50 protein-coding genes (1 of these 50 running past the window's edge) are annotated in these 55,658 nt (G+C 72.6%); 17 read left to right on the forward strand and 33 right to left on the reverse strand.

Features of this window, described 5'->3' with window-relative positions; genetic code table 11:
• Window positions 1–72 precede the first annotated feature (72 nt).
• The 3 genes from ACFWJO_RS32000 to ACFWJO_RS32010 all read left to right on the forward strand — a co-directional run bounded on the left by ACFWJO_RS32000 (window position 73) and on the right by ACFWJO_RS32010 (window position 6,143).
• Window positions 73–4,419 (forward strand): amino acid adenylation domain-containing protein, encoded by a 4,347-nt coding sequence (locus tag ACFWJO_RS32000; RefSeq protein ID WP_386870832.1) that lies wholly within the window; start codon window positions 73–75, stop codon window positions 4,417–4,419.
• Window positions 4,420–4,611: 192 nt separating this feature from the next.
• Complete coding sequence (locus tag ACFWJO_RS32005) at window positions 4,612–5,691, forward strand: flavin-containing monooxygenase (RefSeq protein ID WP_386870834.1); 1,080 nt, start codon at window positions 4,612–4,614, stop codon at window positions 5,689–5,691.
• Window positions 5,688–6,143, forward strand: coding sequence for a hypothetical protein (locus ACFWJO_RS32010; RefSeq protein WP_386870836.1), 456 nt, complete (start codon window positions 5,688–5,690; stop codon window positions 6,141–6,143). The genes ACFWJO_RS32005 and ACFWJO_RS32010 overlap by 4 nt, the downstream gene beginning before the upstream one ends.
• A 386-nt stretch (window positions 6,144–6,529) precedes the next feature.
• Here ACFWJO_RS32010 and ACFWJO_RS32015 read toward each other — a convergent pair whose 3' ends face one another.
• The 10 genes from ACFWJO_RS32015 to ACFWJO_RS32060 all read right to left on the reverse strand — a co-directional run bounded on the left by ACFWJO_RS32015 (window position 6,530) and on the right by ACFWJO_RS32060 (window position 17,382).
• Complete coding sequence (locus tag ACFWJO_RS32015) at window positions 6,530–8,236, reverse strand: long-chain fatty acid--CoA ligase (RefSeq protein ID WP_386870838.1); 1,707 nt, start codon at window positions 8,234–8,236, stop codon at window positions 6,530–6,532.
• Between the two features lie 130 nt (window positions 8,237–8,366).
• Window positions 8,367–8,927, reverse strand: coding sequence for a hypothetical protein (locus ACFWJO_RS32020; protein WP_386870840.1), 561 nt, complete (start codon window positions 8,925–8,927; stop codon window positions 8,367–8,369).
• 149 nt (window positions 8,928–9,076) lie between these two features.
• The gene (locus tag ACFWJO_RS32025; RefSeq protein ID WP_386870913.1) at window positions 9,077–9,790 is read right to left on the reverse strand and encodes a pyridoxamine 5'-phosphate oxidase family protein; all 714 of its coding nucleotides are present in this window, start codon (window positions 9,788–9,790) and stop codon (window positions 9,077–9,079) included.
• A gap of 92 nt (window positions 9,791–9,882) precedes the next feature.
• Window positions 9,883–11,100 carry a globin domain-containing protein gene (locus tag ACFWJO_RS32030; protein WP_386870842.1) on the reverse strand — a complete coding sequence of 406 codons (1,218 nt, stop codon included), beginning with the start codon at window positions 11,098–11,100 and terminating at the stop codon, window positions 9,883–9,885.
• 231 nt (window positions 11,101–11,331) lie between these two features.
• On the reverse strand, window positions 11,332–12,606 hold the full coding sequence (locus ACFWJO_RS32035; protein ID WP_386870844.1) for an MFS transporter: 1,275 nt from the start codon (window positions 12,604–12,606) through the stop codon (window positions 11,332–11,334).
• A 93-nt stretch (window positions 12,607–12,699) separates the two neighbouring features.
• Window positions 12,700–13,299, reverse strand: coding sequence for a hypothetical protein (locus tag ACFWJO_RS32040; protein WP_386870846.1), 600 nt, complete (start codon window positions 13,297–13,299; stop codon window positions 12,700–12,702).
• Window positions 13,296–14,471, reverse strand: a complete 1,176-nt coding sequence (locus ACFWJO_RS32045) for an ROK family glucokinase (protein WP_384422400.1) — start codon at window positions 14,469–14,471, stop codon at window positions 13,296–13,298. The genes ACFWJO_RS32040 and ACFWJO_RS32045 overlap by 4 nt, the downstream gene beginning before the upstream one ends.
• 36 nt (window positions 14,472–14,507) lie before the next feature.
• Complete coding sequence (locus ACFWJO_RS32050) at window positions 14,508–15,299, reverse strand: ATP-binding cassette domain-containing protein (protein ID WP_386870914.1); 792 nt, start codon at window positions 15,297–15,299, stop codon at window positions 14,508–14,510.
• An 11-nt stretch (window positions 15,300–15,310) separates the two neighbouring features.
• Complete coding sequence (locus tag ACFWJO_RS32055; RefSeq protein WP_384422396.1) at window positions 15,311–16,366, reverse strand: ABC transporter permease; 1,056 nt, start codon at window positions 16,364–16,366, stop codon at window positions 15,311–15,313.
• Window positions 16,363–17,382: a sugar ABC transporter substrate-binding protein gene (locus tag ACFWJO_RS32060; RefSeq protein ID WP_386870848.1), complete on the reverse strand. Its 1,020-nt coding sequence runs from the start codon at window positions 17,380–17,382 to the stop codon at window positions 16,363–16,365. Before ACFWJO_RS32060 ends, ACFWJO_RS32055 begins: the two co-directional genes overlap by 4 nt.
• Before the next feature lie 173 nt (window positions 17,383–17,555).
• Between ACFWJO_RS32060 and ACFWJO_RS32065 the strand changes: the two genes are divergently transcribed.
• On the forward strand, window positions 17,556–18,563 hold the full coding sequence (locus ACFWJO_RS32065; RefSeq protein ID WP_386870849.1) for a Gfo/Idh/MocA family oxidoreductase: 1,008 nt from the start codon (window positions 17,556–17,558) through the stop codon (window positions 18,561–18,563).
• A gap of 62 nt (window positions 18,564–18,625) precedes the next feature.
• Here the strand turns inward: ACFWJO_RS32065 and ACFWJO_RS32070 are convergent, their stop codons facing one another.
• From ACFWJO_RS32070 to ACFWJO_RS32080, 3 genes are read right to left on the reverse strand one after another with little or no spacing between them, the layout of a single operon-like run.
• Window positions 18,626–19,804 (reverse strand): cytochrome P450, encoded by a 1,179-nt coding sequence (locus ACFWJO_RS32070; RefSeq protein ID WP_386870851.1) that lies wholly within the window; start codon window positions 19,802–19,804, stop codon window positions 18,626–18,628.
• A gap of 9 nt (window positions 19,805–19,813) precedes the next feature.
• The gene (locus ACFWJO_RS32075) at window positions 19,814–20,506 is read right to left on the reverse strand and encodes a response regulator (RefSeq protein WP_386870853.1); all 693 of its coding nucleotides are present in this window, start codon (window positions 20,504–20,506) and stop codon (window positions 19,814–19,816) included.
• Entirely contained in the window at window positions 20,503–21,717 is a 1,215-nt protein-coding gene (locus ACFWJO_RS32080; protein ID WP_386870855.1) for a sensor histidine kinase, read from the reverse strand. Before ACFWJO_RS32080 ends, ACFWJO_RS32075 begins: the two co-directional genes overlap by 4 nt.
• 157 nt (window positions 21,718–21,874) lie before the next feature.
• Between ACFWJO_RS32080 and ACFWJO_RS32085 the strand changes: the two genes are divergently transcribed.
• Window positions 21,875–22,093: a hypothetical protein gene (locus tag ACFWJO_RS32085; RefSeq protein ID WP_385694606.1), complete on the forward strand. Its 219-nt coding sequence runs from the start codon at window positions 21,875–21,877 to the stop codon at window positions 22,091–22,093.
• 7 nt (window positions 22,094–22,100) lie between these two features.
• On the opposite strand, the gene ACFWJO_RS32090 is transcribed toward ACFWJO_RS32085, so the two are convergent.
• Together ACFWJO_RS32090 and ACFWJO_RS32095 are read right to left on the reverse strand one after the other, a co-directional pair.
• Window positions 22,101–23,036 (reverse strand): DMT family transporter, encoded by a 936-nt coding sequence (locus ACFWJO_RS32090; protein WP_386870857.1) that lies wholly within the window; start codon window positions 23,034–23,036, stop codon window positions 22,101–22,103.
• 110 nt (window positions 23,037–23,146) lie between these two features.
• Complete coding sequence (locus tag ACFWJO_RS32095; protein WP_386870859.1) at window positions 23,147–23,761, reverse strand: dihydrofolate reductase family protein; 615 nt, start codon at window positions 23,759–23,761, stop codon at window positions 23,147–23,149.
• Between the two features lie 165 nt (window positions 23,762–23,926).
• Between ACFWJO_RS32095 and ACFWJO_RS32100 the strand changes: the two genes are divergently transcribed.
• A complete protein-coding gene (locus ACFWJO_RS32100; protein WP_386870861.1) occupies window positions 23,927–24,667 on the forward strand; it encodes an SDR family oxidoreductase in 741 nt (246 codons plus the stop codon).
• Window positions 24,668–24,760: 93 nt separating this feature from the next.
• Here the strand turns inward: ACFWJO_RS32100 and alc are convergent, their stop codons facing one another.
• Together alc and allB are read right to left on the reverse strand one after the other, a co-directional pair.
• On the reverse strand, window positions 24,761–25,897 hold the full coding sequence (gene alc, locus ACFWJO_RS32105; RefSeq protein ID WP_386870863.1) for an allantoicase: 1,137 nt from the start codon (window positions 25,895–25,897) through the stop codon (window positions 24,761–24,763).
• Between the two features lie 2 nt (window positions 25,898–25,899).
• Window positions 25,900–27,243, reverse strand: a complete 1,344-nt coding sequence (allB, locus tag ACFWJO_RS32110) for an allantoinase AllB (RefSeq protein ID WP_386870916.1) — start codon at window positions 27,241–27,243, stop codon at window positions 25,900–25,902.
• A 332-nt stretch (window positions 27,244–27,575) separates the two neighbouring features.
• Between allB and ACFWJO_RS32115 the strand changes: the two genes are divergently transcribed.
• Window positions 27,576–28,382, forward strand: a complete 807-nt coding sequence (locus ACFWJO_RS32115) for an IclR family transcriptional regulator (protein ID WP_384422376.1) — start codon at window positions 27,576–27,578, stop codon at window positions 28,380–28,382.
• 60 nt (window positions 28,383–28,442) lie between these two features.
• Here the strand turns inward: ACFWJO_RS32115 and ACFWJO_RS32120 are convergent, their stop codons facing one another.
• Together ACFWJO_RS32120 and ACFWJO_RS32125 are read right to left on the reverse strand one after the other, a co-directional pair.
• Window positions 28,443–29,126 (reverse strand): ABC transporter ATP-binding protein, encoded by a 684-nt coding sequence (locus tag ACFWJO_RS32120; RefSeq protein WP_386870865.1) that lies wholly within the window; start codon window positions 29,124–29,126, stop codon window positions 28,443–28,445.
• On the reverse strand, window positions 29,123–30,199 hold the full coding sequence (locus tag ACFWJO_RS32125; protein ID WP_386870867.1) for an ABC transporter permease: 1,077 nt from the start codon (window positions 30,197–30,199) through the stop codon (window positions 29,123–29,125). The genes ACFWJO_RS32120 and ACFWJO_RS32125 overlap by 4 nt, the downstream gene beginning before the upstream one ends.
• A 124-nt stretch (window positions 30,200–30,323) precedes the next feature.
• Here ACFWJO_RS32125 and ACFWJO_RS32130 point away from each other — a divergent pair, with 124 nt between their 5' ends.
• A complete protein-coding gene (locus ACFWJO_RS32130) occupies window positions 30,324–31,481 on the forward strand; it encodes a sensor histidine kinase (protein ID WP_386870869.1) in 1,158 nt (385 codons plus the stop codon).
• Between the two features lie 2 nt (window positions 31,482–31,483).
• Entirely contained in the window at window positions 31,484–32,110 is a 627-nt protein-coding gene (locus ACFWJO_RS32135; protein WP_386870871.1) for a response regulator, read from the forward strand.
• 21 nt (window positions 32,111–32,131) lie between these two features.
• Here the strand turns inward: ACFWJO_RS32135 and ACFWJO_RS32140 are convergent, their stop codons facing one another.
• Together ACFWJO_RS32140 and ACFWJO_RS32145 are read right to left on the reverse strand one after the other, a co-directional pair.
• The gene (locus ACFWJO_RS32140; protein WP_386870873.1) at window positions 32,132–32,455 is read right to left on the reverse strand and encodes a DUF5955 family protein; all 324 of its coding nucleotides are present in this window, start codon (window positions 32,453–32,455) and stop codon (window positions 32,132–32,134) included.
• 203 nt (window positions 32,456–32,658) lie between these two features.
• The gene (locus tag ACFWJO_RS32145; protein ID WP_386870875.1) at window positions 32,659–33,858 is read right to left on the reverse strand and encodes an RNA-guided endonuclease InsQ/TnpB family protein; all 1,200 of its coding nucleotides are present in this window, start codon (window positions 33,856–33,858) and stop codon (window positions 32,659–32,661) included.
• 151 nt (window positions 33,859–34,009) lie between these two features.
• Here ACFWJO_RS32145 and ACFWJO_RS32150 point away from each other — a divergent pair, with 151 nt between their 5' ends.
• The 3 genes from ACFWJO_RS32150 (at window position 34,010) to ACFWJO_RS32160 (ending at window position 37,887) form a co-directional block, all read left to right on the forward strand.
• Window positions 34,010–34,621 (forward strand): NTP transferase domain-containing protein, encoded by a 612-nt coding sequence (locus tag ACFWJO_RS32150; RefSeq protein WP_386870877.1) that lies wholly within the window; start codon window positions 34,010–34,012, stop codon window positions 34,619–34,621.
• 228 nt (window positions 34,622–34,849) lie between these two features.
• A complete protein-coding gene (gene aceB, locus ACFWJO_RS32155) occupies window positions 34,850–36,472 on the forward strand; it encodes a malate synthase A (protein ID WP_386870879.1) in 1,623 nt (540 codons plus the stop codon).
• Between the two features lie 263 nt (window positions 36,473–36,735).
• Window positions 36,736–37,887 (forward strand): GDSL-type esterase/lipase family protein, encoded by a 1,152-nt coding sequence (locus ACFWJO_RS32160; RefSeq protein ID WP_386870881.1) that lies wholly within the window; start codon window positions 36,736–36,738, stop codon window positions 37,885–37,887.
• Here the strand turns inward: ACFWJO_RS32160 and ACFWJO_RS32165 are convergent.
• Window positions 37,874–39,988 (reverse strand): hypothetical protein, encoded by a 2,115-nt coding sequence (locus ACFWJO_RS32165; RefSeq protein WP_386870883.1) that lies wholly within the window; start codon window positions 39,986–39,988, stop codon window positions 37,874–37,876. The two genes, ACFWJO_RS32160 and ACFWJO_RS32165, sit on opposite strands and share 14 nt — an antisense overlap.
• Before the next feature lie 51 nt (window positions 39,989–40,039).
• Window positions 40,040–41,005 (reverse strand): fibronectin type III domain-containing protein, encoded by a 966-nt coding sequence (locus ACFWJO_RS32170; RefSeq protein WP_386870885.1) that lies wholly within the window; start codon window positions 41,003–41,005, stop codon window positions 40,040–40,042.
• Between the two features lie 178 nt (window positions 41,006–41,183).
• On the opposite strand from ACFWJO_RS32170, the gene ACFWJO_RS32175 reads away from it, so the two are divergent.
• Window positions 41,184–41,747 (forward strand): hypothetical protein, encoded by a 564-nt coding sequence (locus tag ACFWJO_RS32175; protein WP_386870887.1) that lies wholly within the window; start codon window positions 41,184–41,186, stop codon window positions 41,745–41,747.
• 52 nt (window positions 41,748–41,799) lie between these two features.
• On the opposite strand, the gene ACFWJO_RS32180 is transcribed toward ACFWJO_RS32175, so the two are convergent.
• From ACFWJO_RS32180 to ACFWJO_RS32220, 9 genes are all read right to left on the reverse strand, one after another.
• Window positions 41,800–42,453: an aspartate/glutamate racemase family protein gene (locus ACFWJO_RS32180; RefSeq protein ID WP_386870889.1), complete on the reverse strand. Its 654-nt coding sequence runs from the start codon at window positions 42,451–42,453 to the stop codon at window positions 41,800–41,802.
• A gap of 83 nt (window positions 42,454–42,536) precedes the next feature.
• Entirely contained in the window at window positions 42,537–43,886 is a 1,350-nt protein-coding gene (locus tag ACFWJO_RS32185) for a nucleobase:cation symporter-2 family protein (RefSeq protein WP_386870891.1), read from the reverse strand.
• Between the two features lie 397 nt (window positions 43,887–44,283).
• On the reverse strand, window positions 44,284–45,675 hold the full coding sequence (locus ACFWJO_RS32190) for an 8-oxoguanine deaminase (protein ID WP_386870893.1): 1,392 nt from the start codon (window positions 45,673–45,675) through the stop codon (window positions 44,284–44,286).
• Between the two features lie 48 nt (window positions 45,676–45,723).
• Window positions 45,724–47,142, reverse strand: coding sequence for a nucleobase:cation symporter-2 family protein (locus ACFWJO_RS32195; protein ID WP_386870895.1), 1,419 nt, complete (start codon window positions 47,140–47,142; stop codon window positions 45,724–45,726).
• A 69-nt stretch (window positions 47,143–47,211) separates the two neighbouring features.
• Complete coding sequence (pucL, locus tag ACFWJO_RS32200; RefSeq protein WP_386870897.1) at window positions 47,212–48,135, reverse strand: factor-independent urate hydroxylase; 924 nt, start codon at window positions 48,133–48,135, stop codon at window positions 47,212–47,214.
• 5 nt (window positions 48,136–48,140) lie between these two features.
• Entirely contained in the window at window positions 48,141–48,548 is a 408-nt protein-coding gene (uraH, locus tag ACFWJO_RS32205; protein ID WP_384410729.1) for a hydroxyisourate hydrolase, read from the reverse strand.
• Window positions 48,545–49,066 carry a 2-oxo-4-hydroxy-4-carboxy-5-ureidoimidazoline decarboxylase gene (gene uraD / locus ACFWJO_RS32210; RefSeq protein ID WP_386870898.1) on the reverse strand — a complete coding sequence of 174 codons (522 nt, stop codon included), beginning with the start codon at window positions 49,064–49,066 and terminating at the stop codon, window positions 48,545–48,547. The genes uraH and uraD overlap by 4 nt, the downstream gene beginning before the upstream one ends.
• A gap of 155 nt (window positions 49,067–49,221) precedes the next feature.
• Window positions 49,222–49,608, reverse strand: coding sequence for a helix-turn-helix domain-containing protein (locus ACFWJO_RS32215; protein WP_386870899.1), 387 nt, complete (start codon window positions 49,606–49,608; stop codon window positions 49,222–49,224).
• Window positions 49,605–49,877 (reverse strand): hypothetical protein, encoded by a 273-nt coding sequence (locus ACFWJO_RS32220; RefSeq protein ID WP_384410801.1) that lies wholly within the window; start codon window positions 49,875–49,877, stop codon window positions 49,605–49,607. The genes ACFWJO_RS32215 and ACFWJO_RS32220 overlap by 4 nt, the downstream gene beginning before the upstream one ends.
• A gap of 140 nt (window positions 49,878–50,017) precedes the next feature.
• On the opposite strand from ACFWJO_RS32220, the gene ACFWJO_RS32225 reads away from it, so the two are divergent.
• From ACFWJO_RS32225 to ACFWJO_RS32235, 3 genes are all read left to right on the forward strand, one after another.
• Window positions 50,018–50,851, forward strand: coding sequence for a TIM barrel protein (locus ACFWJO_RS32225; protein ID WP_386870901.1), 834 nt, complete (start codon window positions 50,018–50,020; stop codon window positions 50,849–50,851).
• Between the two features lie 66 nt (window positions 50,852–50,917).
• Entirely contained in the window at window positions 50,918–51,832 is a 915-nt protein-coding gene (locus ACFWJO_RS32230; RefSeq protein WP_386870903.1) for a 2-hydroxy-3-oxopropionate reductase, read from the forward strand.
• 205 nt (window positions 51,833–52,037) lie between these two features.
• Window positions 52,038–53,495 carry a catalase gene (locus tag ACFWJO_RS32235; RefSeq protein WP_386870905.1) on the forward strand — a complete coding sequence of 486 codons (1,458 nt, stop codon included), beginning with the start codon at window positions 52,038–52,040 and terminating at the stop codon, window positions 53,493–53,495.
• A 353-nt stretch (window positions 53,496–53,848) separates the two neighbouring features.
• On the opposite strand, the gene ACFWJO_RS32240 is transcribed toward ACFWJO_RS32235, so the two are convergent.
• Window positions 53,849–55,057: an MFS transporter gene (locus ACFWJO_RS32240; protein ID WP_386870907.1), complete on the reverse strand. Its 1,209-nt coding sequence runs from the start codon at window positions 55,055–55,057 to the stop codon at window positions 53,849–53,851.
• 92 nt (window positions 55,058–55,149) lie between these two features.
• Here ACFWJO_RS32240 and ACFWJO_RS32245 point away from each other — a divergent pair, with 92 nt between their 5' ends.
• Window positions 55,150–55,658, forward strand: the start of a protein-coding gene (locus tag ACFWJO_RS32245) for an ArsR family transcriptional regulator (RefSeq protein ID WP_386870909.1). Its footprint extends 523 nt past the window's final position; the window shows 509 of its 1,032 coding nt (coding positions 1–509); it begins with the start codon at window positions 55,150–55,152; its stop codon lies beyond the right edge, outside the window.

Below are 55,658 nucleotides of genomic sequence, written 5' to 3' on the forward strand. Positions count from 1 at the left end.
TACCCCCCTCCCTTCTGAGTGCTCCGGCGACCACTCATATCTACGCTATGGATGTCGTCGGCAGCTTTAGATGTGTGTAAGAGACGGCCCGAGGCCGTGCGGGACCGGGTGGCCCGGACCGTCGCGCAGGCCCTCGGCACCCCGGTGGCCCGCTTCGACGCCCGGCAGTCGCTGCAGGCGCTCGGCCTGGACTCGCTGATCGCGATGAAGATCCGGACGACGCTGAACCGCGAGTTCGAGGTCCAGCTGCCGATGACGGCGTTCCTCAATGGCCGTTGCTCCGACGACATCGCCGAGGACATCCTCACGGCCCTCGGCGCCGGAGCCGAGGCCGAGGTGGAGGTGGAGACCGAGGCCGAGACCGACGCGGGGGCCGACGCCGACGCCGACGCCCGGGGCGAGGCCGGAGCGGCGGCGGTGGCTGCTGCGACCAGGACCGAAACCGGGACCCCGGCCGACGACGCCGACCGCTACGAGCCCTTCGGCCTGACCGACCTCCAGCAGGCCTACCTCGTGGGCCGCGGCGACGCCTTCGAACTCGGCAACACCTCCACGTACTTCCAGATCGAGATCGACGTGGAGAACGTGGACCTGGACCGGCTCGGCGCGTCCTTCCGGGCGATGATCGAGCGTCACGACCAGCTGCGGGCCGTCTTCACCGCCGAGGGCGAGCAGCGCGTGCTGCGCGAGGTCCCGGCCTACGTGATCCGCGAGACCGACGTCTCCGGCCTGGACGAGGCGGGGCGCGAGGCCGCGCTGACCGCCGTCCACGAGGAGATGCGCCACCAGGTCTTCGACACGGCACGCTGGCCGCTGTTCGACGTGCGCGTGACCCGGATCGACGACCGCGCGATCCGGCTGCACGCCGGCTTCGACGCCCTGATCATCGACGGTTTCAGCACGTCGATCCTGTTCAAGGAGTGGGCCGCGCACTACCGCGGCGAGACGCTGCCCGAACTGACGCTGCGCTACCGGGACTACGTGCGGCAGGCCCGCGCGCTGGAGACCGGACCCGAGTACGACCGGGCGCTCGCCTACTGGCGTGACCGCTTCGACACCCTGCCGGGCGCGCCCCAGCTGCCGCTGGCCGTGAGCCCGTCGAGCCTGGAGCGGCCGGTGTTCACCCACCGCGGCGCGACGCTGGCGAAGGAGGACTGGGACCGGTTCAAGGAGCACGCGGCGGCGGCGGGGATCAGCCCGTCGGCGGCCCTGTGCACCGCGTACTCGCAGGTGATCGCCGAGTGGAGCGCCACGCCCCACTTCTCGCTGAACCTGCTGTACTTCAACCGGCAGCCGCTGCACCCGCAGGTCGGCGACGTCATCGGCAACTTCTCCACGACCCTGATGCTGGAGATCCGCGACAGGGCGGACGACACCTTCGCCACCCGCGCCGCGGACGTGCAGAGCCAGCTGTGGAGCGACATGGAGCACAGCCAGGTCAGCGGTGTGCAGGTGCTGCGGGAGCTGAACCGGGCCCGTGGCGCCTCGATGCGGGCGGCCGCGCCGGTCGTCTTCACCAGCCTGGTGAACTTCGCCGGCCAGCAGGACACCGACCGGCGCGGAGTCGTGCAGTACCTGGGCGGGCTCGGCGAGAACGGCCGCCAGGTCAGCAGCTCGGTCCGTACCCCGCAGGTGTGGCTCGACCACCAGGCGGTCGAGGAGGCCGGTGAACTCGTCCTGAACTGGGACGTCATCGAGGAGCTGTTCCCCGAGGGCTGCGTCGACGCCATGTTCGCCGCCTACCAGGGTCTGCTGCGGGAGCTGTGCCGCGATGCGGCGGCCTGGCAGCGGCCGAGGCCCGTGCTGACGCCGGCGGCCGACATGGCCGTGCGGGCGGCCGCCAACGCGACCGACGGTCCGGTGCCGGACGGGCTGCTGCACGACGCGGTGCTCGCGCAGGCCGCGGCCACGCCCGACGCGCCCGCCGTGCTCACGGAGGCGCTGAGCCTCACGTACGCGGACCTGGACCGCCGGTCGAACGAGGTGGCGCACCGGCTGCGCGACCTGGGAGCCGGTCCCGGCGACCTGGTGGCGATCGTCATGGACAAGGGCTGGGAGCAGGTCGTGGCGGCCCTCGGCATCCTGCGGGCCGGGGCGGCGTACGTGCCGATCGACGCGCGGGTGCCGGCCGAGCGGCTGCACGTGCTGCTGGACAGCGCCGGGATCGGCCGTGTCGTCACCCAGCCGTGGGTGGACGGGTCGGCGGACTGGCCGCGGGACGTGGCCAGGATCGTGGTGCGGGCCGACGACGAGGGTGACGAGCGTCCGCTCGGCCCGTCCGGTGCCAAGCCGGGCGACCTCGCCTACGTGATCTTCACGTCGGGTTCGACCGGACTGCCCAAGGGCGTGATGATCGAGCACGGCGCCGCTCTGAACACGATCGTCGACCTCAACGAGCGGTACCACGTCACCGCGGCGGACCGGGCCCTCGGACTGTCCGCGATGAACTTCGACCTGTCGGTGTACGACGTCTTCGGACTGCTGTCGGTGGGCGGCGCCCTGGTGCTGCCCGAGCCCGCGGCGCACCGCGAGCCCGCCCGCTGGGCGGAGCTCGTCACCGAGCACGGGGTGACCATCTGGAACAGCGTGCCCGCGCTGATGGAGATGTTCACCGAGCACGCCCTCGCCAACGGGCTCACCGGGCTGCCGGTGCGGCTGGTCATGATGAGCGGGGACTGGATCCCGGTGACCCTGCCGGGCCGGATCCGGCTGCTGCTTCCCGAGGCCGAGCTGTGGAGCCTCGGCGGTGCCACCGAGGCGTCGATCTGGTCGATCCTGCACCCGATCGGCGAGGTCCAGGACGACTGGGTCAGCATCCCGTACGGCAGCCCGATGCGTAACCAGCGTTTCCACGTGCTCGACGGCGCGATGCGGCACTGCCCCGTGTGGGTGCCGGGCGACCTCTACATCGCCGGTGTCGGTCTGGCCCGCGGCTATCTGAACGACGAGGCCAAGACCAGCGCGGCCTTCCTGCACCACCCGGTGACCGGCGAGCGCCTCTACCGCACCGGTGACCTGGGGCGCTATCTGCCGGACGGCACCATCGAGTTCCTCGGCCGGCAGGACTCCCAGGTGAAGATCGGCGGCTACCGCATCGAGCTCGGCGAGGTCGAGGCCGCCCTCACCCAGTGCGAGGGCGTCCGGGCCGCGGCGGTCGTCGCGGCGGGCGAGCAGCACGGTCCGAAGCGCCTCATCGCCTACGTGGTCCTGGACGAGGGCCGCGAGGACACCGAGCAGCAGATCTCCGAGGCGCTGCGCCAGGTCGTCCCGCAGCATCTGGTGCCGCAGCGCATCCTCGTCCTGGACGAGCTGCCGCTCAGCGACAACGGGAAGGTCAACCGGGCGGCGCTGCCCGCGCCCGAGGAGGTCGCGGCCGAGGGCTCCGGCTTCGTCGCCCCGCGCGACGAGGTGGAGCGCCGGCTCGCGGAGATCTGGGCGGAGTTCTTCGGCGTGACCGAGATCGGGGTGACGGCGAGCTTCTTCGAGCTCGGCGGCGACTCGCTGCTCGCGGTGCGCCTGATGGCCCGGATCGCCCGCGGTCTGGGCCGCAGCCTGCCGCTGTCCAGCCTCTTCGCCCGGCCGACGATCGAACTGCTCGCGCAGGCGGTCCGGGAGGCCGGCGGCGAGGAGGGCCGCAGGGCGCTGGTGCCGGTGCGCACCAGCGGTTCGCGGACTCCGCTGGTGTTCGTCCACCCGGTCGGCGGTGACGTGCTCTGCTACGCGGAGCTCGCCGAACTCCTCGGTGAGGAGCAGCCGTTCTACGCGCTGCAGCTTCCGGACGCGGAGCTGGGCAGCGTCGAGGAGATGGCCGCGCACTACGTGGCCGCGGTCCGCGAGGCGCTGCCGGAGGGCCCGTACCGGCTCGGCGGCTGGTCGATGGGCGGCGTGATCGCCCTGGAGATGGCGGCCCAGCTCACCGCGGCCGGTGCCGAGGTGGATCTGCTGGCCGTGGTCGACCTGATGGTGGAGCCGGGTCCGGCGAAGGGCGAGCCGGTCTCCGACGAGGTGCTGCTGTCGTGGTTCGCCCGGGACCTCGCGGGTCTGGCCGGAGTGGAGTGGGAGCTGGCGCCGGAGGCGTTCGACGGACGTCCGCCGGTGGAGGTGCTGCACTCCGAGGCCCGTGCCGCGGGCGCGCTGTCCGAGGACATCGACCTCGGGACGCTGAGCGCGATCGTGGACCGGTTCCGGAGCAACTACCGGGCGCTGCTGCGCCACGCGCCGCGCGGCTTCGCCGGCCGGGTGCTGTCCCTGCGGGCGGCGGACGGCGGTGCGACGGTCGGGACGGCGGGCCGCTGGATGGAGTACTTCTCCGGCGACGCCACCCTGGTCGACGTGCCGGGCGACCACTACTCGGTGATGCGCGGCGAGCGGCTGCGCGTGCTCGCCGGTGAGCTGCGCCGGGCGCTCGACGCCCACTGACGTGACGCCGGCCGGCCCTCGGGCCGGCCGCGTGACGTCAATCGAACCGAACCGGCCGGGTCCGCCGCGTAGGCGGCCCGGCCGGTCCACCCCGGACCGGTCCTGCGGGTCCGGCGGGATCCAGGTCCACGAAGTGAGGACATGCGGTATGCGAATTGATCAGGCCGACCGGAACAGCACCGGAGCGGGCCGATGAGCGCGTTGCCGGCCGAGGTGCCGGTCGCGGTCATCGGAGCGGGCCAGTCGGGGCTCGCCGTCGGCTACTACCTGCGGCAGGCCGGCGTGCGGTGTGTGCTGCTCGACGCGGGCGGCGAGGTGGGCGAGAGCTGGGAGCGGCGCTGGGACTCGCTGAAGCTGTTCACGTCCGCGCAGTTCTCCGGACTGCCGGGCCTGCCCTTCCCCGGCGAGGGCGCGCACTACCCCGGCAAGGACGAGGTCGTGGCGTACCTGCGGGACTACGCCGAGCGGTTCGAGCTGCCGGTGCTGACCGGCCACCGGGTGCTGTCGCTGCGCCGGGACGGTGACGGTTACGTCCTGACCACCGCGCACAGCGAGTGCCGGGCCGGTCAGGTCGTGATCGCGACCGGCGCGTTCGGCGTCCCGCGGCTTCCGGAGTTCGCCGCCGGGCTGAGCCCGGACGTGCCCACCCTGCACACCAGCGACTACCGCGGCCCCGCGCAGGTGCCGCCGGGCACCGTGGTCGTGGTCGGCGACGGCAACTCCGGCCGGCAGATAGCCGTGGAGCTGGCCGGTACGCACGACGTGGTGCTCAGCTGCAGCGAGGCCGTCTCGCCGCCCCTGCCGCAGACGGTCGTCGGCCGGGACATGTTCTGGTGGATGAGCGTCCTCGGCGTGATGAGCCTGCCGGTGAACATGCAGGCGCCCGACCCGGTCGTCGGCGACCGGGTGCCCGAGCTCCTCGCGGCGGGCGCGCTGCGGACGGTGGGCCGGATCACCGGCGCCGAGGGTGCCGAGCTGCTGGTCGCGGACGGGGAGCGCGTCAAGCCGTCGGCGGTGGTGTGGGCGACCGGCTACCGCACCGACTGGGGCTGGCTCGACCCGGAGATGCTCGACGAGGAGGGGCAGCCCCGGCAGACCGAGGGCGTGGGTGCGGTGCCCGGCAGCTATTACCTGGGCCTGTACCGGATGCGTACGCGCGGTTCGGCGCTGATCGGCTTCGTCGGCCGGGACGCCGAACACGTCGCGGCGGCGATCCTCGCCGCCCAGGGCACCCCGACCGCTTCCCCCACGGCAGAAGGCGAGCCGTCATGACCGACACCACCACCAACGTCAGCGCTTCCGTCGCGGCCGAACTCGACGTCCTGGGCGCACTGTTGGCGTTCGACTTCATCGGCTTCGCGCAGAAGGGCGGCGCGCTCGACCCGGCCGACCCGCACTTCGGGCGGGCGGTCGGCGCCGGGTTCGGGATCGCCGCCCGCCGCCGCTTCCCGCAGGGCGCGTCACCGGAGGAGATCGGCGGTTACGTCGCCGGCTTCCTCGGTTCGCTGGAGGCGGGCGCGGAGGACTTCGACCCGGCCTTCCTCGCCGAGCTGATCGCCGCCGGCCTGCGCGGCGACACGACACCGCCCGGCGAGCCGGACCCGCAGACGACGGTCCAGGCCGGCCTGGTGCTGACGCTACGGATGGTACGGGAGCTGGGCCTCGGCCCGGACGAACAGCGGGACCTGCTCGCCGAGGCGGCGGACCAGCTGACGCAGGCCTGAGAGCGAGGGGCGAGGCGCCCCGGGAGCCCGGTGATCCGGGCGCTCCCGGGGCGCCTTGCGTGGAGCGGGGCGCGCGGGCAGATGCCGGTGGGCGACCGGGGCGCGCCGGACGGATGCGGCTGGGTGACCGGCGCGCGGACGGATGCCCATGGACGACCGGGGCGCGCGGGCAGATGCCGCCGGGCGACCGGGGCCCGCGGGCGAAGGCCGCTGGGCGACCGCGGCGCACGGGCGAATGCCGCCGGGCGACCGCGGCGCGCGGACGGATGCCGTTGGGTGACCGCGCCTTGGGGGCGGCCCCGCGCGGCCCTCGGCCCCGCGCCCCGGTTGGCCCGGCTCCGGGCCGCCCCGGGCGGCCCCGCCGGCCCGGGGCGTCGCGGCGTCGGTCAGGCCTCGGTCGGTCCCGGTGTCGGCGGGCTCTGCGGGTTCGCGCCGCCCGGGACCCAGACGTCCAGCGCGCCCTCCGCGTACAGGGTCCGCACCGCCTTCTTGTCGTACTTGCCGACGCTGGTCTTGGGCACCGCGTCCACGAAGGACCAGCGTTCCGGAACCCACCAGCGGGCGACCCGGCCGGCCAGGAACTCCCGCAGGCCGTCACCGTCGACCTCGGCGCCCGGCACCAACGACACGCACGCGAGCGGGCGTTCCTCCCAGCGCGGGTCGGGCACGCCGACGACGGTCACCTCGAGGACCGCGGGGTGCTCGATGATCGCGTTCTCCAGTTCGATGGTGGAGATCCACTCGCCGCCGCTCTTGATGCCGTCCTTGAGCCGGTCGCTGACCACCACCCAGCCGCCCGGCTCGATCACTCCCAGGTCGCCGGTGCGCAGCCAGCCGTCGTGGAACTTCTCCGGGGAGTCCTCGGTGCGGAAGTACGAGCCGGTGACCCACGGCCCGCGCAGCTCCAGTTCGCCCACGGAGGTCCCGTCCCAGGGCTGCTCGCTGCCGTCCTCCGCGATCAGCCGTGCCTCGACGAAGGGCATCAGCCGGCCGCTCTTGGCCAGCCAGTCGACCTCGTCCTCGTCCGGGGTGCCGTGCGGCGGAACCGCGAAGGTGGCGAGAGGGCTGGTCTCGGTCAGGCCCCAGCCCTGCTTCAGGCGGACGCCGTAGCGGTCCTTGAGCTGCTGGAGCAGGGCGCGCGGCGGGGTCGCGCCGCCGCAGCCCGCGAGCCGTACGCTGCTCAGGTCCAGCGGGTGCCGCTCTCCGTGGTGCACGAGGCTGTTCCAGATCGTGCAGATCGCGGCCACGGCGGTGGGCCGCTCCTCGTTGATGACGCGGGTCAGGTCCTCGGTGTGCAGCAGTCGGCCGTTCATGATCAGGTCGGAGCCCGCCATCCACGCGGCGTAGGGCCAGCCCCAGGCGTTGGCGTGGAACATGGGCACGATCGGCAGGACGCGGTCGCCGTCGTGCATCGCGAAGCCGGCGCTGGCGGAGACGCCGAGCGTGTGCAGGATGATCGAACGGTGGCTGTAGGCGACGCCCTTGGGGTTGCCGGTGGTGCCGGTCGTGTAGCAGAGCGCCGCCGCTTCCCGCTCGTCCAGGTCGGGCCAGACGAAGCCGGGGCGCTCGGCCGCGAGCAGTTCGTCCCAGCGGTGGACGGCGATGTGCCCGGGCAGGTCGAGGTGCCGGACGGGGTCCGTTCCCGGGTCCGCGTCCGGCGCGTCGCCGATGACGACCAGGTGGCGCACGCTGCCGAGCCGGTCCCGGATCGGGGCGAGCATGGGCAGCAGGGTCGCGTCGACCAGCAGGAAGGCGTCCTCGGCGTGCTCGACGATGTAGCCCAACTGGTCCTGGTGCAGTCGGAGGTTGAGGGTGTGCAGCACCGCGCCCATGCTGGGTACGGCGAGGTAGGCCACCAGGTGCTCGGGCGTGTTCCACGCGAGGGTGGCGACGCGCTCCCCGGGCCGTACGCCCAACCGGGAGAGGGCGGCGGCCAGTTGCTCGGCCTGGTGGGCGATCTCGGCGAAGGACTGTAAGGAGCGGGCGGTCGGCCCGTCGGCACATCGCACCACCCGGCTGTCCGCGTAGACGCGTTGCCCGTGCGTGAGGATGTCGCGGACGAGCAGCTCGCGGTCCTGCATCGTGCTCTTCATGGTGCGGCTCCCTTGGAGGTGCGGGGAAGGAGTGGAAGAAGGACGAAGCCGGCCCCGATGGCGGAGCCGGCTTCGGCGGCGGGTGACGGCAGCATGCCGTGACCCGCCCGTGTTCCCACAGGGTGCGTGATCAGCCCAGGTACTCGATGTCGCCCACCAGCCTGCTGCTGACGTGGTCGTGGTCCAGCATGTTGACGCGGGCGCTCATCTGGCCGCTGCCCCTCGCGAACGCGTAGTTCCCGGTGCTTCCGGTGATGGTGAACGTGCCCGTCGGGTAGACCATGGTGTCCGAGGTCACCGGCGCCGTGAGGCTGTAGCTGATGGTGAGCTTGTCGCCGTTGGGCTCCGTGATCGTCCCCGTCCCCTTGATGTCCCACTTGCCGGGGATGGTGGCCTTGCACGCCGTCTCGACCTGGGTCCAGGTGCCGCCGTTGCTGAGCGGCTTGCCGAGGGAGGTGCCCGAGCCGGTCACCTTGTAGCCGTTGCAGCCCACGGTGTCCGGGTGGGTGGTCGCGACCACCGCGAAGTTGTTGTCGATCTCGACCGTGGGCAGCCAGGTGGTCTCGGCGCGGACGTCCGTACCGGTGGTGTCGGCGGCGAAGGTGACGCCCGCCGTGCCGCCCGTGACCAGTACCGCTGCCGCCACCACGCCCGCGACGCGCGCCGACCATCTGTAGCCGGTTCGTGCCATCTCGAATCCCCCCGTACATCGACAGAAGATGTGCAACTGGGCCTGTTCTTCGGCCAGTTGGGGACAGTTTTGCCCACCGGGAGCGCTTCCGTCGAGCCATTCGGCCGATTGACGGGGTTCCGTTTCGCCGGGGCGCCCGGCCGTGGGCGTCAGGCGGTCGGGGTCCGGCTGAACCAGCCGCTGAACACCCGGTTCTCCGCGTCCGTGCGGCGGCCGTGCCGTTCGGCCCTCGCCAGCATCCGTTCGGCCTCCGCCCGCCAGGTCGCCGCGTCGGCGCGCGGCGGCGGCAGGAAGGGGCCCCGCAGCGGCGACTCGGCGGCGGCGCCGAAGAAGTCGCCGCCCTTGCGCCTGGCGTCGTCCGTGCCCCACGGACGGCCGGCGCCGCGCGCGGGGGCCTTCTGGAGGTGCGGAATGTGCTTGGCGCAGTGGACGTACGCCTCCTCGACGGTGATCTCCACCCACACCAGGGCCCGGCGGCCGGGTACGGGATCGGTCCCGAGCCCGTGCCGGGTGCGGCGCATCTCCTCGTCGGCCACGACCCGCGCCCGCCCGTTGACGTGCAGGCCGATCCGGTGCCGCAGGAAGTCCACCATGAGGATGCCGACGTGCGGGTTCTCCTCGATGTTGCCCAGACTCGCGTGGACGCCGTTGCCGCGGTACTCGGGGTAGGCGAGCGTCGTGTCGTCGAGGACGTGGAGGAAGCCCGCCGGTCCGGCGCGGAAGGTGTTGTCGCACTCGCCGTGCCGGTCGGCGGTGGCCAGGAAGAACATCTCCTGCTCCGCCACGAACTCCCGCATCCGGGCGTTGAGCCGGTCGAGGACCTGGTCGGCGTAGAACCGGTCGGCGCGTTCGGTGCTGTCCATGCGCCGCTGGACGAGGTGTTCGCCGTCACTGCCCGGACGGGTGGTGCGTACGGGCGGGTGGTCGTACCGGCGCCCGGTCTCTTCGAAGGTGCTCAATTCCTTGCCCCGGCCAGTTCTTCGAGGGAGTCGTGTCGGATGCGCCCGGCCGGGATGCCGATGCCGACGAGGGCGTCGACACCGCGCCGGATCAGACCGGGCGGGCCGGACAGGTAGGCGTCGTGCGCGTCCCAGGGGCCCGAGGTGCGCACCGCCTGCGGCAGACCGCCGGTGGGCAGCCCGGCCGCGTCGTCGTCGACGACGGGATGGACGGAGAGCCACGGGTGCGACTGCTGGAGGCGCAGCATGGTGTCGATGTCGTACAGGTCATGGCCCCGGCGGGCGCCGTAGAACACGTCGACGGTCCGCCGGCGGCCGTGCCGGGCCACGTCCTCGACCAGGGCCTTGATGGGGGCGATGCCGGTGCCGCCGCCGAGGCACAGCAGGGCGCTGTCCCGGCTGTGGTCCACGGTCATGGAGCCCGTGGGCGGGCCGAGGCGGAGCACGTCACCGGGACGGGCACGGTGGACGAGCGCGTTCGACACCCAGCCGGCCGGGACGGCCTTGACGTGGAAGGAGAGCAGTCCGTCCGGGCGGGGCGCGGAGGCGAAGGAGTAGTGCCGCCAGATCCGCGGCCACCAGGGCGTCTCGAGGGCAGTGTACTGGCCGGCGAGGAAGGGGTACGGCTGGTCGGGCCTGACCGTGACGACGGCGACGTCCGGTGTGCGCCGCTCGTGCGCGACGACCTCCGCGTGCCACCAGGCGGGGGCGCGCAGCTCGTCGGCGGCCGCCGCGTCGATCATGATCTGGGAGACGGTGGTGTACGCGCCCACCCAGGCCGCCTCCGTCCGCGGCCCCCAGGTGCGCGGGGCGTACCGGGCAAGTGCGCCGATGAGCGCCTCGCCGACGGCCGGGTAGTGCTCGGGCAGCGTCCCGTACTTCCGGTGTCCGCAGCCGAGCCGGGTCAGGTACGCGGTCAGGGTGGCGGGGTCGTCCGCGTGGGTCGCCGCCGCGAGCAGCGCCTTGAAGAGCCGGTCGCGCTGGGTGTCCATCGCCGCGGGGAAGAGCTCCCGCACCTCGGGGTGGCGGAGGAACAGCAGGGCGTAGAAGTACGAGATCGCCTTGTCGGCGACGGGCTCGATCTCGGCCATCGTGCGGCGCAGGAGCCCGCTGTTGGACGTGTCCTCGGCGGCGGCGTCGGGCCGCGTCGAGCCGTGGCCGAACCAGCCTCCTTCACGAGCGCCGCCGGCCGACGTGGTGTGCGGACCATCCATCCGTGTGCCTCGCCTCGAACGTCCTCGGTCGTCTTGCCGTGCGAAGTCCCCCGCTCGTTCACCGGGGTGAGTGAACCGGGCAGACCATACCCGGCCGATCTGAGCCCTTCGGCGAGCGCCCGACGGCCCTCCTCGGCGCCTTCGGGCAGGTCACAACGGGTTACCGACGAGTTCGATCAGAAGTGCGCGTTCCGGCCGCACGGCCGAGGACGGGGAATCCCCGTCAAAGACTCACGAGCGGGCACGATCTCCTTGGCCGAATCCCCGCGGAAGCTTCACAAGCGAGACCTCCGGACGGGACCGGGATCCGCGGGCGTGCCCGGCGGCGTGCACGGCGAGCGCGGCGACCACACAGCAGAGGCCGCCCGCGAACAGCACGGCCCGGACCCCGAGCTCCCGGGCGAGCACGCCGACGAGCAGTGCGCCGAGCGGGGTGGAGCCCTGCAGGATCACCGTGTAGAGGGCCAGGACCCGGCCCCGGAAGCCCGGGTCGCAGCCGAGCTGCACGCGGTGGTTCGCGGCCTGGGCGAAGACGATCGCGGCGAAGCCGGTGAGCGCGAGCAGCACCGCGGCGGCGGCGTGGTCCGGCGCCCGCCCGGTCGCGGCTTCGAGCACGCCGAGGCCGACGGCCGCCGCCGTGACGGTCCGGGCGGACGGCCGCTCACGGCGGGCCGTACCGGCGAGGGCACCGAGCAGCGCGCCGCCCGCGAAGGCGGTGGACAGCAGCCCGAAGGAGGTGGCATCGGCGTGAAAGACGGTCTTGGCGAGGAGCGGCACGGTGAGCTGGAAGTGGTAGCCGACGACGCCGAGCAGTCCGACCAGGACCAGGCAGTGCAGCACGTCCGGCCGGTCCCTGGCGTGCCGCAGCCCGTCCCGGATCCGGCCCCGCCCGGCGGGCGGCGCGGTCCGCAGCAGTTCGCCGGGGCGCATCGCGCGCAGCGCGACGACGGTCGCCAGATAGCTGACGGCGTTGAGGGCGATCACCGGGCCGGTGCCCCAGCCGGCGATCAGCAGTCCGGCGAGGGCCGGGCCGAGGACGCGGGCGAGGCTGAAGTAGGCGCCGCTCAGCGCCGAGGCGTTGGGCAGCAGTTCGGGGCCCACCATCTCGCCGACGAACGACATGCGGGTGGGCACCTCGACGGAGTTGACGACACCGAGGCAGAACGCGAGCAGTCCGATCTGCCACACGGTGACGGCGTCCCGGGCGACCAGGACGAGCAGGGCGAGGGCGCACAGCGCGGAGGCGAGGTTGCAGCCGACGAGCAGCCGCCGCTTGTCGTGGCGGTCGGCGAGCCGCCCGCCGTACAGCGTGAGCAGCAGCATCGGCGTGAACTGGAGGGCGGTGACCGTGCCCAGGGCGGTGGCCGAGTCGTCCGTCAGGGACAGCACCAGCCAGTCCTGGGCGACGACCGTCATCCAGGTGCCGGCGACGGAGACGAGCTGGCCGGCGACGAAGAGCCGGAAGTTGCGCACGGCGAGCGAGCGGAAGGCGTGCGTCGCGTTCATGGGTGCCGGTCCTCCTGGAGTCGGTCCGGGCACCTTGTACGCGGGCGCGCTCGAAGACCGCTCGGGCCCGCCGGCGGATCAGGGAGACGGCGGTCAGGGAGACGTCGTGGAGACCACGTACACGCGCGGGAAGGCCGGGTCCGTGAGGTCGACCGTGATGTCGCTCGTGGGGCGGGGCCGCTCGCGCTTCACCGTGGCGCCGGACCAGCCGCGGTCCGGGGTGAAGTTCCAGCCGACGATGTCGGCGTCGCGGTCGCTGACGGTCACCTCGCCGGGCTTCAGCGCGCTCCGGGCGGCGCCGCTGTCGTGGAGGAAGGTGTCGAGACCGCCCGCGGTCGTCGTGAACTGGACGTACAGCCGGCTGGTCTTCCAGTTGCTGGTCTCGTAGTAGGCGACGTTCCAGGCGTCGGACGGGACCGGGATCTCGAAGACGCGGCGCTTCATCTGGGAGGGCCGGTTGTCCTGGAGCCCGACGACCGAGGACTCGCGCTCCTTGTCGCGTCCGCTGTCGCGGCTCTGGCCGGCGGAGATCACCAGATAGCCCGCCGGGACGCCGATGAGCAGCACGATGGTGAGCAGGGTGAGCACCCGGCGGCGCAGCATGTGCCCACGGCCCTCGGGGAGCCGGCCGGCCGGCGGCTCCGGCGGGGGCGCGGACTGCTGGGGCGGCAGGGTCGGGTGGGGCAGGGTCATGACTGCGGGTCCTGGGCGGTTCGGGAGGCCCGGTCGGCGGTGGTGCCGCGCAGCACCTGCGCGTAGCGCCCGTACCGCTCGTAGCGCTCGACCCGGCGGCGGTTGGCCCGGCGGAAGCGGCGGGCGACGAGCCGGGCGAGGTCGGCGGCGCCGACCATGCCCGCCTCGGGGCCGAGCTGGGCGCGGGCGATCCGGGCCTCGGGGCGGTAGCCGCGGCCGGTGAGGTGGCGGCGGAAGGCGTCCCTGGCGGGGCCGATGAGCAGGTCGTCGGCGGCGGAGACGCCGCCGCCGATGACGAAGCAGGAGGGGTCGAGGGCGGCGGCGAGGTTGGCGATGCCGACGCCGAGCCACTGGCCGATGTCCTCCAGGAGCTCGACGCACATGGCGTCGCCCTCGCGGGCCAGCTCGGTGATGAGCGGGCCGGTGATGTCGGGAACGTTGCCCTTGACCCGCTCGATGATGTTGTACGCCACCGGGGAGTCGGCGGCGGCCAGCTCGCGGGCCTCGCGGACCAGGGCGTTGCCGGAGCTGTACTGCTCCCAGCAGCCGCGGTTGCCGCAGGGGCAGCGGTGGCCGCCGGGGACGACCTGCATGTGCCCGAACTCGCCTGCGACGCCGTACTTGCCGCGCTTGACCCGGCCGTCCTCGAGGATGGCGCCGCCGATGCCGGTGCCGAGGGTGATCATGACGAGGTGGTCCTCGCCGCGCCCGGCGCCGAAGCGCCACTCGGCCCAGGCGGCGGTGTTGGCGTCGTTGTCCACCATGACGGGGACGGCGAGCCGGTCCTGGAGGGCGTCGCGCAGCGGCTCGTTGCGCCAGGCGAGGTGCGGGGCGAAGAGGACCGTGGCCCGGTCGGCGTCGACCCAGCCGGCCGCGCCGATGCCGACGGCGTGCACGTCGTGGCGGTCGGAGAGGTCCAGGACCAGCTCGACGATGGTGTCCTCGACGACCTTGGGGCTCTTGGACTTGTCGGGCGTCTCGGTGCGGACCTTCTCCAGGATGTTCCCGTCCGCGTCGACGACACCGGCCATCACCTTCGTACCGCCGATGTCGATGCCGACGGTCGGCACCCTGGGCGCGGTCAGGTGCGAGCGCCGCTCCCGGGGGCCGACGGTCCGCAGGACCGTGCCGCGGGCGGAAGCGCGCTGGGTCAGGTCACGGTAGGTACTCATCGGCTCGATTCTGCCAGGTGGGGTGTGAGGGGCGCGTCACGAAGCGGACGACTGGCCGGTCGGCCGTTCCAGTTCGTGGCGCAGGTCCTCCAGCTCGCTGCCGCCGGCCATCTGGCGGGTCAACTCGTCCAGGCTGACGGAGTCCTTGGTGTGGCTGCCCGCCATGACACCGCGCTTCAGCAGCACGAAACGATCTCCGACGAGATAGGCGTGGTGCGGGTTGTGGGTGATGAGGACCACGCCGAGGCCCTGGTCACGTGCGGCCGCCACGTACTTCAGGACCACCCCGGACTGCTTGACGCCGAGCGCGGCGGTCGGCTCGTCGAGGACGAGGACCTTGGCGCCGAAGTGGACGGCGCGGGCGATGGCCACGCACTGCCGTTCGCCGCCGGAGAGGGTGCCGATGGGCTGGTCGACGTCGCGCAGGTCGATGCCCATGCGCAGCAGCGCCGTACGGGTGGTCCGCCGCATCAGCTCGACGTCGAGGCGCTTGAAGGGGCCCTTGCCGCGGGTGGGCTCGGAGCCGAGGAAGAAGTTGCGCCAGACGGGCATGAGCGGGACGACGGCGAGGTCCTGGTAGACGGTGGCGATGCCGCGGTCCAGGGCCTCGCGCGGGCTGGCGAGGGTCACCTCCTCGCCCTCGATCCGGAAGGTTCCGGCGTCGTGCCGGTGCAGCCCGGCGACGATCTTGATGAGGGTGGACTTGCCGGCGCCGTTGTCGCCGAGGACGCAGGAGATCCGGCCCGCGTGGACCTCCAGGGAGACGCCTTCGAGGGCGCGGATGTTGCCGTAGTACTTGCTGACGTCGTCGAGCTCGACGAGGGGCATGGCTTCCGTGGTCACTTGGTGGCCTCCACGCGCTTGCGGATCCAGGCGTTCAGGAGCGTGGCGAGCAGCAGCATCGCGCCGAGGAAGAACTTGAACCAGTCCGGGTTCCACTCGGCGTACACGATGCCCTTGCCGGTCATGCCGAAGATGAACGCGCCGACCGCGGAGCCGATGGCGGAGCCGTAGCCGCCGGTGATCAGACAGCCGCCGATGACCGCCGCGATGATGTAGATCAGCTCGTTGCCGACGCCCTCGCCGGACTGGACGACGTCGAAGGAGAAGAGCAGGTGCTGCCCCGAGATCCAGGCGCAGAAGGCCACGCCCAGGTAGAGGCCGATCTTGGTCCGGTGGACCGGTACGCCGACCGCGCGGGCGGCGTCGGCGCCGCCGCCGACGGCGAAGATCCAGTTGCCGAAGCGGGTGCGCAGCAGGATCCAGGTGGCGAGGGCGACGAGGGCGAACCACCAGAGGATCGTCACCTTGAGCTCGACGCCGCCGACCGTCCAGGTCGAGGCGAACAGCGTGCGGGCGGAGGGGAAGCCCTCCATGTCGGCGATCGACTTGGTGGAGACGGTGCCGCTGATCAGCTTGGTGAAGCCGAGGTTCAGGCCGGTCAGCATGAGGAAGGTGCCGAGCGTGATGATGAAGCTCGGCAGCTTGGTGCGGGTGAGCAGGAAACCGTTGAACGCGCCGACGGCGAGCGTCACGAGCAGCGAGACGCCGACGCCGACCCACACGTTCGCGGTCATCTGGTAGCTGAACATCGACGAGACGAGCGCCGAGGTGGTGACGAGCACGCCGGCGGACAGGTCGAACTCGCCGCCGATCATCAGGAGCGCGACCGGCACGGCCATGATCCCGATGGTGGAGGCCGCGTAGAGCACCGTGCCGAGGCTGGAGGCGCGCAGGAAGCCGTCGGCGACGACCGAGAAGAAGAGGAAGACGGCGGCGGCGCCGACGACGGAGCCGAGCTCGGGCCGGGCGAGGAGCTTCTTCAGCGGCGAGGTGCGGAGCAGCCGTTCGTCGACGTGGTCGAGGCCGTCCGAGGGCGGGGAGGCGGCGCTCATCGCGTACCCCGCTCGGTGTAGCCCTTCAGCGCCGCGGCCTGGTCCCTGGTGATGATCTGCGGGCCGGTGAGGACCGGCTTGCCGCCGCCGAGGACGTCGGCGTTGTACTTGTACAACCAGAGCAGGTCGACGGCCTGGTAGCCCTGGAGGTACGGCTGCTGGTCGACGGCGAAGCCGAGGGTGCCGGACTCCAGGCCGGAGGCGACCTTGGCGTTGAGGTCGAAGGTGTCGATCTCGGCCTTGCTGCCGGCGCTCTTCTTCGCCTGGGCGGCGGCGTCGGCGAAGGGAGCGCCGAGGGTCACGACGGCGTCGACGGACGGGTCGGACTGGAGCTTGGCGAGGATGGAGGCCTGGACGTCGGGCATGTTGGTGCCGTCGACGTAGAGGTTCTGCAGCTCGCCGCCGAAGGTCTTCTTCGCGCCGGCGCAGCGCTGCTCGTGGCCGACGTTGCCCTGCTCGTGCAGGACGCACAGGGCCTTCTTGCGGCCGCGCCTGTCGAGCTCGTCGCCGACGGCCTCGCCGGCGACGGTCTCGTCCTGGCCGATGTGGGTGAGGGCGCCGAAGGCCTTGGACTGCTCGGCGCCGGAGTTCACCGTGATCACCGGGATGCCGGCCTTCACGGCCTTCTCGACGGCCGCCTTCATCGCGTCGGGCTTGGCGAGGGTGACGATGATGCCGTCGACCTTCTTCGCCACGTACGAGTCGATGAGCTGGGCCTGCTGCTGCGCCTCGTCGCTGTGGGCGTAGAGGAAGTTGATGTTGTCCTTGACGGCGGCCTGCCTGGCGCCGTTCTGGACGATGTCCCAGAAGGTGTCGCCGTCGCCCGAGTGGGTGATCATGGCGAAGGTCCAGCGGGGGGTGTCGACGGCCGCCCGGCCCTGGGCCGCGGCCGCCTTGCGGGCGTCCTCCGCGCGCTTGCCGCCGGTGCTGCTGCATCCGGCGAGCGCGGCGGTCAGCGCCACCGCGAGCACGGCGCCGACCGCCGCGCGTACCCCTCCTGTGCGAACCCTGGTCACGAGGCCGTGCCCTCCTTTGTGTCCTTCTGCGTGCATTGCAGTATCGGTCATGGGGGTCGAGCCGATCTTCGGCGGGGCCGTGACCCGGCCCCGTCCGTCCTACCCATGGGCGGGCGGCTGGAACGCGAAGGGCCGTCCTTGACAGCCGGTGCGTTCCGAACGACCTTGGGGCCATGCGGATCGGACTGGTCGGGACGGGACGGATCGGGGCGTTTCACGCCGGGGTGCTCGCGCGGCATCCGGAGGTCGGGGCGCTGGTCCTCGCGGACGCCGACGCGGCACGGGCCGCGCGGGTGGCCGGAGCGCTCGGGGCGGAGGCGGCGCCGACGGTGGAGGACCTGTTCGCGCACCACGCCCTGGACGCGGTGGTGATCGCCTCGGCGACGGCCGCGCACGCGGAGCTGATCGGGCGGGCCGCGGCGGCCGGGCTTCCGGCGTTCTGCGAGAAGCCGATCGCGCTGGACGTCCCGGGCACGCTCGGGGCGCTGCGGGCCGTCGAGGCGGCCGGGACCGAGCTGCAGCTGGGCTTCATGCGGCGGTTCGACGCCGGGTACCGGGCGGCGCGGGAGGCCGTGGCGACCGGGCGGCTCGGCCGGCTGCACACCGTACGGGCGGCGAGCTCGGACCCGGCGCCGCCGCCCGTCGCGTACCTGCCGCTGTCGGGCGGCCTCTACCGGGACTGCATGGTGCACGACTTCGACGCCGTGCGCTGGGTGACCGGGCGGGAGGTCGTGGAGGTGTACGCGACGGGCTCGGACGCGGGCCCGGCGATGTTCCGGGAGGCGGGCGACGTGGACACGGCGGCGGCGCTGCTCACCCTGGACGACGGCACGCTGGTGACGGCGACCGCGACCCGCTGCAACGGCGCCGGGTACGACGTGCGGATGGAGCTGGCCGGGGAGCTGGCGCAGCTGGCCGTGGGCCTGGACGAGCGCACTCCGCTGGAGTCGGTCGAGCCGATGGGCCCGCCGCCGCCCGGCAAGCCGTGGCCGGGTTTCCTGGAGCGGTTCGCCCCGGCGTACGAGGCGGAGCTGGACGCCTTCGTGGGGCTGGTGCGCGGGGAGCGGGAGAACCCCTGCGACGGGACCGAGGCACTGGAAGCGCTGCGGGTCGCGGAGGCGTGCGTGCTGTCGCGGCGCGAGCGGCGGCCGGTGCGGCTCACGGAGATCCCCGCGACCTGAGAGGCACGCTCTCGCCAGGCCGCGGGGCGGGGTGTCACGGGGCGGCGGTCACCGGACGGCCGTCACCAGACGACGGGGAGCCGCCGGGTGCCGCGGATGAGCATGCCCGGGAGCCATTCGTACGGTCCGGCCTCGGGGTCGAGTTCCAGCCGGGGGAAGCGTTCGAGCAGGGACCGGATCGCGATCTTGCCTTCCAGGCGGGCGAGCGGGGCGCCCAGGCAGTAGTGGATGCCGTGGCCGAAGGCGAGGTGGCCGCGCGGGTCGCGGCGGATGTCGAAGCGGTCGGGCTCCGGGAAGCGGCCCGGGTCGCGCGCGCCGGAGGCGATGCCGACCACGACGACGGCGCCGGCGGGGATGACGGCCCCGCCGACAGGGACCGGCTCGGCGGCGAACCTGAGCGTCGCCGTCTCCACCGGACCGTCGTAGCGCAGGCCCTCCTCGACGGCACCGTCGAGGAGGTCGAAGTCGGCTCGCAGGGCAGCCAGTTGCTCCGGATGGGTGAGCAGGGCGCGGACGGTGTTGGCGATGAGGTTGACGGTGGTCTCGTGGCCCGCGATGAGCAGCAGGTAGGCCAGGGCCCGGAGTTCGGGCAGCGAGAGCCGGTCGCCGTCCTCGGCGCGGGTCCGGATGAGCGCGGACAGCAGGTCGTCGGCGGGGCCCGCGGCCCGCTTGTCCTCGATGAGTTCGTCGAGGTAGCCGCCGAAGCCCTCGACGGCCTCCCGGTCGGTCATGGCCCCGGTGGGGGCGACGAGTTCGTTGGACCAGGCCCGGAAGGAGTCCCGGTCGGCGGCGGGGACGCCGAGCAGTTCGCAGATGACGGTGATCGGCAGCGGGAAGGCGAAGGAGTCGACGAGGTCGGCGCGACCGGCCGGGGCCATGGCGTCCAGGAGTTCGTCGGTGAGCTGCTGGATCCGCGGGCGCAGCGCCTCGACGCGGCGTCCGGTGAACTCGCCGGCGACGAGCTTGCGCAGCCGGGTGTGGTCGGGCGGGTCGACGATGAGCAGGTTCGGGCCGACGACCTCCTCCTCGGGCAGCGGTATGCCCATGGACGAGAAGGACTTGGAGAACCGCTGGTCGGCGAGGGCGGCGCGGGCCTCCTCGTAACCGACGATCAGCCAGGCGGGCATGCCGTCCGGAGTGATGACCTCGTGGACCGGACCGGCCTCGCGGAGCTTCGCGTAGTACGGGTACGGGTTCGCGGTGAAGTCCGCGCCGTATTCCCCCAGATCGATGACGGACATCGGCCCAGCCTATGCCCCGTTCTCGCCGTCGGGGAGGTCGAGGAGTCCGGCGTCGTGGACGAGGAGGGCGATCTGGACACGGTTGTTGAGGTCGAGCTTGGCCAGAATCCGCGAGACGTGGGTCTTGACGGTGGGGACGCTCATGTAGAGGGCGGCGGCGATCTCGGCGTTGGAGCGGCCCTGGCCGACGGCGACGGCGACCTCGCGCTCGCGCCCGGCGAGCGGCGCGAGGCGTTCGAGGGCGGTGGCGCGGCGGGGCGCCCGCCGCGAGGTGTCGTCGCGCCCGGCGACGTGGCTCATCAGCTGGCGGGTCACGGCGGGCGAGAGCACGGGATCGCCGGCGGCGACCCGGCGGACGGCGGCGACGATCTCGGCGGGCGGGGTGTCCTTGAGGACGAAGCCGGCGGCGCCGGCCCGCAGGGCGCGCAGCACCTGCTCGTCGGCGTGGAAGGTGGTGAGCACGACGACCTCGGGCGCGCCGGGCCGGGAGCGGAGCTCCTCGGTGGCGGTGAGGCCGTCGACCGCGGGCATGCGGATGTCCATGAGGACGACGTCGGGGGCGAGCCGGTCGACGAGGGCGGGGACCTCGGCGCCGTCGGTTCCCTCGCCGACGATCGTGATGTCGTCGGCTCCGCCGAGCATGAGGGAGAGGCCCGCGCGGACCAGGGGGTCGTCGTCGACGATCAGCAGCCGGATGGTCATGCGGGCCACGGTAGCCAGGCGTGGAGGGCGAAGCCGCCGTCGGGGGCCGGTCCGTGCCGGAGCCGGCCGCCGGCGAGGGTGGCGCGCTCGGCGAGGCCGATGAGGCCCTGCCCGGAGCCGGGCACGTGCGGGACGGGTCCGACGGGCGCGGGATTGCGGACGTCGACGGTGAGGCCGTCGCCGGGGCGGCCGCGCACGGTGAGGGTGACCTCGGCGCCGGGGGCGTGCTTGCGGGCGTTGGTCAGGGCTTCCTGGGCGATCCGGTAGACGGTGCGGCCGGTGGCGGCGGGCACCGTGTCGGGGTCGGTGACGGTGGAGTCGAGGACGACCTTCATGCCGGCCTCGCGGACCTCGGCGACCAGGGTGTCGAGGGTGGCGAGGGTGGGCTGCGGCCGGTCCTCGGCCCCCTCGCCGGGGGACCGCAGCACGCCGATGATCTCCCGCAGGTCCTGGAGTGCCTCGTGGGCGCTGTCCCGGATGACTCCGGCGGCCCGGGCGATCTGCTCGGGCGGGGCGTCGGGCCGGAACTCCAGGGCGCCGGCGTGCACGCTGAGCAGGGTCAGCCGGTGCGCGAGGACGTCGTGCATCTCGCGGGCGATGGCCTCGCGGGCCGCCCGCTGCGCCTGCTGGGCGCGCAGCTCGGCCTCGGCCTCGGCGCGCAGGGCCCGGTCGCGCAGCGCCTCGACGAGCCGGCGGCGGGAGCGTACGAGCATGCCCCAGGCGGTGACGAGGAGGATGAGCACGGCGCCGAGGCCGATGCCGAGGGGGACGCCGGTGTCGGGGTCGGGGCGGACGAAGACCTGGACGGTGGAGCCGGCGATGGCGAGCAGGACGATCCAGGCGACCTGCCGGAAGGGGCGGCGCACGGCGACGCTGAAGAGGCTCGCGAGGAGGGCGCCTCCGGCGGTGGGCGCGACGACGCTGACGACGGACAGGGTGACGGCGAGCCCGACGGGCCATCGGCGGCGCAGCCAGAGCGCGACGCAGGCGAGGCCGCCGGCGATCTGGTCGGCGAGGGCGACGGCCTCGCCGTTGTAGCGGGCGCTGGTCTCGGCGGCGAGCAGCCCGACGAACGCGGCGAGCAGGAACAGGGTGGTGTCCACCACCCAGTCCCGCGCGGTCCGCCGTGGCCGCCGCCCCTCCGCCCCGTCGAGGGCGCCGGTCCGGGCGGCCTCGACCAGGTGGGAGGGCAGCAGCCAGGTGCGCGTCATACCGGAAATGTACGCAGGTGAGGGCCCCGCCCGCGGCATGAGGACGGCCGCCCGATACCAAAGTCGCGAAGCCCGCGACTTCGGTCGTACGGGTCCCCCGCGGTCCGATACCGGCGGCCGACGCGGCGCCGCCCGCCCGGGGACCAGGCTCGGAGGCATGAAGAGACTTCTTGAGGTGACGGGCTTCCTGCTGACGGTCTTCGGCGTCTTCGGCGTGATCCGCGAACTGACCGGCGGCTGGTTCCGCCTGATGGGCGTGACCCGCTTCCTGACCGAGAACGTCTGGTTCCTGGAGCACCACGCCCTGTTCGCGAACATCGTGATCGCGGCCCTGGGCTTCGCCCTGATGGTGATGTCGGACCGGGTGAAGGGCTGAGCGACGCCTAGCGCGCGTCCTGGGCGGCGTGGTCGGCGGCCCTGCGGCCCCATGCCGTGCCCGCGAGGACGAGCGCGGCGCCCGCGAGGCCCACGAGGCCCGGGCGGTCGCCGGCCAGGGCGATGCCCGCGGCGGCGGCCCACAGGGGCTCGGTGCCGAGCAGGAGGCTGACCCGGGACGGGGAGGTGCGGCGTACCGCCCACATCTGCACGAAGAAGGCGAAGAGCGTGCAGAGGACGGAGAGGAAGAGCAGGCCCGCCCACTCGCCGGGACCGAAGTCCGCTGCCGCCGCCCACGGCGGGGCTCCGGTGCCGGGGAGGGCGGCCAGGACGGCGAAGACGGCGACGGCGGAGCCCAGTTGGACGGTGGTGAGCGACAGGGAGTCCGCGCTCCGGACGGCCTTGATGCGTGCCATCGCGAGCACGTGGACGGTACGGGCGAGGGCCGCGAGCAGCATCAGCAGGTCGCCGAGGGAGGGCGCGGTGAACCCGCCGCCCTGGGTCAGCAGGACCACGCCCGCCACCGACAGGCCGGCGGCGGCGAGGAAGGCGCGGGGCGGCCTGGTCCGGTTGACGGCCGCCTCCGCGAGCGGCGTGAAGATCATGGTGAGGCTGATGATGAGGCCCGCGTTGGTGGCGGAGGTGTGGACGACGCCGTACGTCTCCAGGAGGAAGATCCCGGCGAGGATCAGGCCGAGGACGGCCGCCCCGCGCCACTGGGCGGAGTCCAGCGCCCGCAGTCTGCGCCATCCGGCGGCGACCAGGACGGGCAGCACCACGGCGAAGCGCAGGACCAGGACGGCGAGCACGGTGTTCGCGGTGGTGATGCCCTTCGCCGCGAGGTAGCTGGCGCCCCAGACGACCGCGACGAGCAGGACGGGCAGATCGGTGAGCCAGGCGCGGCGCGGGGCGCCGAGGGGCACGGGTACGGCGGCGGTGGTCATCGGCGAGCGGTCTCCGACTCGTGGGGCGGGGTGGAGACTTCGGCGGCTCTCACACGGGGGAGATCACCGTATCCGCCGGGGAGGGTGGTGGCTACACCTTTCCCGGATCCCTACTCGCCGATGGTGCCGAACGTGGGCCGGCCCGCCAGTTCGTACGTCTGGATGGTGACGCCGGTGCTCGTGAAGCGGGACTCGGCGAGCCGGAAGGCGCTGGGCGTGGCGCCCTCGGCGAAGAGGCGACGGCCCTTGCCGAGCACGACCGGGAAGACGAGCAGGTGCAGTCGGTCGATCAGGTCGTGCTCCAGGAGGGTGCGTGCCAGGCCGCCGCTGCCGTGCATCTGGACCTCGCCGTCGAGCCGCTGCTTGAGCGCCGCGACCGCGTCGGCGGCGTCGCCGCGCAGGACGGTGGTGGTGGGCCAGTCGGCGCGGTCGAGGGTGGTGGAGACGACGTACTTGGGCAGGGCGTTCAGCCTGCCCGCGATCGGGTCGTCCGGGTCGGTCTGCTTCGGCCAGTAGCTCGCGAAGATGTCGTACGTGCGGCGGCCCAGGAGGAAGGCGGTGGGCCGCTCGAAGACCTCGTTGACGAAGCGGCCGAAGTCCTCGTCGACGTACGGGAAGACCCAGCCGCCGAGGTCGAAGCCGCCGGTGGTGTCCTCCTCGGGGCCGCCGGGGGCCTGGTAGACGCCGTCGAGGGTGAGGAACTGGGTGAGGCTCAGGGTGGCCATGAGGGGTGCCCTTTCTCTTCCGGACCATGCTGTCCCACTCCTTCCGACCCCGCCGCTCGACGGAACTCATCGGTGCGGGTCGGCGTCCGATTCCCGCCGGTGCCGGCGCCGCCGACCGTGTTTGATTGAACACGCAACGACAACCGACGCAAGGGGAGTTACGGGATGTCCACCATGAGCGGCAAGGCGGTTCTGGTCACCGGCGGCAGCCGGGGCGTGGGCGCGGCGACGGCCGTCCGCCTCGCCCAGGAGGGCGCGGACGTGGCCTTCACCTACGTCCGGGGAGAGGAGCGGGCCCGCGAGGTCGCGGCCCGGATCGGGGCGGCCGGCGGCAAGGCGCTCGCGCTGCGGGCGGACGCCGGGGACGCGGGCGACGCGGCCGGTGCCGTGGACTGGGCGGCCGACGCCCTCGGCCGGCTGGACGTGCTGGTCAACAACGTCGGCGTCGGCGTCATCGCTCCGCTGGAGTCCCTCTCCCTCGCCGACGTGGACCGGGTGCTCGCGGTGAACGTCCGCTCGGCCTTCCTCGCCTCCCAGGCGGCGGCCGCGCGCATGGACGCGGGCGGCCGGATCATCACCATCGGCACCTGCATGACCCAGCGGGTGCCGGGTCCGGGCGGCACGCTGTACGCGACCAGCAAGGCCGCGCTGATCGGCCTGACGAAGGCGCTGGCCCGCGAGCTCGGCGGCCGGGGCATCACGGCGAACATCGTCCACCCGGGGCCGACGGACACCGACATGAACCCGGCCGACGGCCCGTACGCGGAGGGCCAGGCGCAGATGACGGCACTCGGCCGCTACGGGACCGCCGAGGAGGTCGCGGCGATGGTCGCGTTCCTGGCGGGGCCGGGCGCGGCGTACGTGACGGGCGCCGAGTTCTCGGTGGACGGCGGCCACGCCGCATGAGCACGAGGGCGCACCGGTGCTGTCATGCCGGTGCGCCCTCGCGGGCCGAGCGGGGTGTCGTACCCGCTCAGTTCGGGGTGGAGCGGGGCTGCGTCAGCCGCCGAGCTCCTGGTGGCGGGCGGTCAGCCGGGCCGCGCCCGCCTCGGTGAGCGAGCCGAAGAGACGGAGGCGGGAGATGCCGCCGTCGGGGTAGATGTCGATCCGGACCCGGGAGCCGACCGCCGGCGTGTCGAGCACGAAGCGGTGGTTGGTGTCGGGCTGGAGCCGGGTGCGGGGCAGGATCTCGGTCCAGTCCTCGGAGCCCTCGGCGGCCACGGACAGCGCGGCCCAGCCTGCGCTGTTGCCCTTGAGGTACGCGGTGTCGATCTCGACGGCGCGGATCTCGGACTCGGCGGCGAGGCTGTAGCGGATCCAGTCGTTGCCCTTGTCGCGGCGGCGGCGGGTCTCCCAGCCGTCGTCCATCTTGCGCGAGCGGCCGGGCTGGATGGTGTTGGTGGCCGGGGAGTAGAAGCGGTCGGAGGCGTCCTCGACCCGGCCGCCGTTCTCCAGGGCCGCGAGGTCGAAGGTGCCGAGCACGCCGAGCCACCGCGGGTCCGGGGCGACCTCGCCGTACACCCGGAGGCGGGCGATGCCGCCGTCGGGGTGCTGGTTGACCCGGAGGTGGGTGAAGCGCTGTTCGACGTCGACGGCGAAGCCGTTGGCGGCGTGGCCGCCGATGGCGGTGCGCGGGACGAGGGTCGTCCACTTCACGTCGTCGGCGAGCAGCTGCTCGGGCGAGGGCGAGCCGGCGACCGAGGTGGCCTCGACGGAGACGGCCTGCGGGTAGTTGCCGCGGAAGTGGGCGGTGTCCACGACGATGCCGCGGATGACGCCGGGCGCGCCGAGGCGTACCAGGGCCCAGTCGTGGTCGTCCTCGGTGGGGTGCGGCTGCTCGGCGGAGACGCCGCGGCGGCGGCGGGTCTCCCAGCCGTCCATGATCTTGCCCTTGTGGCCGAAGTGCTCGGGGTCGAACTCGGCGGCCTCGGGCTTGAGCAGGTTCTCGCGCTCGGCGAAGAACTCGTCGTTGGCGGCGATCACGCCCGCGCCCAGGCGGCGGTCGGCGAGGTCGGCGTACTGCGTGAAGGGGAAGTCGGCCGTGCGGTAGTCGGCGTACGGGTCGCCGCCTCCGTAGGGGCTGGCGTCGCCGGTGAAGGAGGCCAGAGAAGAATCAGAAGAATACAGCCCGGTCACGGTCAGTTGTTCCTTTCGAGAAGGCGGCCGGAGGGCTCGGCCAGGGTGCCGCGGTCGTTGATGCGTTCGCCGCGCAGCCAGGTGGAGGTGACGACGCCGTAGAGGGTCTTGCCCGCGTAGGCGGTGATCCGGTTGCGGTGCTGGAGCTCCGCCGGGTCGACGGTGAAGGTGGCGTCCGGGTCGAGCACGGCGAAGTCGGCGTCGCGGCCGGCCTCGATGGCGCCCTTGCGGGACAGGCCGGCGAGCTCGGCCGGGGCCTGCGACATCCAGCGGGCGACGTCCGTCAGGTCGTGGCCGCGGCGGCGGGCCTCGGTCCAGATGGCGGGCAGGCCGAGCTGGAGGGAGGAGATGCCGCCCCAGGCGGAGGCGAAGTCGCCGGTCTTGAGGTCGACGGTGGACGGCGAGTGGTCGGAGACGATGCAGTCGATGGTGCCGTCGGCGAGGCCCTGCCAGAGCAGGTCCTGGTTGGCCGCCTCGCGGATGGGCGGGCAGCACTTGAACTCGGTGGCGCCGTCGGGGACCTCCTCGGCCGTGAGGGTGAGGAAGTGCGGGCAGGACTCGACGGTGATCTTCACGCCCTCGGCCTTGGCGGCGGCGATCAGCGGCAGCGCGTCGGAGGACGACAGGTGCAGGACGTGGACGCGGGCGCTCAGCCGGCGGGCCTGGTTGATCAGGTTCTCGATGGCCGTGTTCTCGGCGACGCGGGGCCGGGACGCGAGGAAGGCCGCGTATTCGACGGCCTTTCCACCGCCCATCTGCGGGGCGGCGTCGAGCTCGTGCGGGTCCTCGGCGTGGACGATCATCAGCCCGTCGAAGCCGGCGATCTCGGCGAGGGAGGCGGCCAGCTGCTCCTGGTCGAGCTGCGGGAACTCGTCGACGCCGGAGGGCGAGAGGAAGCACTTGAAGCCGAAGACGCCCGCGTCGTGCAGGGGTCGCAGGTCCTTGACGTTGTCCGGGAGCGCGCCGCCCCAGAAGCCCGTGTCGATGTGGGCCTTCGGGCGGGCCACGTCCTGCTTGATCCGCAGGTGCTCGACCGTGGTGGTGGGCGGCAGCGAGTTGAGCGGCATGTCGAGCAGGGTGGTGATGCCGCCGGCGGCCGCGGCGCGGGTGGCCGTCCAGAAGCCCTCCCACTCGGTGCGGCCGGGGTCGTTGACGTGGACGTGGGTGTCGACGAGGCCGGGCAGGACGACGTGGTCGCCGACGTCCTCCAGCCGGGCGCCGGCCGGCACCTCGGCGTCGTAGGGCAGCACGGCGGCGATCGTCCCGCCGGCGACGGCGATCGACGCCGCACGCGTCCCCTCGGGAGTGATGACACGCGTCGAACGCAGGACCAGGTTGACGTCCACCCGTACCCCTTCTTCCTCGACTGCTTCCACGAAGCAGAAATTCAACGAACTGTTGAAGGAGTGTGCGTCCGAGACGACGGGTCGTCAAGGGCACACTTCCAGCATGAGACGCGGACGAACCGCGCTTGGACGTTTCCATGAAGTGGAATGAGAATTTCGTACAGTAGAACGTAGCTCCGTACATGCGGGGTGGACCAGGAGCCCTCCGGGCAGTCGCCGACAACGGACAAACACCCCCTGACCGGCCCGGACGCCCACACCTGGGCCGTGTGCCCGGCGCGACGGCCCGGTAGGCTGCTGACTTGCCCGCCTGCCCCGAAAGGACCGTTGCCGTGCCGACGTCCAGCGCCAGCACCACCGACGCCGCCAAACCCGCCGCGAGCGGGGGCGTCCAGTCCCTCGAGCGTGCCTTCGACCTCCTCGAGCGGATGGCCGACGCCGGTGGCGAGGTCGGGCTCAGCGAGCTCTCCGCCAGCAGCGGCCTGCCGCTGCCCACCATCCACCGCCTGATGCGCACCCTGGTCGCCTGCGGCTACGTACGCCAGCAGCCCAACCGGCGCTACGCCCTCGGCCCCCGCCTGATCCGCCTCGGCGAGTCCGCCTCCCGGCTGCTCGGCACCTGGGCCCGCCCGTACCTCGCGCGGCTCGTCGAGGAGACCGGCGAGACCGCGAACATGGCGCTGCTCGACGGCGACGAGATCGTGTACGTCGCCCAGGTGCCGTCCAAGCACTCCATGCGCATGTTCACCGAGGTCGGCCGCCGGGTGCTGCCGCACTCCACCGGCGTCGGCAAGGCGCTCCTCGCCCACACCCCGGCCGACGAGGTCCGCGCGCTGCTCGCCCGTACCGGCATGCCGGCCGCGACCGAGAAGACGATCACCACGCCCGAGGGCTTCCTGGACGCGCTGGCGGCCGTCCGCGAGACGGGTTACGCGGTCGACGACAACGAGCAGGAGATAGGCGTCCGCTGCCTCGCGGTGCCGGTGCCGAACTCTCCCACCGCGGCCGCCATCTCCATCTCGGGCCCGGCGGGCCGGGTGACGGAGGCGGCGACCGAGAAGATCGTCCCGATCCTCCACCAGGTCGCCGAGGAGCTCTCGACGGCGCTCGCGAACACGGCGGGCAACGGCCAGGGCTGAGAACCGCGCACCCACGCGAAGGCGCCCGGAACCGTGTGGTTCCGGGCGCCTTCGCGTACGTCAGACCGCCACCGCCTCCTCGGTGAGCCGCCCGTCCCGCACCGCCACCACCCGGTCCGCCCTCCCCAGGTGCGTCCGGTCGTGCGTGACGAGGACCGTCGCCGTCCCGCGCTCCGCCGTCAGCCCCGCGAGGAGCTCCATGACCGCCGCGCCGCGCTCGTGGTCCAGGGCGCTGGTCGGCTCGTCCACCAGGAGCACGGAGGGCTCGTTCATGAGCGCCCGGGCGATGTTGACGCGCTGGCGCTGGCCGCCGGAGAGCTGGTGCGGGCGGCGGTGGGCCTGCTCGGCCAGGCCCACCGCAGCCAGCAGCCCGGCGGCCCGCTCGCGCGCGGCGCGGCTCGGCCGGCCGGACAGGTGGGCCATCACCTGGAGCTGTTCGAGCGCGGTGAGCGAGGGCAGGAGGTTGGGCTGCTGGAAGACGATGCCGATCCGCTCGCGCCGCAGCGCGGCCTTCTGCGCCGGGCTCAGCGGCCCGGTGTCGGTACCGGCCACCTCCACGCGTCCGCTGTCCGGCGTGACCAGGGTCGCGGCCACCGCCAGCAGGCTGGACTTGCCGGAGCCCGAGGGCCCGACGACCGCGGCGAGCGATCCCGCGGGCACCTCCAGGGAGACGGAGTCGAGAGCGGTGAGCCGGCCGTCGCCGTCCGGGTAGGTCAGGGTCACGTCTTCGAGCAGCAGGCTCATCGGGCACTCCCGAGGGCGGTCAGGGGATCGACGGCGGTGATCCGCCGGATGGACAGGGCCGCGCCGAGCACACCGAGCACGACGATCACGGCCGCCGGGCCGAGCACGGTCAGCGGCTGGAGCACGAAGGGCACGTCGCCGCCGCTGATCAGCGCGCCGATGCCGACGGCGAGCCCGGTGCCGAGGAGCGTGCCCGCGGTCAGCATCACCACGGCCTGGCCGAGGGCGTCCTTCAGCAGGTACGGCGTCGAGGCGCCCAGCGCCTTGAGGACCGCCACGTCGGCGCTGCGCTGGATGGTCCAGACGGTGAAGAAGGCTCCTATGACGAGCGCGGAGATCACGAAGAGGAAGCCCCGCATCAGTTGCAGCGAGCCGTTCTCGGCCTGGTAGGACCCTATGGCGCCGAGCGCCTCGTCGATCGTCTTCGCCGAGGTCTTCAGGGCCGCGTCCCCGGCCGCCCAGTCGACGTCCGAACCGCTGAGCGCGATGACGGTGGCCTGCTCCTCGGGCGTGGTGCCGCCGTGCCCGAGCTTCTGCCAGTCGTCGAGCGAGGTCCACACGACGGGCGTGTGGCTGTACGAGGCGTCCCCGGCGACCGCGGCGACCGTGGCCTCCAGGGCGCCGAGGCGCACACGGTCCCCGGCGGTGGCGTCCAGCTCCTCGGCCGCCGACTCGGAGAGGATCACCCGGCCGGGGCCGACGGCACCGGGCGCGAGCCCGGATCCGGACTCGGTGCCGAAGGCGGAGACCGCGGCGGTGCGCCCGCCGGCCGCCGCGTCGAGGATACGGATGCCGAGCGGCTCGGCGCCGCGTACGCCGGGCCGGGCGGCCCAGTCCCGCCACTGCGACTCGGTGACGGTCGAGCTGGTGAAGGAAACCGACCGGCCGCCGGGCGGGGCGGCGAAGGCCAGCCGGTCGGCCGGCAGGCCGGTGACCGCCGAGACGTTCTCCCGCGCGAGCCCGGCGGTCAGCCCCGACAGCAGTCCGACGAGCAGGGTGATCAGGACGATCACCGTGCCCATCAAGGTGAATCGCCCCTTGGCGAATCCGAGGTCTCTCCATGCCACGAACATGGGGCCAAGCCTGCTGGGCGGGAGCCGCCGCGGGCATCGCGCCACGGATGGCTCCGTAATCAAACTTTCGGTTGAGTCCGGATCGCCCGGTCCGCCCGCGGCGCCCGCCTACCCTGGACTGGTCATGGATCCCCGCTCGCTCACCCCCGCCCTGCGCGCCCTTCGCCTGTGCCTCCATCTCCTGGTCGCGGGCCTGCTGGTGCTCGCCGCGCTCCGCTCGCACACGAGCTCGGGGGTCGCGGCCGCCGCGGTCACCGGCGCGGTGTACGCGGCCGGGTCGCTGCTGCCGGCGGTGCGGGCCTCGCAGCGGGCCGCCGCGGTCTGGCTCGGGCTGCTGTGCCTGAGCTGGCTGGTGCTGCTGTGGCTGACGCCCGAAGGGCTGTGGATCGCCTTCCCGCTGTACTTCCTCCAGCTGCACCTGCTGCCGGCGCGCTGCTCGCTGCCCGCGGTGGCGGTCACCGCGTGCGCCGCCATCCTGTCGTACGTGCGGCACGGCGCCGCCCTCAACCCGGGCGTCTTCATCGGGCCGCTGCTCGGCGCGGCGGTCGCCGTCGCGACCGTGCTCGGCTACCAGGCGCTGTACCGGGAGAGCGAGCGGCGGCGGCACATGGTCGAGGAGCTGATCGCCACGCGGGCCGAGCTGGCGGCGGCCGAGCGGCACGCGGGGACGCTCGCCGAACGGGAGCGGCTCGCCCGGGAGATCCACGACACCCTGGCCCAGGGACTCTCCTCGATCCAGCTGCTGCTGCGGGCCGCCGAGCGCGCGCTGCCGACGGGCTCGCCGGCCGCGGGCCACATCGACGAGGCCCGGCGGGCCGCCCAGGACAACCTCGCCGAGGCGCGCCGCTTCGTGCGGGCGCTCACCCCGCCCGACCTGGAGCACGGTTCGCTGGCCGGGGCCCTGGAGCGGCTGTGCGGGACGGCCGGTCCGGACGGGCCGCGGGTGCGCTGCTCGGTCAGCGGGACGCCGGTCGAGCTGCCCACCCCGTACGAGGTGGCGCTGCTGCGGATCGCCCAGTCGGCGCTCGCGAACACCGTCCGGCACGCCTCCGCCTCGCGGGCGGAGATCACGCTGTCGTTCATGGGCGGTTCGGTGACGCTGGACGTGGTGGACGACGGCAAGGGCTTCGACCCGCTCTCCGTGCTGCCGTCCTCGGAGGGCGGCTTCGGCCTCCCGGCGATGCGCTCGCGCGCGGAGTCGCTGGGCGGCACCTTCACCGTCGAGTCCGCGCCCGGCCAGGGCACCGCCGTGGCCGTTTCCCTCCCCCTGCCCGGAGCCTGAAGATGACCGTCCGACTGCTGCTCGCCGACGACCACCCGGTGGTACGGGCCGGGCTGCGCGCCGTCCTCGACACCGAGCCGGACTTCGCGGTGGTGGGCGAGGCGGCGACGGCGGAGAAGGCGGTCGAGCTGGCCGCCGCCGGTGGCGTGGACGTGGTCCTGATGGACCTCCAGTTCGGTGCCGGGATGCACGGCTCGGAGGCGACCGCGGCGATCACGGCCGTACCGGACGGGCCGCGGGTGCTCGTCCTGACCACGTACGACTCGGACGCGGACATCCTCGCGGCCGTGGAGGCCGGCGCCTCGGGCTATCTGCTGAAGGACGCCCCGCCGGAGGAGCTGGCGGCGGCGGTGCGGACCGCGGCGGCGGGCCAGTCGGCGCTCGCCCCGGCCGTGGCGCACCGGCTGATGGACCGGATGCGGACCCCGGCGGAGGCGCTGACCCGGCGGGAGCTGGAGGTGCTCCAGCTGGTCGGGGAGGGCCTGTCGAACCAGCAGATCAGCAAGGCGCTGTTCCTGAGCCAGGCGACGGTGAAGTCGCATCTGGTGCACATCTTCGCCAAGCTCGGCGTGGACTCCCGTACGGCGGCGGTGGCGGCGGCCACGGCACGACGACTGATCCGGCGCTGATCAGGCCCTGAGGCGGTGTCCTCAGGCGTCGCCGGGAGGCTGCGGCGGGCCGAAGAGTTCGACGGCGCGCCAGACCGCCGCGAGTCCCTCGGCGAGGGCGCTGACCGAACCGATCGCGCCCGCGATCAGGAGCAGCGAGCGGCGCAGCCGCCACACCTCCGGGGCTCCGCTGACGGCCATCGCGTCGAGCGCGGCGAGCTCGTCCTCGGCGATCGCGCGGTCGGCGAACTCCCGGCGGTGCCCGGCCAGTTCGCGCCGTAACCGGGACACGGCGGCGCGCAGCTCGGCCACCCTCGGGTCCACGCCGTCAGCGGTCACTCGCCTCTGCCCCACGCTTCGCAACATGGTCTTCCCCCCTTGCGCACGTCACTGTGCCGACCGTCGGGCGATGGTCGGGCGCCCTGGGCCGCGGGTCAGTTAACCCCTCCGCGCGCCCGGCGCGCCAGCGGGCGGACGCAAGTTCAGACATACGTGTGATCCGGGCGCCGCGACGACGATTGCGGTATGCAGTCCCCTTGGCTTCTCCTCCTCGTGAACGGGGAGGAATCTCACGGCTCGCGCTGTGAGGCTTTCTGCTTCGTCGCCGACTGCCCGCCCGGAGTTCTCCGTTGAGGTCTTACACCGGCTCCACAGACTGTCACCGCCAGCCCGGCGGCCAGAAGGTTGCGTGCCGCGTTCACGTCCCGGTCGTGGGTCGTGCCGCAGTCCTCGCACGTCCAGGTACGGACGTCAAGCGGCATCCTCTCTGAGACGATGCCGCAGTGGGAGCACAGCCTGGAGGAGGGGAAGAAGCGGTCGACCGCGACCACCTTCCGCCCGTACCACCGGGCTTTGTACTCCAGCAAGCTCCGGAACTCGGCCCATGCCGCGTCTGAGATGGCGCGGGCCAGGCTCCGGTTCTTGACCATGTTGCGCACGGTCAGGTCCTCGATCACGATCGTTTGGTTCTCACGAACGAGTCGAGTGGTCAGCTTGTGCAGGCCGTCACGCCTGCGGTCGGCGATCCGGGCGTGGATCTTCGCGACCTTCCTCCGGGCCTTGACCCGGTTGGCGCCGTCTCCCTTGGCCTTGCGCGCCAGACTGCGCTGGGCCCTGGCAAGGTGGGCACGGTCGCGGCGCTCGTGCCTCGGGTTGGCGATCTTCTCGCCGGTGGACAGAGTCAGCAGGTGGTCCAAGCCGACATCCACGCCAACCGCCTGGCCGGCCGCCGGGAGCGGCTGCACGGACACGTCCTCGCACAGCAGCGACACGAACCAGCGGCCCGCACTGTCCTGGGAGACGGTCACCGTGGACGGTGACGCCCCCTCGGGAAGCGGCCTGGACCACACGATGTCCAGCGGCTCCGTCATCTTCGCCAGGGTCAGACGGCCGTCACGGAAGCGGAAGCCGCTGGTGGTGTACTCGGCGGACTTCCGGGACCTCTTTCGTGACTTGAAACGCGGGTACTTCGCCCGCTTGCCGAAGAAGTTCGTGAACGCCGTCTGCAGGTGCCGGAGGCACTGCTGCAACGGCACCGACGACACGTCGTTGAGGAACGCCAGTTCCTCAGTCCTCTTCCACGCCGTCAGCAGGGCGGAGGTCCGGTTGTAATTGACTCGCTCCTGACGCGCCCACGCTTCGGTGCGGGCCGCCAGGGCGAGGTTGTAGACCTTGCGCACACAGCCGAACGTGCGCGACAGCTCGGCCGCCTGCGCATCGCTCGGATAGAAGCGGTACTTGAACGCCCGCTTCACACACGCCACAGTCATGCGCACAAACTAGGAAGACTGCGACTTACGATCAAACCTGCGGGTCAGGGCACTGCGATCCGCCCGGCGGCGAATCACAGCGCCTCGCCCTGCTCCACCGCAGTCCGTTTCCTCTCCGCCCTGAAGCGCGGAATGTCTACGGAGGAATCAGATGACTCGTGAGACAGAAGAGCCCCTCGTGGCGGGCCTGCTGCTGGCCGCCGGTGGGGGCCGGCGGCTCGGCGGGCGGCCCAAGGCGCTGCTTCCGCACCGCGGCCGGCCGCTCGTCGAGCACGCGGTGCGGGTGCTGCGCGAGGGCGGCTGTGAGGTGGTGCACGTGGTGCTCGGCGCGGCGGCCGACCGGGTGCGTGAGGCGGCCCGGCTGCCGGGGTGCGTCCTGGTGGACAACCCGGAGTGGGCCGAGGGCATGGGCTCCTCGTTGCGCGTCGGGCTCGCGTCCCTGAAGGCGGAGGCCCTGCCGGTGGACGCGGCCCTGGTGTCGCTTGTGGACCAGCCGGGGATCGGACCCGCGGCGGTGGCCCGGGTGCTCGCCGCGTACGGCTCGCGCGACGCGCTCGCGGCGGCGTCGTACGACGGGAAGCGGGGCCATCCGGTGCTGTTCGGGGCGGACCGCTGGGCGGCGATCGCGGGGGACGCGGTCGGGGACCAGGGGGCGCGGGACTACCTGAAGGCGCACCGGGATGCGATCACGCTCGTGGACTGTTCGGATGTGGCCGAGCCGTACGACATCGACACGGAGGCGGACCTGGTGCACCTGGAGTGAAGGGTGTGGCACCGAGCGCCACGTTGTGTCGACCCAAAGAATCTCGACATCAACAAACCATTGAACTTCCACCATGAGGAAACTAGTATCCACTGTTCAGAAGCGCCTGATCCCCCGTGACGGCGCTCCCGGCCGTATCCCGGCATGTGTGGCACTGCGTGCCGCATGACGACGCCCGGCGGCCGGAGTGGCACCGCCCGTGAAGTCCGCTGAAGGAAGTGACAGTTCATGTCCGCACCAGCGCCGTCCTCCCTGGTCGTCGTCGAAGCCGAGCCCCTGCCGCGCCAGGAGGAGGTGCTCACCGACGCGGCCCTCGCCTTCGTGGCCGAGCTGCACCGCCGGTTCACTCCGCGCCGGGACGAGCTGCTCGCCCGACGCGCCGAGCGCCGCGCCGAGATCGCCCGTACGTCGTCGCTGGGCTTCCTGCCCGAGACCGCGGCGATCCGCGCCGACGAGTCCTGGAAGGTCGCGCCCGCCCCGGCGGCGCTGAACGACCGGCGCGTGGAGATCACGGGTCCGACCGACCGGAAGATGACGATCAACGCGCTGAACTCGGGCGCGAAGGTCTGGCTCGCCGACTTCGAGGACGCCTCCGCGCCCACCTGGGAGAACGTGGTCCTCGGCCAGGTCAACCTGATCGACGCGTACACGCGGAACATCGACTTCACCGACCCGAGGTCCGGCAAGAGCTACGCCCTCAAGCCGGCCGCGGAGCTCGCCACGGTCGTCATGCGGCCGCGCGGCTGGCACCTGGAGGAGCGTCACCTGACCGTCGAGGGCCGCCCGGTGCCCGGCGCGCTCGTCGACTTCGGCCTCTACTTCTTCCACAACGCCCAGCGCCTGATCGACCTCGGCAAGGGCCCGTACTTCTACCTGCCGAAGACCGAGTCGCACCTGGAGGCCCGCCTCTGGAACGACATCTTCGTCTTCGCCCAGGACTACGTCGGCATCCCGCAGGGCACCGTCCGCGCCACGGTCCTCATCGAGACCATCACGGCCGCGTACGAGATGGAGGAGATCCTCTACGAACTCCGCGACCACGCCGCCGGGTTGAACGCGGGCCGCTGGGACTACCTGTTCTCCATCGTCAAGAACTTCCGTGACGGCGGCGCCAAGTTCGTCCTCCCGGACCGCAACGCGGTCACGATGACGGCCCCGTTCATGCGCGCGTACACCGAACTCCTCGTCCGCACCTGCCACAAGCGCGGCGCGCACGCGATCGGCGGCATGGCGGCCTTCATCCCGTCCCGCAAGGACGCCGAGGTCAACAAGGTCGCCTTCGAGAAGGTCAAGGCCGACAAGGACCGCGAGGCCGGCGACGGCTTCGACGGCTCCTGGGTCGCGCACCCCGACCTCGTCCCGATCGCCATGGCCTCCTTCGACGCGGTGCTCGGCGACAAGCCGAACCAGAAGGACCGGCTGCGCGAGGACGTGCACGTCGAGGGCCCGGAGCTCATCGACATCGCGTCCCTGGACGCCCACCCGACGTACGACGGTCTGCGCAACGCCGTCCAGGTCGGCATCCGCTACATCGAGGCCTGGCTGCGCGGTCTGGGCGCCGTCGCCATCTTCAACCTGATGGAGGACGCGGCCACCGCCGAGATCTCGCGCTCGCAGATCTGGCAGTGGATCAACGCGGAGGTCGTCTTCGAGAACGGCCGCAAGGCCACTCCCGAACTCGCCCGCGAGGTCGCCGCCGAGGAGCTGGCCGCGATCCGCGCCGAGATCGGCGACGAGGCCTTCGCGGCCGGGAAGTGGCAGCAGGCCCACGACCTCCTGCTGCACGTCTCGCTCGACGCCGACTACGCGGACTTCCTCACCCTCCCCGCGTACGACCAGCTGGTCGGCTGACCGCACAGCAGCCGTCCGGCCCGTCCGACCCGTAGACCGACCCCGCCCCCGGTGCTCGCACAGCACCGGGGGCGGGGTCTTTCGCATTGCGTACGGGACCGGTTCGCGCCGTTTTCGATCCATGGTGTTTCACAAGTCACGTGACGTAACCGAAACACGCAGCTACCTAGCGGTAACAAGCCGGGGCGTGCGAGATTCCGCCATGCCACCGGCCGGCGGCTGTCCCCCACTCACTGCGCACCGCTCACCGCAGGAGCACAGCCATGTCTTCGTCCCCGCACCGCCGCGCCCTGCGCGGACTGCTCGCCCTGTGCGTCGCCGCCGGACTCGTCTCCCTGGCCCCGGCCCCCGCCGCCGCCTCCCCCGGCTCCGGGCCCACCGCCGTCGTCTCCATGGGCGACAGCTACATCTCCGGCGAGGCCGGCCGCTGGATGGGCAACAGCCTGACCACCAGCGGCAGCCGCAACGGCACCGACCGCGCCTGGACCGGCAGCGCGTACGACCCGAGCCGGGTCTACGGCACGTCGGAGGCCAACGGCTGCCACCGCTCGGACTCGGCGGAGGTCAGGAGCGCGGGCGCCCTCGCGAGCGAGCTGATCAACCTCGCCTGCTCCGGCGCCACCACCCACAACGTGTTCCGCGCGGCCGCCGGCGGCGTCTCGTACAAGGGCGAGGCCCCGCAGGCCGACCAGCTCGCGGCCGTCGCCGCCACCCGCGACGTGAAGCTGATCGCGCTGTCCATCGGCGGCAACGACCTCGGTTTCGCCGACATCATCACGACCTGCGCGACGGACTACATCGTCTGGTACTCGTACTGCCACGACGACCAGCAGGCCGAGGTCGACGCCAAGATCGACGGGGTGATGGCGGACGTTGGCAAGGCCGTCGACGAGATCAGAGCCGTCATGACCGGCGCCGGGTACGCGAACTCCGACTACCGGATCGTGCTCCAGTCCTACCCCTCCCCCATCCCCCGGGCCGCCGAGAACCGCTACGGCGAGAGCGGCTGGAGCCGCACGAACACCGGCGGCTGCCCGTTCTGGAACCTGGACTCCGACTGGGCCCGCGACTCCCTCGTCCCGCAGATCGCCAACCGGCTCAAGGCGGTCGCCGCGGCCAAGGGCGCGCAGTTCCTGGACCTGCGCGACATGCTCCAGGGACGCGAGGTGTGCGCGAAGGCCAGCAAGCAGGTGTCGTCGACCGTGCCCGCCTCGGCGACGACGAGCGAATGGGCGCGCTGGATCGACCAGAACCAGACCCAGGGGCCGCTCCAGGAGAACATGCACCCGAACTACTACGGGCAGCAGGCGCAGGGCCGGTGCCTCGCGCTGATCCACGCCAGGACGACCGGCAACTACAGCTGCCGCAACACGGCGGGCACCGGGGCCTCCGGGATGTACCTCACGGCAGGCTGACGCCCAGGGGGCCGAGGACCCGCGCGGTCTCGTGCGGGTCTGCGGCCGCCATCGCGGCGACCAGCGCCGCCGAACCGCCGGGCCAGCGCGCCGCCGCCGCGTCGAAGGCGGCGCGCCGCGTCTCCAGCGGTCCCTTCTTGCCGGGCAGCCCGTCCAGGACCCGAAGGGCGCGGGCGGAGTCCGGCACCACGCCCGGTCCCACCCGGTCGCCGCGCGCGAGCAGCGCTTCCTCGGCGCGGGCGCCGGCCACCGGGTCCGACAGGGCGTCGCGCAACGCCTCGGCGGGCGCGGCGGACCAGTCGAGGAGGCCGAGCAGGGCACGGGTGGCGGCGGCTTCGGAGGTGCCGGCGTCGACCGTGCCGAGCGCGTCCAGCAGCTCGCCCCAGGCCCCGGCGCCCTCGCTCCGGGCGCGCAGCCAGTCGGCGAGGACCCGGCCCGCGACGGCCGGGGGCCAGCCCGCGGCGGCCTCCACCAGGCGGGCGGCGTCCCAGCCGGCCGTCTCCGCGGCGTCGGGCACGGCGACCCGGCGCACGGCGAGCAGGTAGCGGACCACGGCGCGGCCGCGCGGGGTGAGCCCGAAGGCGTCGCCGTGGCGGAAGACGAGGCCGGTCGCCGCCAGCCGGTCGACGACGGCGGCGAGTTCGTGCGCGGGCTTGTCGAGCCGGGCCCGGTCGGTGTCGTTGATCCCGGGCGAGCCGAGCAGCCGGGCGAGCTCGCCGGCGGTGGGTGTGGTGTACGCGGGCGAGGCGGGCGGCGGTACGCGGACGGGCGCGTCCTCCAGGGCCGGGTCGACGGTCCAGTCCTCGAACTCGGCGGCGCGGCGGGCGACGGACTCGGCGGAGCAGCCGCGCTGGTAGAGCGTGTAGAGCAGGTGGGCGGCCTCGCCGCCGTAGGGCCCGGCCCCGCCCCCACGGGGGCCGGCCCCGCCGCCGTCCGGCTCGGTGGCGGCGACTCGGGCGACTCGGGCGGATCCGGCGGATCCGGCGGATCCGGCGGCTCCGGCGGCCTTGCCCGTTGCCGCCCCTCCGGCCGTCCCGGCCACTCCGGCCCCTTCGGCCGTCCCGGCCCCTTCGACCGATCCGGCTCCTACGGCCGCTCTGGCTCCTCCGGCCACTCCGGCCGCTCCGGCCCCTCCGGCCGTCCCGGCTCCTCCGGCCGCTCCGGCTCCTCCGGCCCCTCCGGCCGTCCCGACCCTCTCGTACGGCTCCGCGGCGGTCGCGTACGGTTCCGCCTCGGCGAGTTCGTCGACGACGGCGGCCAGCAGGTCGGCGTCCCGCTCCACGTCGTCCCCGGCCGCCTCCGTCTCGGGCGGCGGCAGCGGTACGGACGGGTCGCCGTAGTAGTCGAGGTGCTCGTCGAGCAGGGCGTCGGCGAGGGCGAGATGGGGGAAGTCGTCCGGGCCGGGCGCGAGGTGCGCGTACTCGCCGGCGAGCCCTTCGGCGAGCCCGGCCGCGGTCCAGCGGTCGAGCAGGGCGGCGGCGACGGTCCCGATGCCCTGCGCCACGTCGTGGTCGCCGAGCAGCGGCCCGGCGGCCGGCGGCCGCTCGGCGTCCCGGACGTACGCCCTGGTCAGGACCTCGGCGAGGAGGAGGTCCGCGACGGCGGTGCGGCCCATGAGGTCGGCCCGCCGCACGCCGTCGGGGAGCGGCGGCCCGTCGAGGCCGGCGAGCCAGGCCCGTACGGCCTCGGGGTCTTCGTGATCGGTGCCGTCGGCGCGCAGCAGCTGGGCGTACCAGCGGGGCCAGGTCAGGTTCCCCGGGTCGGCCATGGCGCGCTCGAAGTCGGCGACGGCCTCGCCGACCGCCCCTTCCACCCGGCTGCGCCGCTCCCCGTCGAACCGCGCGGCGAGCGCGCGCAGCACCGCCGGGTAGGTCCCGAGCTCGTCGGGTGGGGCGCACACGAAGGCGGGCAGGTCTTCGAGGAGGAGCTCCTTGGCGAGCGCGGGCGTCGGCTCCGGCACCCCGGTCCCCCGGTCCGCACCGCGCAGCGCGAGCAGACTCAGCACGGCATCCGCGGCCCTGACGGCTCCTGGCGCCCGGAACTCGGGGCTCGCTTCCAGGAAGGCGTCAAGACCGGTGTTGGTGAGGGCGATCTCGGCCACGCTTCCCAGCGTAGTTCGGGGCGGGGCGGTGTGGCGGGTCGGCGACGCCCGTCAGACCGTCACGACCGTGCGCGGGGCCGAGAAGTCGCCCCAGGTGCCGTCGGGGAGCCTGGCGCGCAGGGTGAGGGCGTAGCGGACGCCGGGGGTGGCGGGAACGGCGAGGGTGTAGCTGACGGGGCCGAGGCCCGGGTCGGCGCCCCAGACGATGGTGGTGGCGAAGCGGCCGTTCAGGTGGAGCTGGTGCTCCTTGACGGGGCCGGCGGTGCGGGGCGGGGTCCAGGTGAGGGTGATGGCGCCCTTGGTGACGGTGGCGGTGACGCCGGTGGGCGCGGTGGCGGGGCGCCCACCGGGGGCGGCGGGGGTGGTGAGGTCGGCGGTGTCGCTGTCCGGGGAGGAGTTCTCGGCGGCGTCGCGCGCGCGGACGGTGAAGGTGTAGGCGGTGGCGGGGCGCAGGGCGGTGAGACGGGCCTCGGTGGCGGTGCCGGGGACGGTGTGGACGCGGGATCCCGACTGGTAGACGTCGTAGGCGGTGACGCGGGTGTCGTCGCGGGCGGGCCGCCAGGTGAGCCTGGCGGCGCCGGGGCCCGCCGGGGTGACGCGCAGGGCGGTGGGGCGGGTCGGGGGCGTGCGGTCCTCGGCGGTGGCGGCGGGTGTGGCGGCGGTGACGGCGGCGCTGTCCGCGGAGACGTTTCCGGCGGCGTCGCGGGCGCGGACGGTGAAGGTGTGGCGGGTGGCGGGGGCGAGGCCGGTGACGTCGGTCATGAGGGTGGCGGCGGGCAGGTCCTTCACCGGACGGCCCTGGCGGTAGACGGTGTAGCCGGTGACGGCCGTGTCGTCGGTGGCGGCGCTCCACATGACGTGGACGGTGGTCGCGCTTCCCGCGGTGGCCGTGACGCCGGTGGGGGCGGCAGGCGCGTGGGTGTCCCTGGCGGCCTCGGCGGTGGCGGAGCAGGCGGTGAGCGCGGCGAGGGCGAGGACGGTGAGGGTCGACTGGGCGGCGGTGAGGGGGCGTTGCATGGGGGTTGCCTCCATCCCGTAAAGGTCTGGACCTATATGGCACGGGCGGCGGGGCGGGGGCAAGAGGGCGATGGGAGACGCCCGGGTGGGAGTACCGACCGCCGGCCGTCCGGAGGCGTTGTCAGTGGGGTGCGCTTCACTAGTCTCATCACTCTCCGTAACAGAATCAGGGGGAATCGTGACGGACCGTACGACGTATGTGTCGCTGGCCGGGCTGCGCGCACGCGGCTGGAGCAACGCCATGGTCGACGACATGCTGGGCCAGGCCGATGTACAGGGACGCGACCCGCGGCGCTGGTCGCTCGCGCCGGTGCGGCTCTATCTGCTCGCGCGGGTGGAAGCGGTGGAGCGCACCCCGGAGTTCGCCGAATCCGCCACGTCCGCCTCGCGGGGCGCGGCGGCCGAGCGCCGGCGACGGGCCGTCCTCGCGGCGATCCGCGCCGAGCCCGTCGAGGTGCCCCGGCTGCCGGCCGCCGAGCTGGAGCGCCGGGCGGTCCGCCACCGCCATCTGCTCGGCGCACGCGGGCCGGGCGGCGTGGCGGCCGGTGCGATGGTCCGCTGGCAGGTCGGCTACCTCCGCCATGCCCTCTCCCGCTACGACTGCCTCCTCGACGGCCTGTACGGCGCCACGGGCCGCGCCGAGGCGGAGCGCCTGCTGCGCCGACGGCTGTACGAGGCGATCGCGGCGGCCTACCCGCACCTGGCGCACGAGTGCCGGCGCCGGATGGAGGTGGAACGGTGAAGGGCCGAGCGGTGCGGGGAGGAGCAGCGCAGGGCCGAGCGGTGAGGGCGCGTCAGGAGCCGTGGCCGAGCAGTCCGGCGACGCGGCGGCAGGCGGCGGGGATCGGGGCGACGACGGGGACGGGAAGCCGGGTGCGGAGGGCCTCCGCGGCCTCGCCGAGCGGGCCGCCGCCGATGACGACGGCCTCGGCCCCGTCGCGTACGACGCAGGCGCGGGCGGCGGCCGTCAGCGCGGCGAGGAGCGACTCGGGGCGGGCGGTGAGCTGCTGCGGGTCACCGGCGGTGAAACGGGCGCCGGTGTACGCGGAGGTCAGACCAAGGCGGGTCACGTGCGCGGCGATGGCGTCGGCGAGTCGCGGGGTCGTGGTGGCGATGCCGAAGCGGCGGCCGTCGGCGGCGGCCTCGGCGAGCGCGGCCTCGCCGATGCCCACCACGGGCACCGGGAGCGAGCGGACGGAGGCGAGCCCGGGATCGCCGAACGCGGCGACGATGACGGCCGCGCAGTCTCCCGTGGCGACGGCCGCGCGGGCGGCTGCGACGACGTGCGGGGCGGCGGCGCGCAGGGCGGCCGGGTCGGTGAGCATCGGCGGGCCCTCGGCGACCGTGACGCCCCGGACCCGGAGTCCCGTTCCCGCGAGGGCGCGGCGGGCGATCGCGGTCATCGTCCGGGTCGTGGACGCCGAGGTGTTGGGGTTGACGAGCACCACGGCGGGCCGGGCCGTGACGGCCGGCGCCCCGGGCCCCGCGGCGTGCGCGGGGACCGGGGCGGACGGGAGCGGGGTCGGGCGGTTCAGTGGACGTGCGCCGCCTTGGCCGCCGCGGTCTCGGAGATCTCGTCGCCCGGCTCCATGGGCGCGGTCACCGTGTCGTCGTCCCGGTTCCTGCCCAGGTGGTTGAAGACCAGGTTGAGCAGGACGGCGGCGACACAGCCGGTGGAGATGCCGGAGTCCAGGATGATCTTCGCGGTCTCCGGGAAGGCGTGGTAGAACTCCGGCGCCGTGATCGGGATGATGCCGACGGCCAGCGAGACGGCCACGATCAGCACGTTGTTGTCCTTCTCCAGGCCGGCCTTGACCAGCGTCTGGATGCCGCTGGCGGCGACCGAGCCGAAGAGGACGACACCCGCGCCGCCGAGCACCGGCCGCGGCACGACCGAGATCAGCGAGGCGGCCACCGGCGACAGGCCCATGAGGACCAGGAAGCCACCGCCGCAGGCGACCACGAAGCGGCTGCGGATCCGGGTCATGGCGACCAGGCCGATGTTCTGGGCGAAGGCGCTGCACATGAAGCCGTTGAACAGCGGGCTGATCGCGGAGCCGAGGGTGTCGGCGCGCAATCCGGCCGCGATCGTCTTCTCGTCGGCGGGCCGCTCGACGATCTCGCCGAGCGCCAGCATGTCCGCGGTCGACTCGGTCATGGAGACGAGCATGACCACGCACATGGAGATGATCGCGGCGAGGGCGAACTGCGGGGCACCGAAGTGGAAGGGCGTCGGGAAGCCGACGATGTCGGCCTCCGTCACCGGGCTGAAGTCGGTGACGCCGAAGGGGATGGCGATCAGCGTGCCGAGGACGAGACCGACCAGGACGGCGATCTGCTTCAGGAAGCCGCGGGTGAAGCGGCGCAGCAGCAGCACGACGGCCAGCGTGATGGCGGCCAGCGTGAGGTAGGTCGTCGAACCGTAGTCGTCGGCCTTGGGGTTGGGCCCCTGGGCCCAGCCGAAGGCGACCGGCAGCAGCGAGACGCCTATGAGGGTGATGACGGTGCCGGTGACGACCGGCGGGAAGAACCGCACGAGGCGGGAGAACCAGGGGGCGGCGATGAAGCCGAGGAGTCCGGCGACGATGATCGCGCCGAAGATGACGGGGAGGGCGTCGGCCTTGTCCTTCGTCGTGTCGACGATCGCGAGCATCGGGGCGACACCGGCGAAGGTGACACCGTTGACGAACGGCAGCCGGGCGCCGATCTTCCAGACACCGAGGGTCTGGAGGAAGGTGGCGAGGCCGGCCGTGAAGAGGCTGGCGCCGGTGAGGAAGGTGAGTTCGGTTCCGGAGAGGCCCACGGCCGCTCCGACGATCAGCGGCGGGGCGACGACGCCCGCGTACATGGCGGCCACGTGCTGCAGACCGCTGGTGAGCATTTTGAGTGGTGGCAGGGTCTCGTCGACCGGATGTCTGGTCCGGTCGTCATCGAGGCCGGAGCCTGCTTCTGGTGCATTGCGAACCTGGGGCTTGGCGGCCACGGCGGTCCTCCGGTCGGTTACACGTCGGCGGCGACGAGGATGTCAGGGAGGTGGTGCGATGCGGTGCGGGTGCAGGAGGTGCGGCTCGTTGCGCGGGTGGAGCGGTGCGCCGCCGAAGGGGGAGCGGCACGGGGACGGGGCGTCCGGTGGGGGTGCGGACACGGGTTCACCGATCCGGAGGGTGCCGTACGACTCGGCGTACGCACACCCTCCGGTCCGGCTGCCGCGGACCCCGCTCGGGTCCACGGCGACCGACCGAGGGCCGTCCCCCTCGGTCGGACTCCTTGGGGAGGGATCAGCTCCCGGCCGTGATGCGGGCCAGGCGCTGGGCCTCCGCGCGCGCGTCGCGCGCGATCTGGTCCTCGTCGGCGGTGAGCAGTCGGTTGTTCTCGACGATCTGCCTGCCGTTGACGAAGGACGCGGTGACCGGGGCCGCCGCGCCGAAGACGATGGCGGTGACCGGGTCGGCGATGGACGAGTGGCCGAGGCCGTCGATCTTCCACAGGACGAAGTCGGCGAGCTTGCCCGGCTCGAGGGAGCCGATGCTGTCGGCGCGGCCGAGGACCTGCGCACCGCCGAAGGTGCCGAGGCGCAGGGCCTGGCGGGCGTTGAGCGCGGCCTCGCGGTGGGCACCGAGACGGTTGATGAGGAGCGCGTTGCGCAGCTCGGTGTGCAGCTCGCCCGACTCGTTGGAGGCGGTGCCGTCGACGCCGAGGCCGACCGGCACGCCCGCCTTGAGCATGTCCGGTACGCGGGCGATGCCGGCGGCGAGACGCGCGTTGGACGACGGGCAGTGCGCGACACCGGTCTTGGTGCGGGCGAAGGCCGCGATGTCGGAGTCGTTCATGTGGACGCAGTGCGCCATCCACACGTCCTCGCCGAGGAAGCCGGTGGACTCGAAGTAGTCCGTCGGGCCCATGCCGAACAGCTCGTGGCAGAACTTCTCCTCCTCCACGGTCTCCGAGCCGTGGGTGTGCATCCGCACGCCGAGCCGGCGGCCGAGGGCCGCGCCCTCGCGCAGCAGCTCGGTGGAGATGGAGAAGGGCGAACAGGGGGCGACGGCGACCTGGGTCATCGCGTCGAAGGAGGCGTCGTGGTACCGCTTCACCGTCTCCTCGGTCGCGGTGAGCGCGCCCTCGGTGGTCTCGACGGCGAAGTCCGGCGGCAGGCCGCCGTCCTTCTCGCTGCGGTCCATGGAGCCGCGGGCGAGGGTGAAGCGGACGCCCATGTCGGCGGCGGCGCCGATGATGGCGCCGGAGAGGTCTCCGGAACCCTGCGGGAACACGTAGTGGTGGTCCATCGCGGTGGTGACACCACCGCGGGCCATCATCGCGAGCGAGCCCTGGGCCGCGACGCGCACCATCGACTCGTCGATCCGCGCCCACGTCGGGTAGAGCGCGACCAGCCAGTTGAAGAGGTTGTGGTCGGTCGCGAGACCCCGGGTGATCCACTGGTAGAAGTGGTGGTGGGTGTTGATCAGACCCGGCGTGATCAGGTGACCGGTGGCGTCGATCCGCCGGACCACGTTCTCCAGGCCTTCGGGGGCCTTGCCGGCACCGAGGGACTCGATCTTGTTGTCGGCGACGACGAGGTAGCCGGTGGCGTACTCGGTGTCGTTCGCGTCGACGGTCGCGATCGCCGCGTTCTCGATGACGATGCGCTGGGTGGCTGCCGAAGGTGCTGCCATGGCGGTGCTTCCTTCATTCCAGAGGGGATCGGTGGGCACGGCAGGACCCTAGGAGGATTTGAGTGCCGGAGCCGTCTGACGGCTCCGGGTGCCGAGATGATGGAAGAACAGGTTCAGCAGGACGGCCACGAGCGCGCCCGCGCTGATGCCGGAGCCGAGCACGGTCTGTGCCCAGGCGGGGAATCCGGCGTAGAAGGTGGGAGCGGCGAGCGGGATGATGCCCGCTCCGAGCGCGACGGCCACCAGGATGATGTTGGAGCTGTCGTCGAGGCCGGCTTCCGACAGGGTACGGATGCCGCTGACGGCGATCGAGCCGAAGAGGACGATGCCCGCGCCGCCGAGGACCGGCATCGGCACCAGCGAGACGACCGCGCCGAGGACCGGGAAGGCGCCGAGGACCAGCAGGGCGCCGCCGGCGACGGCGACGACGTAGCGGCTGCGCACCCGGGTGAGGGAGACGACGCCGACGTTCTGGGCGAAGGCCGAGGTGGGGAAGCCGCCGAAGACGGGTCCGAGCAGGGTGGCGATGCCGTCGGTGCGCAGGCCCCGGGTGATGGTCCGGCCGTCGCTGCGCCGCTCGCAGATCTCGCCGAGGGCGAGCATGCCGGCGCTGGACTCCGTCATCAGGACCAGCATGACGATGCACAGGGAGAGGATCGCCGCGGGCTGGAACTCGGGAGTGCCGAAGGCGAAGGGTGCGGGCAGCGCGGCGACCGGCGCCTCGCGCAGGGCGGTGAAGTCCGCCATGCCGAAGGGGATCGCGGCGAGCGTGCCGATGAAGAGGCCGAGGAGCAGGGCGATCTGCCTGACGAAGCCCTTGCCGAAGCGCTGGAAGAGCAGGACGACGACGAGGGTGAAGGCGGCGAGCGCCAGGTACTTCATGGCCCCGAAGTCGGCGGCGTTCCTGTCCCCGCCCTGGGCCCAGCCCACCGGTACGGGCATCAGGGTGACGCCGATGAGGGTGATCACGACACCGGTGACGAGCGGCGGGAAGAAGCGGAGCAGCCGGCCGAAGAAGGGGCCGACGGCGAGGCAGAACACTCCGGCGACCATCACCGCGCCGTAGATGGCGGGCAGCTGGTGTCCCTTGGCGCTGGTCTCGGCGATGGCGAGCATCGGCGCGATGCCGGCGGAGGAGGCCGCGTTGACGAACGGCAGCCGGTTTCCGGCGAAGCGTCCGAGGCCGATGGTCTGCAGGATGGTGGCGCAGCCGGCGATCAGCAGGCCGGCGGCGATGAGCCGGGTCATCCCGGCGGCGTCCAGGCCGACGGCCTGGCCGATGATGAGCGGAGGGGTGACGACGCCCGCGTACATCGCGGCGATGTGCTGGAGTGCCGCGGGCACGAGCCGCGAGGCGGGGAGCTTCTCGTCCACCGGGTGGCAGGCGGCCGGGGCCGGGGCGGTGGTGGACGTGGGGGTGGGACACGGGCCTTCGGCAGATGCCGGCCCCTTTGCGGGCAGTGCCATGGAACTTCCCTCCGGTCAGTGGGCCCCCGCCCGACTGCGGGGCGGGCGGGGGCGGCCACTCGGTGCCGCTTAGAGGTTGGTCATGTCGACCGGGATCTGCGCCGTGGCGCCGTCCCGCAGGACGGTGGCCTCGATGAGGCCGTACATGCGGTCGGCGGCGTAGTAGACCTCGTTGTCGTTCTTCAGGCCGAAGGGCTCGAGGTCGACGAGGAAGTGGTGCTTGTTCGGGAGCGAGAAGCGGACCTCGTCGATCTCCGAACGGTGGTTGATGATCCGCGTGGCCATCTGGTACAGCGTCTGCTGCAGCGAGTACGAGTACGTCTCCGCGAAGGCCTCGAGCATGTGCTTCTTGGTCTGCTCGTAGGACCGCTCCCAGTTGGGCATGCGCTGGTCGTCCTCGGTCCAGTTGAACCGCCAGCGGCCCGACACCTGGGTGGCGAGGATCCGGTCGTACGCCTCCTGGAGGGTGGTGTACTTGTCCTTGATGTAGCCCCAGAACTCCGAGTTGGTGGAGTTCATGACGACGAGGTCCTTGAGGCCGGAGATGACCTCCCACTTCTCGCCGTCGAAGGTGATCTGGCTGACGCGGGTCTCCTGGCCCTTGCGGACGAAGGAGTGGTTGACCTCGTCGGCGCCGATGAACTTGGAGTTGGCGTCGGAGCTGGCGATCCGCTCCCAGGCGTACTCCTCGATCCGGATCCGGGCCCGCTTGATGGGCTCCTGGCTCGTCACGAAGTGGCGGGCGAGGTGGATGCCGAACTGCTCGGCGGACTCGATGCCGTACTCCTTGGCGAACGCGAAGACGGTGTTCTTCGTCGTGTCCGTGGGGAGGCAGTTGGCGTTCGAGCCGGTGAGGTGGACGTCGTCGAGGTCACCGGAGAGGGCGACGGAGACGTTCAGGTCCTTGATGTGGTGCGTGCCGCCGTCGCGCGTGATCTTGACGACGCGGTTCTCTGCTTTGCCGTACTGGTTCTGGCCGAGAATCGTGGGCATGTCTGCTAGCTCCCTCGGTAAACGGAGTAGCCGAACGGGTTGAGCAGCAGCGGTACGTGGTAGTGCTCGCCCGGTACGACGGCGAACGTGATCGCCACCTCCGGGAAGAACGCTCCGGTCGCACCGCTGTCCCGATTCGCGGGGGCGTCCTGCTGCGCCTCGGCTTGCTTCTTCTGCTTGCTCAGGAAGTACGCCTCGGTCTCGAAGTCGAGGCGCACGTGGGTCGTGCCCTCCGGCAGGGCCGGGAGGTCCTTGCAGCGCCCGTCCGCGTCGGTGGCGGAGCCGCCCAGGGCGACCCACTCGGCGTCGGAGCCGGCGCGGGCCGCGAGGGTGATGGCCACGCCCTCGGCCGGGCGGCCGATGCTGGTGTCCAGGATGTGGGTGGACACCGAGGCCGTGGTGTCGGTGCTCATCGGTTCTCTTCCTCGGTGGTCTCGACGAGACGGGTCAGACGGATGCGGTTGATCTTGCCCAGTTCGGTGCGGACGATCTCCCGCTCCTGCTCGGGCGAGTTCTCGATCCGTTCCCGGATGGCGTCGCGCATCTGCTCGCCGGTCTTGCCGGTGGCGCAGATGAGGAAGACATGGCCGAACTTGTCCTGGTAGGCCAGGTTGAGTTCGAGCATCTCGGCCTTGAGTTCCGCGGAGGCGCCGGCCATCCCGCTCTGCTCGCGGGAGGAGGTCGGGTCCCCTTCCTTCGGACGACCGATCGGCGGGTGCCCCGCCATCGCGTCGGCCAGGTCCTCGGCGGTCAGCTCGGCCATGGCGGCGTCGCTGGCGAGGAAGAGGGCTTCGGCGGTGGCGTACGGGCGCTGGGCGAGGATCTTGCTCCCCCACGCCGAACTGGAGCACACCTCGTGGAGCGCGGTGACGGCGTCACCCTCCGGCGAGGTGTTGAACCGGGCGAGGCCCGGTGTCGTACCTGAAGTCACGGGAAGCCTCCGTGGCTGTTTTTCGCTGTGCGTCGGACGGGCTGCGGATAGCTAACGCCCTCCGCAACACCACGTCAACACTTTGTTGAAAAGTCGGCTACGCAAAAGCCGCCGTCCCGACATGTGGACGACGGCTTTCGGCACCGGATGATCAACTAGCCGCTCTTGGGAGACTTTTCCCTGTTCAGGGCGGTCTCACGGTTCAGGTAGTTGTACACGGTGAAGCGGCTGACCCCAAGGGCCCCGGCCACCGTCTCCACTCCGTGGCGCACCGAGAAGGCACCGCGTGCCTCCAGGATCCGCACGACCTCCTGCTTGTTCTTGCGGTCGAGCTCCGAGAGCGGCATCCCGTGCCGCCGTTCCATGGCGGCCAGGATGTGGTCCAGGGATTCGGACAGCTGCGGCAGGCGCACGGCGAGGACGTCCTCGCCCTCCCAGGCGAGGACCACGTCGTCCGGCTCGGCCTGCTCGGGCACGAGCAGCTCGGCGCCCATCGCGTCGACCAGCGGCTTCACCGCCGCGACCAAGGGATGCTCGGTCATCTGTCCCCCTCACCGTCCTCGCCGGCCCCGTCACCGAGGACGTTCACCTGGAGCGAGACCCGGGTGGCCCCGGCCGCCAGGGACTTGCGCAGCAGCTCGTCGACCGCGGTGAGCACCGCGTCCGCGCCGCCCTCGGCCGTGTTGCCGAAGGGACCGACGTCCACCGCGTCCAGCTCCGCCGACTGGATGACCTCACGGGCCACGACCGCGTGCGCCGGGGCCTCGTCGAGGTCGAACGGCTCGGTCGTGAACTCCACTCTCAAACGCACCATGCCCCCACGCTACGGCCCGTCCGCGGCCCGCGGGAGCCCCGGACCTGCGGGGTCCTCTTGACAAGTCGGCCGCCCTGATAGCAACCTTCCACCAGACAGAAACTTACTTCCGCAATACGGAAGGAGCGCCACCCCTCATGGGATACTCTGACCAGCGCTTCGATGTGAACCTGTCGATCCTCTTCACGGAACTCCCGCTCCTGGAGCGCCCCGCGGCCGCCGCCGCGGCGGGCTTCACCGCGGTCGAGCTGTGGTGGCCCTGGATCGACACCGCCACCCCCGACCGGAGCGAGCTCGACGCCCTCAAAAAGGCTCTGGAGGACGCCGGCACCCAGCTGGTGGGTCTGAACTTCTACGCGGGCCAGCTCCCAGGCCCGGACCGCGGCGCGGTCTCCGTGCCCGGTGAGGAGTCGGACCGCTTCCGCGCCAACATCGACGTCGCCGCGGACTTCGCCGCCTCGGTCGGCTGCAAGGCGCTCAACGCGCTGTACGGCAACCGCGTCGAGGGCGTGGACCCGGCCGTCCAGGACGAACTCGCCCTGGAGAACCTGGTGCTCGCCGCCCGCGCGGCCGACCGGGTCGGCGCGATCCTGCTGATCGAGACCCTCAACAAGCCGGAGTCGCCGCTCTACCCGCTGGTGAGCGCGCCCTCCGCGATCGAGATCGTCGACAAGGTCAACGCGGCCACCGGACTCGGCAACGCCAAGTTCCTGCTCGACATCTACCACCTGGCCATGAACGGCGAGGACGTCAGCGCGGTCATCGCGCAGTACGCCGGCAAGACCGGCCACGTCCAGATCGCCGACATGCCGGGCCGTGGTGCCCCGGGCACCGGCGAGCTCCCGCTCGAGCAGCTGCTCGACGAGCTGAAGAAGGCCGGTTACGACGGCTTCGTGGGCCTCGAGTACAAGGCCGCCGACGCCGCCGCGTCCTTCGCATGGTTGCCCGCCGAGGCGCGCGCCGCCAAGTAAGTCCGGGCGTTCCGCCAGGCGACCCCCGACCTTTTCGTACGAAGCTTCAGAGAAGGACCCTCCCCAATGAGCAACCCCACTGGTTCCTCCCAGCCCACCCGCCCGGCGATCGCGTGGATCGGTCTCGGCATCATGGGCTCCCCCATGTCCGAGAACCTCATCAAGGCCGGCTACTCCGTCACCGGCTACACCCTCGAGCAGGACAAGCTGGACCGCCTGGCCGCCGCCGGCGGCACCGCGGCCGGCTCGATCGCCGAGGCCGTCAAGGACGCCGACGTGATCATCACGATGGTGCCCGCCTCCCCGCAGGTCGAGGCGATCGCCTACGGCCCCGAGGGCATCCTGGAGAACGCCAAGGCCGGCGCGCTGATCATCGACATGTCGTCGATCACGCCGCAGACCTCCGTGGATCTGGCGAAGAACGCCAAGGAGAAGGGCATCCGCGTCATCGACGCGCCCGTCTCCGGCGGCGAGGCCGGCGCCATCGAGGCCGTCCTGTCGATCATGGTGGGCGGCGAGCAGGCCGACTTCGACGCGGCCCTGCCGATCCTCGAGGCCCTCGGCAAGACCATCGTCCTCTGCGGCCCGCACGGCTCCGGCCAGACGGTGAAGGCCGCCAACCAGCTCATCGTCGCGGTGAACATCCAGGCGTGCGCCGAGGCCGTGGTCTTCCTGGAGAAGTCGGGCGTGGACCTCAACGCCGCCCTCGACGTCCTCAACGGCGGTCTGGCCGGTTCCACCGTCCTGACCCGCAAGAAGGACAACTTCCTGAACCGGGACTTCAAGCCCGGCTTCCGGATCGACCTGCACCACAAGGACATGGGCATCGTCACCGACGCCGCCCGCAACGTCGGTGCGGCCCTCCCGGTCGGCGCCGTGGTCGCCCAGCTCGTCGCCTCGCTGCGCGCGCAGGGTGACGGCGGCCTGGACCACTCGGCCCTGCTGCGCGCCGTCGAGCGCCTCTCCGGCCAGCAGGTCTGACCCGCGCCCGTCGCTGACGGGCCCTTGATTTCCGGACGGCGGCGGCGCTGACAACTGTCCTGTCGCGCCCAGGCGCCGCCGCCGTCCGGAACACCAGACTTCATTTTCAACAAACTGTTGACGTTGTTCGCGGAGCGTCCTTACGCTCCAGAGCACTCCACCACTCAGCAGTGCAGCTCACCGCACGGAAGGTCGACCCGACAAGATGCCTCAGCGTGTGCTTACGACCGAGTCCGGCGCCCCGGTCGCCGACAACCAGAACTCCGCCACCGCCGGCGTCGGCGGCCCCATCCTGCTCCAGGACCAGCACCTGCTGGAGAAGCTCGCGCGCTTCAACCGCGAGCGCATCCCGGAGCGCGTGGTCCACGCCCGCGGCTCCGGCGCGTACGGCTACTTCGAGGTGACCGACGACGTCACGGCGTACACCAAGGCCGCGTTCCTCTCCGAGGTCGGCAAGAAGACCGAGCTGTTCCTGCGCTTCTCCACCGTGGCCGACTCGCTCGGCGGCGCGGACGCGGTCCGCGACCCGCGCGGCTTCGCGGTGAAGTTCTACACCGAGGAGGGCAACTACGACCTCGTCGGCAACAACACCCCGGTGTTCTTCATCAAGGACCCGATCAAGTTCCCCGACTTCATCCACTCCCAGAAGCGCGACCCGTTCACGGGCAAGCAGGAGCCGGACAACGTCTGGGACTTCTGGGCGCACGCCCCCGAGGCGACCCACCAGGTGACCTGGCTCATGGGCGACCGCGGCATCCCGGCCTCCTACCGGCACATGAACGGCTACGGTTCGCACACCTACCAGTGGACCAACGAGGCGGGCGAGGCCTTCTTCGTGAAGTACCACTTCAAGACGAACCAGGGCATCCGCTCGCTCTCCGCCGAGCAGGCCGCCGAGCTCGTCGGCAAGGACGCCAACTCGCACCAGACCGACCTGCTGCAGTCCATCGAGCGCGGCGTGAACCCGTCCTGGACCCTCTACGTCCAGGTGATGCCGGCCGCCGAGGCCGCGGACTACCGCTTCAACCCGTTCGACCTCACCAAGGTGTGGCCGCACGCGGACTACCCGCTGCAGCGCGTGGGCCGTCTGGTCCTCGACCGCAACCCGGACAACGTCTTCGCCGAGGTCGAGCAGGCCGCCTTCTCGCCGAACAACTTCGTCCCGGGCATCGGCCCGTCGCCGGACAAGATGCTCCAGGGCCGTCTCTTCGCCTACGCGGACGCCCACCGCTACCGCCTCGGCGTCAACCACACCCAGCTGCCGGTCAACGCCCCCAAGGCGACCACCGCGGACAACTACGGCCGCGACGGCTTCATGGCCACCCGCAACGGCTCGCGCCACGACAAGAACTACGAGCCCAACTCGTACTCCGGCCCGCGCCAGACCGACGTCCCGCTCTCCGCGCCGCTCGCCATCCACGGCTGGACCGGCACCCACGCGGCCCCGGAGCACGCCAAGGACGACGACTTCTTCCAGGCCGGTGAGCTCTACCGCCTGATGTCCGAGGACGAGAAGGCCCGCCTGGTCGCCAACATCGCCGGCGGCCTGTCCCAGGTCTCCCGCGAGGACATCATCGAGAAGAACATCGCCCACTTCGCCGCCGCCGACCCCGAGTACGGCCGGCGCGTCGAGGAGGCCGTCCGCGCCCTGCGCGAGGACTGATCCTCGACACCCCGACTGCGTACGGCACCTGACGGGAGGTCAGTGACCGTACGCAGTCCGGATCGCCGGCCCGGATGAGGGGTGGCCGGTGACCCGGACAGCGTGAGGACCGCGGTGGCGCCGAGCCAGTGCGGTGGTAAGGGCCTGTGGCTCCCCTTCTTGACCTGAAGGAAGGGACCGGCCGCAGCGCCCGTCGGCACCACCGCGGTCCCAACGCCCCCCTTCTCGCACGGAAGGGGGACAGACTCCGCCCGGCGGCGCGAACGTCCTGTCGCGCCAGCCTCGTGCCGTCGGGCGGTCATCAAGCGAGAGCGCGGAACCAGGTTTACGGTCCCTGGTTCCGCGCTCTTCCTTCATGTACGGGTCGCTTCCCTGCGGCCCGTAGGCGGGGACGTTCGCGGTACGCCCGGACGCGGCGCGCCGACGGCCAGCGCCAGGGTCACCGCGAGCGAGAACAGCGCGAGCAGCGTCATCGCGGTGGCCGTCGACGTCAGCTGGGCGAGGCCCCCGGCCAGGGCGGCGCTCAGCCCCTGGAGGGCCAGCATCCCCGAGGTGTGCAGCCCCAGCGCGTGACCGCTCAGCTCGTCCGGCACCAGCGCCATGAGCCGTTCCTGGTACAGCAGGCTCGCCGCGTAGCCGACGGCGGAGACCGCCACGGCGAGCAGGGCGAGCGGCAGCCAGGGCCGCAGGAAGAACAGCAGGTACGGGGCCGCGAGCAGCACCTGCAGCGGCGCGGCGAGGCGGTTCCGCCACCGTGCCGGTACGAAGCGGCCGACGGCGGTGTCCCCGGCCAGCATCCCCGCCGCGGCGCAGACGAAGAGCGGCCCGGCGTGCTCCGGGTCGTACGGCACGAAGAGCGACTCGCAGCCGACGATCAGCCCGTTCGGCACCCAGAGCGCGAGGTAGGTGCGGCGGCGCGCGGGCGAGGACCACAGCTTGGCGTTGGTCCGCCAGGTCTCGGCCGGCGAGGGCCGTCCGGTGGCGCGCGGGGCCCGCCGGGTCAGGCCGCCGCGGGCGAGCAGCGCGGCGGCCAGGTAGAGCGCGGCTCCGGTGAGCAGGGTGCCGCGGGGCGAGAGCAGCGCGAGCAGCAGACCGCCGGCCGCGAAACCGGCGATCTGGCAGACGCCGACGGACATGTTGAACACGGAGCGGCCGAGCAGGTACTCGTCACGGGGCAGGATCTCGTTGAGCAGTCCGCCGCGCACCCCGCCGCCGACCGAGCCGGCCAGCCCCTGGAGGAAGAGGATCCCGAAGGCGGCGGCGACGGGCAGCCCGGGAAGCGTCTGGGCGGCGGTGCCGGCCGCGAAGACCAGGGCGACGGCGGTCAGCGCCGCCCGCGGCGGCAGCCGGTCGGCCGCCGCGAGCAGCGTCGTGGCGCCGACGAGCTGGGCGAGGGCCGGGCCGAACATCGCGAGCGCGGAGAGCAGCGGCGAACCCGTGGCGCGGAAGACGAGCGTGGCGAGGCCGAGGCCGGCCACGGTCTGGGCGGCGGCGAGTGCCGCGCCGCTGAGGAAGAGCGGGGTGAACTCGGGAACGCGGAAGACATCGCGGTAGCGGGGCATGCCGCGGAGTCTCGGGGAGCGCGGTGCGGCGCCGTTATTGTTTCGCGGGGCGGCGAAAGGTCGGCGGGCGACGGGTCGGGGGGGCGGGCGCCATGGGCTGGTGGCAGATCGGTACGGACGCGCTCGCGAGCGGCCGGTTCGTGGTGTCGCCGCTGGCGGAGACCGTGGCGGCCCTGAAGACCCTGCACGCGGCCGGGGCCGCCCACCCGGGCGAGCGGGCCTGGCTGGCCGCCCGTCTGCCCGCGTACCGGGAGCGTCTCGCCGCCGAGCCGGTCGACGCGCTGCTGGTCCGGGCCGCCATCGGCCCCACCTGGAACGCGGACTTCCTCACGCCCACTCCCCTGGGCGAGGGCGAGCAGTCCTTCGAGGACGAGGTGGCGGCGGTACGGGAAGCCGAACCGGACGACGCCGTCCCGCAGTTGGAGGTGGCGGTCGGCGGGCCCGTGCCCGAGCCGCTGCGGTCGCGGCGGGACCTGCCGCGGCGGATGGCGGAGGTCCTGGAGTGGGTGTGGCGGGAGACGGTGCTGCCGGAGTGGCCGCGCCGGCGGCGGATCCTCGAGGCCGACGTGGTGGCGCGCACGGCCCTGTTGAGCCGGGGCGG

The sequence above is a fragment of the Streptomyces sp. NPDC127092 genome (assembly GCF_042722475.1).
Taxonomy (GTDB): Bacteria; Actinomycetota; Actinomycetes; order Streptomycetales; family Streptomycetaceae; genus Streptomyces.

Bases quoted from the DNA above. Each gene is read 5' to 3' on its own strand.
- ACFWJO_RS32010 (WP_386870836.1), top strand. From the start codon at position 5,688: ATGACCGACACCACCACCAACGTCAGCGCTTCCGTCGCGGCCGAACTC.
- ACFWJO_RS32020 (WP_386870840.1), bottom strand. From the start codon at position 8,927: ATGGCACGAACCGGCTACAGATGGTCGGCGCGCGTCGCGGGCGTGGTG.
- ACFWJO_RS32145 (WP_386870875.1), bottom strand. From the start codon at position 33,858: ATGACTGTGGCGTGTGTGAAGCGGGCGTTCAAGTACCGCTTCTATCCG.
- ACFWJO_RS32130 (WP_386870869.1), top strand. From the start codon at position 30,324: ATGGATCCCCGCTCGCTCACCCCCGCCCTGCGCGCCCTTCGCCTGTGC.
- ACFWJO_RS32085 (WP_385694606.1), top strand. From the start codon at position 21,875: ATGAAGAGACTTCTTGAGGTGACGGGCTTCCTGCTGACGGTCTTCGGC.
- ACFWJO_RS32080 (WP_386870855.1), bottom strand. From the start codon at position 21,717: ATGACGCGCACCTGGCTGCTGCCCTCCCACCTGGTCGAGGCCGCCCGG.
- ACFWJO_RS32015 (WP_386870838.1), bottom strand. From the start codon at position 8,236: ATGAAGAGCACGATGCAGGACCGCGAGCTGCTCGTCCGCGACATCCTC.
- ACFWJO_RS32195 (WP_386870895.1), bottom strand. From the start codon at position 47,142: ATGGCACTGCCCGCAAAGGGGCCGGCATCTGCCGAAGGCCCGTGTCCC.
- uraH (WP_384410729.1), bottom strand. From the start codon at position 48,548: ATGAGCACCGACACCACGGCCTCGGTGTCCACCCACATCCTGGACACC.
- pucL (WP_386870897.1), bottom strand. From the start codon at position 48,135: ATGCCCACGATTCTCGGCCAGAACCAGTACGGCAAAGCAGAGAACCGC.
- ACFWJO_RS32055 (WP_384422396.1), bottom strand. From the start codon at position 16,366: ATGAGCGCCGCCTCCCCGCCCTCGGACGGCCTCGACCACGTCGACGAA.
- ACFWJO_RS32030 (WP_386870842.1), bottom strand. From the start codon at position 11,100: ATGGATGGTCCGCACACCACGTCGGCCGGCGGCGCTCGTGAAGGAGGC.
- ACFWJO_RS32235 (WP_386870905.1), top strand. From the start codon at position 52,038: ATGCCTCAGCGTGTGCTTACGACCGAGTCCGGCGCCCCGGTCGCCGAC.
- ACFWJO_RS32045 (WP_384422400.1), bottom strand. From the start codon at position 14,471: ATGAGTACCTACCGTGACCTGACCCAGCGCGCTTCCGCCCGCGGCACG.
- ACFWJO_RS32160 (WP_386870881.1), top strand. From the start codon at position 36,736: ATGTCTTCGTCCCCGCACCGCCGCGCCCTGCGCGGACTGCTCGCCCTG.
- ACFWJO_RS32075 (WP_386870853.1), bottom strand. From the start codon at position 20,506: ATGACCATCCGGCTGCTGATCGTCGACGACGACCCCCTGGTCCGCGCG.
- ACFWJO_RS32070 (WP_386870851.1), bottom strand. From the start codon at position 19,804: ATGTCCGTCATCGATCTGGGGGAATACGGCGCGGACTTCACCGCGAAC.
- ACFWJO_RS32065 (WP_386870849.1), top strand. From the start codon at position 17,556: ATGCGGATCGGACTGGTCGGGACGGGACGGATCGGGGCGTTTCACGCC.
- ACFWJO_RS32035 (WP_386870844.1), bottom strand. From the start codon at position 12,606: ATGAACGCGACGCACGCCTTCCGCTCGCTCGCCGTGCGCAACTTCCGG.
- ACFWJO_RS32095 (WP_386870859.1), bottom strand. From the start codon at position 23,761: ATGGCCACCCTGAGCCTCACCCAGTTCCTCACCCTCGACGGCGTCTAC.
- ACFWJO_RS32005 (WP_386870834.1), top strand. From the start codon at position 4,612: ATGAGCGCGTTGCCGGCCGAGGTGCCGGTCGCGGTCATCGGAGCGGGC.
- ACFWJO_RS32185 (WP_386870891.1), bottom strand. From the start codon at position 43,886: ATGCTCACCAGCGGTCTGCAGCACGTGGCCGCCATGTACGCGGGCGTC.
- ACFWJO_RS32230 (WP_386870903.1), top strand. From the start codon at position 50,918: ATGAGCAACCCCACTGGTTCCTCCCAGCCCACCCGCCCGGCGATCGCG.
- ACFWJO_RS32120 (WP_386870865.1), bottom strand. From the start codon at position 29,126: ATGAGCCTGCTGCTCGAAGACGTGACCCTGACCTACCCGGACGGCGAC.
- ACFWJO_RS32190 (WP_386870893.1), bottom strand. From the start codon at position 45,675: ATGGCAGCACCTTCGGCAGCCACCCAGCGCATCGTCATCGAGAACGCG.
- ACFWJO_RS32215 (WP_386870899.1), bottom strand. From the start codon at position 49,608: ATGACCGAGCATCCCTTGGTCGCGGCGGTGAAGCCGCTGGTCGACGCG.
- ACFWJO_RS32050 (WP_386870914.1), bottom strand. From the start codon at position 15,299: ATGCCCCTCGTCGAGCTCGACGACGTCAGCAAGTACTACGGCAACATC.
- ACFWJO_RS32125 (WP_386870867.1), bottom strand. From the start codon at position 30,199: ATGTTCGTGGCATGGAGAGACCTCGGATTCGCCAAGGGGCGATTCACC.
- ACFWJO_RS32240 (WP_386870907.1), bottom strand. From the start codon at position 55,057: ATGCCCCGCTACCGCGATGTCTTCCGCGTTCCCGAGTTCACCCCGCTC.
- ACFWJO_RS32040 (WP_386870846.1), bottom strand. From the start codon at position 13,299: ATGACCCTGCCCCACCCGACCCTGCCGCCCCAGCAGTCCGCGCCCCCG.
- ACFWJO_RS32025 (WP_386870913.1), bottom strand. From the start codon at position 9,790: ATGGACAGCACCGAACGCGCCGACCGGTTCTACGCCGACCAGGTCCTC.
- ACFWJO_RS32100 (WP_386870861.1), top strand. From the start codon at position 23,927: ATGTCCACCATGAGCGGCAAGGCGGTTCTGGTCACCGGCGGCAGCCGG.
- ACFWJO_RS32225 (WP_386870901.1), top strand. From the start codon at position 50,018: ATGGGATACTCTGACCAGCGCTTCGATGTGAACCTGTCGATCCTCTTC.
- aceB (WP_386870879.1), top strand. From the start codon at position 34,850: ATGTCCGCACCAGCGCCGTCCTCCCTGGTCGTCGTCGAAGCCGAGCCC.
- ACFWJO_RS32090 (WP_386870857.1), bottom strand. From the start codon at position 23,036: ATGACCACCGCCGCCGTACCCGTGCCCCTCGGCGCCCCGCGCCGCGCC.
- ACFWJO_RS32135 (WP_386870871.1), top strand. From the start codon at position 31,484: ATGACCGTCCGACTGCTGCTCGCCGACGACCACCCGGTGGTACGGGCC.
- ACFWJO_RS32150 (WP_386870877.1), top strand. From the start codon at position 34,010: ATGACTCGTGAGACAGAAGAGCCCCTCGTGGCGGGCCTGCTGCTGGCC.
- ACFWJO_RS32170 (WP_386870885.1), bottom strand. From the start codon at position 41,005: ATGCAACGCCCCCTCACCGCCGCCCAGTCGACCCTCACCGTCCTCGCC.
- ACFWJO_RS32140 (WP_386870873.1), bottom strand. From the start codon at position 32,455: ATGTTGCGAAGCGTGGGGCAGAGGCGAGTGACCGCTGACGGCGTGGAC.